This is a genomic window from Blastococcus sp. TML/C7B (genome assembly GCF_016612845.1).
GTDB lineage: Bacteria > Actinomycetota > Actinomycetes > Mycobacteriales > Geodermatophilaceae > Blastococcus.
Genome location: NZ_JAEOAA010000002.1, coordinates 1,019,551 through 1,076,522, shown reverse-complemented (window position 1 = coordinate 1,076,522; position 56,972 = coordinate 1,019,551). Strand labels below are relative to the sequence as shown.

General features: G+C 70.1%; 59 protein-coding genes, 3 pseudogenes and 1 riboswitch (2 of these 63 only partly in view). Of the genes and pseudogenes, 47 read left to right on the top strand and 15 right to left on the bottom strand.

Annotated features, from left to right (window positions below; translation table 11 throughout):
• From JKP76_RS18090 to JKP76_RS18055, 10 genes and pseudogenes are all read left to right on the top strand, one after another.
• Window positions 1-632 carry the 3' portion of a type II secretion system F family protein gene (locus JKP76_RS18090; protein WP_207146582.1) on the top strand. 235 nt of this gene lie to the left of the window's left edge, so only the last 632 of its 867 coding nucleotides appear in the window; the start codon falls outside the window, past its left edge; the stop codon is at window positions 630-632.
• Window positions 633-659: 27 nt separating this feature from the next.
• The gene (locus JKP76_RS18085) at window positions 660-896 is read left to right on the top strand and encodes a hypothetical protein (protein ID WP_113829261.1); all 237 of its coding nucleotides are present in this window, start codon (window positions 660-662) and stop codon (window positions 894-896) included.
• 15 nt (window positions 897-911) lie between these two features.
• The gene (locus JKP76_RS18080) at window positions 912-1,382 is read left to right on the top strand and encodes a TadE family protein (protein WP_113829262.1); all 471 of its coding nucleotides are present in this window, start codon (window positions 912-914) and stop codon (window positions 1,380-1,382) included.
• Complete coding sequence (locus JKP76_RS18075; protein WP_113829263.1) at window positions 1,379-1,846, top strand: pilus assembly protein TadE; 468 nt, start codon at window positions 1,379-1,381, stop codon at window positions 1,844-1,846. Before JKP76_RS18080 ends, JKP76_RS18075 begins: the two co-directional genes overlap by 4 nt.
• Window positions 1,847-1,893: 47 nt before the next feature.
• Window positions 1,894-2,268: a hypothetical protein gene (locus JKP76_RS18070; protein ID WP_092195831.1), complete on the top strand. Its 375-nt coding sequence runs from the start codon at window positions 1,894-1,896 to the stop codon at window positions 2,266-2,268.
• 80 nt (window positions 2,269-2,348) lie between these two features.
• Window positions 2,349-2,876, top strand: a pseudogene (locus JKP76_RS23650) (LysM peptidoglycan-binding domain-containing protein); the annotation flags it as partial.
• A gap of 570 nt (window positions 2,877-3,446) precedes the next feature.
• Entirely contained in the window at window positions 3,447-5,003 is a 1,557-nt protein-coding gene (locus tag JKP76_RS21720) for a hypothetical protein (protein ID WP_242472385.1), read from the top strand.
• A gap of 55 nt (window positions 5,004-5,058) precedes the next feature.
• Entirely contained in the window at window positions 5,059-5,637 is a 579-nt protein-coding gene (locus tag JKP76_RS21715) for a hypothetical protein (protein ID WP_242472010.1), read from the top strand.
• Window positions 5,638-6,033: 396 nt separating this feature from the next.
• A complete protein-coding gene (locus JKP76_RS18060; protein WP_113829265.1) occupies window positions 6,034-6,786 on the top strand; it encodes a class E sortase in 753 nt (250 codons plus the stop codon).
• Window positions 6,787-6,796: 10 nt separating this feature from the next.
• Entirely contained in the window at window positions 6,797-6,955 is a 159-nt protein-coding gene (locus JKP76_RS18055; RefSeq protein WP_199584122.1) for a hypothetical protein, read from the top strand.
• Between the two features lie 127 nt (window positions 6,956-7,082).
• Here the strand turns inward: JKP76_RS18055 and JKP76_RS18050 are convergent, their stop codons facing one another.
• Window positions 7,083-8,759, bottom strand: a complete 1,677-nt coding sequence (locus tag JKP76_RS18050) for a cytochrome c biogenesis protein ResB (RefSeq protein ID WP_233492239.1) — start codon at window positions 8,757-8,759, stop codon at window positions 7,083-7,085.
• Window positions 8,760-9,032: 273 nt separating this feature from the next.
• A complete protein-coding gene (locus tag JKP76_RS18045) occupies window positions 9,033-9,608 on the bottom strand; it encodes a C40 family peptidase (RefSeq protein ID WP_233492240.1) in 576 nt (191 codons plus the stop codon).
• Window positions 9,609-9,995: 387 nt separating this feature from the next.
• On the opposite strand from JKP76_RS18045, the gene efeB reads away from it, so the two are divergent.
• On the top strand, window positions 9,996-11,288 hold the full coding sequence (gene efeB, locus JKP76_RS18040; RefSeq protein WP_233492241.1) for an iron uptake transporter deferrochelatase/peroxidase subunit: 1,293 nt from the start codon (window positions 9,996-9,998) through the stop codon (window positions 11,286-11,288).
• 138 nt (window positions 11,289-11,426) lie between these two features.
• On the opposite strand, the gene ctaD is transcribed toward efeB, so the two are convergent.
• On the bottom strand, window positions 11,427-13,178 hold the full coding sequence (gene ctaD / locus JKP76_RS18035) for a cytochrome c oxidase subunit I (RefSeq protein WP_113829266.1): 1,752 nt from the start codon (window positions 13,176-13,178) through the stop codon (window positions 11,427-11,429).
• A 192-nt stretch (window positions 13,179-13,370) separates the two neighbouring features.
• On the opposite strand from ctaD, the gene JKP76_RS18030 reads away from it, so the two are divergent.
• The 12 genes and pseudogenes from JKP76_RS18030 (at window position 13,371) to JKP76_RS17975 (ending at window position 21,309) form a co-directional block, all read left to right on the top strand.
• The gene (locus JKP76_RS18030; RefSeq protein WP_040336907.1) at window positions 13,371-13,757 is read left to right on the top strand and encodes a BlaI/MecI/CopY family transcriptional regulator; all 387 of its coding nucleotides are present in this window, start codon (window positions 13,371-13,373) and stop codon (window positions 13,755-13,757) included.
• The gene (locus JKP76_RS18025; protein WP_200492168.1) at window positions 13,754-14,698 is read left to right on the top strand and encodes a M56 family metallopeptidase; all 945 of its coding nucleotides are present in this window, start codon (window positions 13,754-13,756) and stop codon (window positions 14,696-14,698) included. Before JKP76_RS18030 ends, JKP76_RS18025 begins: the two co-directional genes overlap by 4 nt.
• Before the next feature lie 24 nt (window positions 14,699-14,722).
• Window positions 14,723-15,175, top strand: coding sequence for a cupredoxin domain-containing protein (locus JKP76_RS18020; protein ID WP_113829268.1), 453 nt, complete (start codon window positions 14,723-14,725; stop codon window positions 15,173-15,175).
• 89 nt (window positions 15,176-15,264) lie between these two features.
• Window positions 15,265-15,855: a copper resistance CopC family protein gene (locus JKP76_RS18015; protein WP_113829269.1), complete on the top strand. Its 591-nt coding sequence runs from the start codon at window positions 15,265-15,267 to the stop codon at window positions 15,853-15,855.
• A 668-nt stretch (window positions 15,856-16,523) separates the two neighbouring features.
• Window positions 16,524-16,943, top strand: a complete 420-nt coding sequence (locus JKP76_RS18010) for a CopD family protein (protein ID WP_200492167.1) — start codon at window positions 16,524-16,526, stop codon at window positions 16,941-16,943.
• Between the two features lie 110 nt (window positions 16,944-17,053).
• Window positions 17,054-17,434, top strand: coding sequence for a helix-turn-helix transcriptional regulator (locus JKP76_RS22780; RefSeq protein WP_233492242.1), 381 nt, complete (start codon window positions 17,054-17,056; stop codon window positions 17,432-17,434).
• Window positions 17,431-18,057 carry an isoprenylcysteine carboxylmethyltransferase family protein gene (locus JKP76_RS21705; RefSeq protein WP_113829272.1) on the top strand — a complete coding sequence of 209 codons (627 nt, stop codon included), beginning with the start codon at window positions 17,431-17,433 and terminating at the stop codon, window positions 18,055-18,057. Before JKP76_RS22780 ends, JKP76_RS21705 begins: the two co-directional genes overlap by 4 nt.
• Entirely contained in the window at window positions 18,054-18,716 is a 663-nt protein-coding gene (locus JKP76_RS17995; protein WP_113829273.1) for a cation transporter, read from the top strand. The genes JKP76_RS21705 and JKP76_RS17995 overlap by 4 nt, the downstream gene beginning before the upstream one ends.
• A gap of 133 nt (window positions 18,717-18,849) precedes the next feature.
• A complete protein-coding gene (locus tag JKP76_RS17990; RefSeq protein ID WP_233492243.1) occupies window positions 18,850-19,281 on the top strand; it encodes a signal peptidase II in 432 nt (143 codons plus the stop codon).
• Window positions 19,282-19,425: 144 nt separating this feature from the next.
• Window positions 19,426-20,013, top strand: coding sequence for a class I SAM-dependent methyltransferase (locus JKP76_RS17985; RefSeq protein WP_113829275.1), 588 nt, complete (start codon window positions 19,426-19,428; stop codon window positions 20,011-20,013).
• 96 nt (window positions 20,014-20,109) lie between these two features.
• Window positions 20,110-20,713: pseudogene (locus JKP76_RS17980) on the top strand (cadmium resistance transporter).
• Between the two features lie 296 nt (window positions 20,714-21,009).
• Window positions 21,010-21,309, top strand: a complete 300-nt coding sequence (locus tag JKP76_RS17975) for a thioredoxin family protein (RefSeq protein WP_113829277.1) — start codon at window positions 21,010-21,012, stop codon at window positions 21,307-21,309.
• Between the two features lie 316 nt (window positions 21,310-21,625).
• Here the strand turns inward: JKP76_RS17975 and JKP76_RS17970 are convergent, their stop codons facing one another.
• The 9 genes from JKP76_RS17970 to JKP76_RS17930 all read right to left on the bottom strand — a co-directional run bounded on the left by JKP76_RS17970 (window position 21,626) and on the right by JKP76_RS17930 (window position 29,978).
• Window positions 21,626-22,363: a ZIP family metal transporter gene (locus JKP76_RS17970; RefSeq protein WP_233492244.1), complete on the bottom strand. Its 738-nt coding sequence runs from the start codon at window positions 22,361-22,363 to the stop codon at window positions 21,626-21,628.
• Window positions 22,364-22,558: 195 nt separating this feature from the next.
• The gene (locus tag JKP76_RS17965; RefSeq protein ID WP_113829278.1) at window positions 22,559-23,527 is read right to left on the bottom strand and encodes a cation diffusion facilitator family transporter; all 969 of its coding nucleotides are present in this window, start codon (window positions 23,525-23,527) and stop codon (window positions 22,559-22,561) included.
• Between the two features lie 61 nt (window positions 23,528-23,588).
• Window positions 23,589-25,448: a cation-translocating P-type ATPase gene (locus tag JKP76_RS17960; protein WP_304554477.1), complete on the bottom strand. Its 1,860-nt coding sequence runs from the start codon at window positions 25,446-25,448 to the stop codon at window positions 23,589-23,591.
• 544 nt (window positions 25,449-25,992) lie between these two features.
• A complete protein-coding gene (locus tag JKP76_RS17955) occupies window positions 25,993-26,319 on the bottom strand; it encodes a helix-turn-helix transcriptional regulator (protein WP_113829460.1) in 327 nt (108 codons plus the stop codon).
• 79 nt (window positions 26,320-26,398) lie between these two features.
• Window positions 26,399-27,121 carry a M23 family metallopeptidase gene (locus JKP76_RS17950; RefSeq protein ID WP_233492246.1) on the bottom strand — a complete coding sequence of 241 codons (723 nt, stop codon included), beginning with the start codon at window positions 27,119-27,121 and terminating at the stop codon, window positions 26,399-26,401.
• A 108-nt stretch (window positions 27,122-27,229) separates the two neighbouring features.
• Window positions 27,230-28,072 carry a cytochrome c biogenesis CcdA family protein gene (locus JKP76_RS17945; protein ID WP_113829279.1) on the bottom strand — a complete coding sequence of 281 codons (843 nt, stop codon included), beginning with the start codon at window positions 28,070-28,072 and terminating at the stop codon, window positions 27,230-27,232.
• Window positions 28,069-28,680 carry a TlpA disulfide reductase family protein gene (locus JKP76_RS17940; RefSeq protein WP_233492247.1) on the bottom strand — a complete coding sequence of 204 codons (612 nt, stop codon included), beginning with the start codon at window positions 28,678-28,680 and terminating at the stop codon, window positions 28,069-28,071. The genes JKP76_RS17945 and JKP76_RS17940 overlap by 4 nt, the downstream gene beginning before the upstream one ends.
• A complete protein-coding gene (locus tag JKP76_RS17935) occupies window positions 28,673-29,320 on the bottom strand; it encodes a vitamin K epoxide reductase family protein (RefSeq protein WP_233492248.1) in 648 nt (215 codons plus the stop codon). The genes JKP76_RS17940 and JKP76_RS17935 overlap by 8 nt, the downstream gene beginning before the upstream one ends.
• Before the next feature lie 7 nt (window positions 29,321-29,327).
• The gene (locus tag JKP76_RS17930; protein WP_200492166.1) at window positions 29,328-29,978 is read right to left on the bottom strand and encodes a thioredoxin domain-containing protein; all 651 of its coding nucleotides are present in this window, start codon (window positions 29,976-29,978) and stop codon (window positions 29,328-29,330) included.
• Window positions 29,979-30,247: 269 nt separating this feature from the next.
• Between JKP76_RS17930 and JKP76_RS17925 the strand changes: the two genes are divergently transcribed.
• The 6 genes from JKP76_RS17925 to JKP76_RS17905 all read left to right on the top strand — a co-directional run bounded on the left by JKP76_RS17925 (window position 30,248) and on the right by JKP76_RS17905 (window position 37,282).
• Window positions 30,248-31,168 (top strand): cytochrome c oxidase assembly protein, encoded by a 921-nt coding sequence (locus tag JKP76_RS17925; protein WP_242472008.1) that lies wholly within the window; start codon window positions 30,248-30,250, stop codon window positions 31,166-31,168.
• Window positions 31,169-31,537: 369 nt separating this feature from the next.
• Complete coding sequence (lnt, locus tag JKP76_RS17920; RefSeq protein WP_309229557.1) at window positions 31,538-33,133, top strand: apolipoprotein N-acyltransferase; 1,596 nt, start codon at window positions 31,538-31,540, stop codon at window positions 33,131-33,133.
• A complete protein-coding gene (gene ccsB, locus JKP76_RS17915) occupies window positions 33,130-34,107 on the top strand; it encodes a c-type cytochrome biogenesis protein CcsB (RefSeq protein ID WP_200492164.1) in 978 nt (325 codons plus the stop codon). Before lnt ends, ccsB begins: the two co-directional genes overlap by 4 nt.
• A gap of 160 nt (window positions 34,108-34,267) precedes the next feature.
• A riboswitch (cyclic di-AMP (ydaO/yuaA leader) is annotated at window positions 34,268-34,413 on the top strand.
• A 149-nt stretch (window positions 34,414-34,562) separates the two neighbouring features.
• Window positions 34,563-35,009 (top strand): hypothetical protein, encoded by a 447-nt coding sequence (locus tag JKP76_RS21700; RefSeq protein WP_242472007.1) that lies wholly within the window; start codon window positions 34,563-34,565, stop codon window positions 35,007-35,009.
• Window positions 35,006-35,686, top strand: coding sequence for a M23 family metallopeptidase (locus tag JKP76_RS23645; RefSeq protein WP_309229558.1), 681 nt, complete (start codon window positions 35,006-35,008; stop codon window positions 35,684-35,686). The genes JKP76_RS21700 and JKP76_RS23645 overlap by 4 nt, the downstream gene beginning before the upstream one ends.
• 234 nt (window positions 35,687-35,920) lie before the next feature.
• On the top strand, window positions 35,921-37,282 hold the full coding sequence (locus JKP76_RS17905; RefSeq protein WP_200492163.1) for a M23 family metallopeptidase: 1,362 nt from the start codon (window positions 35,921-35,923) through the stop codon (window positions 37,280-37,282).
• A 137-nt stretch (window positions 37,283-37,419) separates the two neighbouring features.
• Here JKP76_RS17905 and JKP76_RS17900 read toward each other — a convergent pair whose 3' ends face one another.
• Window positions 37,420-38,262 (bottom strand): cytochrome c oxidase assembly protein, encoded by an 843-nt coding sequence (locus JKP76_RS17900; RefSeq protein WP_242472006.1) that lies wholly within the window; start codon window positions 38,260-38,262, stop codon window positions 37,420-37,422.
• A 254-nt stretch (window positions 38,263-38,516) separates the two neighbouring features.
• Between JKP76_RS17900 and JKP76_RS23640 the strand changes: the two genes are divergently transcribed.
• From JKP76_RS23640 to JKP76_RS17815, 18 genes and pseudogenes are all read left to right on the top strand, one after another.
• Window positions 38,517-39,293 carry an STAS domain-containing protein gene (locus JKP76_RS23640; protein WP_200492162.1) on the top strand — a complete coding sequence of 259 codons (777 nt, stop codon included), beginning with the start codon at window positions 38,517-38,519 and terminating at the stop codon, window positions 39,291-39,293.
• Window positions 39,294-39,526: 233 nt separating this feature from the next.
• Window positions 39,527-39,742 (top strand): DUF1775 domain-containing protein, encoded by a 216-nt coding sequence (locus JKP76_RS24240; protein ID WP_200492845.1) that lies wholly within the window; start codon window positions 39,527-39,529, stop codon window positions 39,740-39,742.
• A complete protein-coding gene (locus JKP76_RS17885; protein ID WP_200492160.1) occupies window positions 39,726-40,202 on the top strand; it encodes a DUF1775 domain-containing protein in 477 nt (158 codons plus the stop codon). The genes JKP76_RS24240 and JKP76_RS17885 overlap by 17 nt, the downstream gene beginning before the upstream one ends.
• 334 nt (window positions 40,203-40,536) lie before the next feature.
• Window positions 40,537-42,399, top strand: a complete 1,863-nt coding sequence (locus JKP76_RS21685) for a hypothetical protein (protein ID WP_242472005.1) — start codon at window positions 40,537-40,539, stop codon at window positions 42,397-42,399.
• A 41-nt stretch (window positions 42,400-42,440) separates the two neighbouring features.
• Complete coding sequence (locus tag JKP76_RS17870; protein ID WP_242472004.1) at window positions 42,441-42,779, top strand: hypothetical protein; 339 nt, start codon at window positions 42,441-42,443, stop codon at window positions 42,777-42,779.
• A gap of 65 nt (window positions 42,780-42,844) precedes the next feature.
• Entirely contained in the window at window positions 42,845-43,585 is a 741-nt protein-coding gene (locus tag JKP76_RS17865; RefSeq protein WP_309229560.1) for a hypothetical protein, read from the top strand.
• Window positions 43,586-43,724: 139 nt separating this feature from the next.
• A complete protein-coding gene (locus JKP76_RS17860; protein ID WP_309233038.1) occupies window positions 43,725-45,182 on the top strand; it encodes a hypothetical protein in 1,458 nt (485 codons plus the stop codon).
• Window positions 45,182-45,421 (top strand): annotated as a pseudogene (locus JKP76_RS24235) (hypothetical protein); the annotation flags it as partial. The gene JKP76_RS17860 and the pseudogene JKP76_RS24235, both read left to right, overlap by 1 nt.
• A 136-nt stretch (window positions 45,422-45,557) precedes the next feature.
• Window positions 45,558-46,697: an SCO6880 family protein gene (locus JKP76_RS17855; RefSeq protein ID WP_242472003.1), complete on the top strand. Its 1,140-nt coding sequence runs from the start codon at window positions 45,558-45,560 to the stop codon at window positions 46,695-46,697.
• Window positions 46,694-48,202 (top strand): ATP-binding protein, encoded by a 1,509-nt coding sequence (locus JKP76_RS17850; protein ID WP_200492157.1) that lies wholly within the window; start codon window positions 46,694-46,696, stop codon window positions 48,200-48,202. The genes JKP76_RS17855 and JKP76_RS17850 overlap by 4 nt, the downstream gene beginning before the upstream one ends.
• Entirely contained in the window at window positions 48,199-48,603 is a 405-nt protein-coding gene (locus tag JKP76_RS21680) for a hypothetical protein (RefSeq protein WP_242472002.1), read from the top strand. Before JKP76_RS17850 ends, JKP76_RS21680 begins: the two co-directional genes overlap by 4 nt.
• Entirely contained in the window at window positions 48,572-49,366 is a 795-nt protein-coding gene (locus tag JKP76_RS21675; protein WP_309233037.1) for a M23 family metallopeptidase, read from the top strand. The genes JKP76_RS21680 and JKP76_RS21675 overlap by 32 nt, the downstream gene beginning before the upstream one ends.
• A gap of 108 nt (window positions 49,367-49,474) precedes the next feature.
• On the top strand, window positions 49,475-50,041 hold the full coding sequence (locus JKP76_RS17840) for a conjugal transfer protein (RefSeq protein ID WP_200492156.1): 567 nt from the start codon (window positions 49,475-49,477) through the stop codon (window positions 50,039-50,041).
• Complete coding sequence (locus tag JKP76_RS17835) at window positions 50,038-50,346, top strand: hypothetical protein (RefSeq protein ID WP_200492155.1); 309 nt, start codon at window positions 50,038-50,040, stop codon at window positions 50,344-50,346. Before JKP76_RS17840 ends, JKP76_RS17835 begins: the two co-directional genes overlap by 4 nt.
• Window positions 50,346-51,644: a hypothetical protein gene (locus JKP76_RS17830; RefSeq protein WP_200492154.1), complete on the top strand. Its 1,299-nt coding sequence runs from the start codon at window positions 50,346-50,348 to the stop codon at window positions 51,642-51,644. Before JKP76_RS17835 ends, JKP76_RS17830 begins: the two co-directional genes overlap by 1 nt.
• A gap of 11 nt (window positions 51,645-51,655) precedes the next feature.
• Entirely contained in the window at window positions 51,656-53,176 is a 1,521-nt protein-coding gene (locus JKP76_RS17825) for a type IV secretory system conjugative DNA transfer family protein (protein ID WP_163208153.1), read from the top strand.
• A gap of 334 nt (window positions 53,177-53,510) precedes the next feature.
• On the top strand, window positions 53,511-53,657 hold the full coding sequence (locus JKP76_RS21670) for a hypothetical protein (RefSeq protein ID WP_242472001.1): 147 nt from the start codon (window positions 53,511-53,513) through the stop codon (window positions 53,655-53,657).
• Window positions 53,658-53,838: 181 nt separating this feature from the next.
• A complete protein-coding gene (locus JKP76_RS17815) occupies window positions 53,839-54,486 on the top strand; it encodes an Abi family protein (protein ID WP_163208149.1) in 648 nt (215 codons plus the stop codon).
• 63 nt (window positions 54,487-54,549) lie between these two features.
• Here JKP76_RS17815 and JKP76_RS17810 read toward each other — a convergent pair whose 3' ends face one another.
• On the bottom strand, window positions 54,550-55,443 hold the full coding sequence (locus JKP76_RS17810; protein WP_200492153.1) for a hypothetical protein: 894 nt from the start codon (window positions 55,441-55,443) through the stop codon (window positions 54,550-54,552).
• A 239-nt stretch (window positions 55,444-55,682) separates the two neighbouring features.
• A protein-coding gene (locus tag JKP76_RS17805; RefSeq protein ID WP_242472000.1) for a toprim domain-containing protein crosses the window boundary here: on the bottom strand, window positions 55,683-56,972 show its 3' portion. It continues 81 nt past the right edge of the window; 1,290 of the gene's 1,371 nt are visible here — the last part of the coding sequence; the start codon falls outside the window, past its right edge; the stop codon is at window positions 55,683-55,685.

Sequence of the window (56,972 nt, the reverse complement as noted above, 5' to 3'; positions counted from 1 at the left end):
AGCTCGCGGCCCGCAAGCTGACCTTGGCGCTCGCCGGCTTGCTCGCTCCGTCGCTGATCGGCCTCGTGTTCGTGCTGCTCGACTTTCCGGTGCCCTTCGTGCTGCCCGCCGCGGTCGGGCTGGGGATCGCCGTCGTCGGGTGGTTCCTGCCCTCGGCCGAGGCCCGTGAGGCGGCGGAGAAGGCACGGGTGGAGTTCAGGAGCAACCTTGAGTCCTTCCTCACCTTGGTGGCCGGTGAACGTCGGGCGCGGGGCTCGGTGGAGCAGGCACTGGAGGAGGCCGCCGAGATCTCGGGCAGCATGCCGTTCGTCCGCATGCGCCGCGCCATCCGCCGCGCAGCGCTGTCCGGCCGCAAACCGTGGGGGGAGCTGCGAGACCTCGGCGAGGAGCTACAGGTCGCCGAGCTGCGGAACCTTGCCGACATCGCAGCAGTGGCCGCCGACGGCGCCTCGGTCTACAACACCCTGCTGGCCAGCGCCCGCACGCTTCGGCACGCCGAGCTGTCCGACGCCCGTACCGAGGCCAACCAGGTCAGCGAGCGGATGTCGCGTCCGCTGGCGCTGCTGGTCACCGGACTGACCCTGTTCGTGCTGGTCCCCTTCATGCTCCGCATGTTCGGCATCTCGTCCTGACCGCACCGCCTACCTCGGAGGCTTCCGATGTTCCAGCCCACCATCCGCCGCGGTGCGCAGGCCGTCGTGGCGCAGTGCGTCATCGCCCTGTCTGTTGTGTTCCTGTCGGTTCTGGCCTGGCTGCGCGCCGAAAAGGTCGCTGACGACCGGGGCTCGGATTCCTCGGAGAAGGCGTTCATGGTCATCCTGGCCATCGCGCTGGGCGGCGCGGTCAGTGCCGCGGCCATCGCCTTCGTGGCCAGCAAGACGTCGCTGTTTCAGTAGAACCGGCAGCCTTCGATGCTTGAGGGGCGTACCCCGAACCGTGCGGCATCTTCGCCGCGCGGTCCGGTCGCGCGCCCAGGATCCCGCCGAGACCGCGGCCGCGGAAGCGAGCGGGGCTCATCCAGCGTCGAGTTCGCGATCCTGTTCCCCATCATCGTCGCGCTGCTGCTCGCCGGCCCGCAGCTCGCGCTGTGGTACTTCGCCCGGGAAGCGGCCGACGCCGCGGCGCACGTCGGAGCCCGCGCCGCCAGCGTCCACGGGGCGACCGGGGGAGCGGGGCAGGCAGCGGCGGACACGTACCTGGCCGGACTCGAGACCGGCGCCATCACCGGCTACTCGGTGACCGAGTCCGACACCGCGACCACGGTCTCGGTGCACGTCACCGCCAGCGTGCCCAACGTGATCCCGCTGCCCGGCTTCGCCCCGACCGTCGATGTCACCGTGGTGCGCGGCAAGGAACGCTTCACCACCCCGGATTCGCCATGAGCTACGACCTGCAGCCGGCCACGAACGGCCGCCGACGGCGGTGGCGGGACGACCGAGGCTCGGAGTCGGTGGAGCTGGCAATCCTGCTGCCGGTCGGACTCCTCCTGGTGGCCATGCTGGTGATCGGCGCCCGGATCGCGCTGGCCGGCGACCGCATCAGCGGCGTCGCCGGGATCGCGGCGCGGGACGCCTCGCTGGCCCGATCGGCCGCCGCGGCCCAGCAGATCGCCGCCGACACCGCCACCACCGCACTGACCAGCCAGGGCCTGCACTGCATCGACGTCCAGGTCAGCGTCGACACCTCCGGGTTCACCGCGCCGCCGGGCGCCTCGGCATCGGTCACCGTCGCCGTGACGTGCACCGTCGACCTGTCCGACATCGGTGGAGTTGCCGGCCTGCCTGGCTCTCGGACGCTGCACGACAGCGCCACCAGCCCGCTCGATCCTGCCAGGGACCCGTCGTGACACCCCGCGCGCAAGCCAGCGCTCAACTCCGGGACGACCGCGGGTCCGTGGCCGTGCTGTTCTGCTTCATCGTGCTCATCGTCGGCGTCCTGGTCACCGCACTCGTCGACGCCGGAACCGCGATCCAGGCCGCCAACCGCGCTGACACCTACTCGGCTGAGGCAGCCCGCGCGGCGAGCATCGCCATCGGCCCGGTTCCGACCGGCGGAAGCACCGACGCGCAGTTGGCGGCGACCGCTGCCCGGTCCTACCTCGACCAAGCCGGCGCAACCGGCACGGTGACCGTCACCGGCCCTGGCATCGTCGAGGTCAGCGTGACGGTCACCGACTCAACACCCCTGCTCGGCATCCCGGTCAGCCAGACCCGCGTGCACACCGCCCAGCTGCTCGTCGGGGTCACCTCCGGTGAGGGCCTGTCGTGACCGGCCACGCCGCCCGCCTGCTCAAGGCCGTGGGTGCCCTCCTGGCGCTGCTCGCCGTCGTCGTCGGCGTACCGGTGCTGATGGCGCTGCTGCACCTGGTTCCGAACAACCTGCCGTCGCTGGATGAGGTCGGGGCCGTCCTGGCGTCCCGCGACAACGGACAGCTGGCCGGACTCGTCCTCGCAGCCGGCGTCTGGGTGTGCTGGGCCCTGTTCACCGCCTCGACAGTGGCGGAGGTCGTGGCGTTCGCCCGTGCACGGCCGGTTCCGGTCCTCCCCGGGCTGGGAATTTTCCAGCGGCCGGCCGCCGCCCTGGTCGCCGCCGTCGTGGTTGGCTTCACCGTCGCTCCACTGGCCGCCGGCGGCCCCGCATCCACCGCAACGGCGCCGCCGCTGCCGGTCGCGGCCACATCCACCGCCGTCCCGGCGTCGGCGCAGTACGCCAGCGCACCGCTCATAGCGCAGACACCGGTCGCGTACTCGATGCCGGACGAGCACGCGCCTCCGGTCGCTACCACGACCTACCAGGTGCAGCGCCGGGACACCCTGTGGGCGCTGGCCGAGCGGCATCTCGGGGACCCGCTGCGGTATCCGGAGATCGCCAGACTCAACCCGACCGCGGTCGGTCCGGACAACGAGATCTTCCCGGGCACGGTGCTGGTCCTGCCGCCCGACGCGGTCGGCCTGCCGCCGACGGGCCCAGCCCCGGACACCACGAGAACCGTCGAGGACGTCACGGTGGAACCCGGTGACACCCTGTGGGACCTCACGGAGGAGATCACCGGCAGCGGGCACAACTGGCGCCAAGCCTGGGAGCTCAACCGGGGACGCAGGCAACCCGGAGGCGCCACCTTCACCGACCCGTCGCTGATCCGACCGGGCTGGACGCTGAGCATCCCGGACCCGGCCAGTCCCGCGACGCCCGCACCCGGCGCACCGGCGCCTCCGGCAGCCGAGCCGGCACCGCCCACGACCGACCCGGCACCGCCATCAGCGCCAGGCCCGAACACCGCCCCTCCAGCAGACCCGACCACGCCGGGCACCAACGCGCCACCTCCGGCCGCGCCCGGTCCGGCCACCAACGCCCCGACCTCGCCTCCCACGGCTGAACCGAACAGCGTCGGGCCGTCGCCGGCGAGGCCTGACGAGACCTCGACGGGTAGCACCTCGGAGCTGCCGATGATTGCCTTCGCCGCCGGCGGTGGGCTGCTGCTGGCCGGGGCCTCGCTGACCGCGTTGCTGCGCTACCGCCGCAGGCAGTTCCGGCAGCGACGTCCCGGCCGCACGATCGGCAGCACACCACCAGAGCTGGTGCACGTCGAACGAGCCCTGCTGGAGGCCGGCAGCGTCGGTAGTGCCGACGTCACCTGGCTGGACCAGGCGCTGCGAGCCCTGGTGCAGGCATTGGCGAGGTTCGACGGCGCTCGCCTGCCCGACGTGGTGGCGGTCTGCATGACCGACGACGTCCTGACCTTGGTACTCACCGAGCCAGCCTTGGAGGCCCCGGAGCCGTGGACGGTGGAGCCGGCCGGCACGCGCTGGTCGATCCGGCGCGACGACCCGCTGACCTACGACGAGCAGCAGCGGGCTTACTTCTTTGCACCGTTCCCCATGCTCGCGTCGGTGGGCTACACGGCCGAGGGCGAGCACTGGCTGGTCGACCTGGAACGGGTCGCGACCCTGTCCCTGTCCGGGGACGTCGAACGCTGCCTCAACCTGGCCCGGTTCCTCGCTGCCGAGCTGGCGCACAACACGTGGTCGGAAATGCTGCAGGTGACCCTGGTCGGCTTCGGCCAGGAGTTGGCTCAGATCAATCCCGACCGGCTGACCTACACCGACGACGTCGAGAAGGCGATCGCGGTGATCGACAGCCAGCTCGAGTCGGTCACCGAGGCCATGCATATCGCCGACGTCGACGTGCTGTCGGGCCGGTTGCGTGATGTGGGCGGCGACGCGTGGGCGCCCCACGTGCTGCTCATCGCCCCGGACGTGGCCAAGGACGACGCCGGGCTGGAACGACTGATGGCTGCGATCCAGCAGCAGCGCGGCCGCGGCGCGGTGGCGTTGGTGCTCATCGACGACCCGGATCTCGGGGACGCCGCCCGCTGGCAGCTGACTGTCGACGAGGCCGGCGTGCTCAGCGTCCCCGCGCTCGGACTGGAGCTGATCCCGCAGCAGGTCCCGGCCGATGAGGCCGCGCAGTTGGCGGAGTTGCTTGCGCTGGCCGCCGTCACCGGCGACCGGCCGATGCCACCGGCCCACGGGGACAAGCCTTGGGACGAGCACGCCGACGCCTGCGGCGGCCTCCGAGTCGACCCGTCCCGCGCCGCGCGGCTGCGGCCGTCGGGTGCGGCCGGAGCGGACGACGTCCCGGTGTCCGGCCTGGCAGACACCTCGCCGTGCCTGACCAACTCGGTGTTACCGCTGTCCGAGCAGACCTATCTGGACCGCGCCGCGACCACCGAGCAGGATCTGCAGGCACTGGCCCCCGCTACCGACGCGGGCATCCGCCACCAGGTCGAGGCTGCCGATCCCGCCCTCGACGCCGACCTCGCCGACTGGGCTGACCCGTCGTGTCCACGGCCGAAGTTGACCCTGCTCGGACCGGTCGAAGTGCGGGCGCAGGGCACGCTTCCCGAGCGCAACCCGCGGCGGCAGTTCTACACCGAGATCGTCGCCTACCTGGCGACCCGGCCCGGCAGCGTGACCAGCGAGCGCTACGCCACCGCGATCTGAGCCCAACGAGCCCGATGTCGTCGGCAAGACCAAGGTGCGGCAGTCGATCTCGATCGTGCGCGCATGGCTGGGCGCCAACCCGGCGACCGGTGCGGACTACCTCCCGTCCGGGGTCACCGCAGGCGGGGTCGGCCGCTACCGCATTGACGACGTCCTCATCGATGCCGAGCTGTTCCGCCGGCTGCGAGTCCGCGGGCTGGCCCGAGGTGTGGACGGGATCGCTGACCTTCAAGCTGCGCTCGACCTGGTCATCGGGCAGCCGTTCGACCTGCCCACGTCGCGACAGGGCGTGCCCGGCGGCTACAGCTGGCTGGTCGAGGAGAACTCTCGGCTGGACCACGAGTACGCCGCCATGATCGTCGATGTCGCGCACACCGTCGCGACGCACCACCTCGCCGCCGGTGAGCCCGAGCTTGCCGCGGCCGCCGCTCATGTGGCGCTGAAAGCCGGCAGCTACGAGGACGTGCCGCTGCTCGACCTGGTCGCCGCCTGCGACGCCCAAGACAACCGGGCCGAAGCCGACGCCTACGTCGCTCGCATCCTGGCCAACCACGACGCCGAGGTCGAAGAAGATCTTCCACCCAGAACCGCTGAGATCCTCTTCCGCCGTCGGTGGACCAACCGAGCCAGCTGACAAGGGCGGTCGGCGGCAGCGTGATTCCGGTGACGCCGGCGTTGCAGGCGGAGCGGCAGCGGAGCCCCGCCGTGTGAGGCGACCGGCCGGCGGTGCGATGGGTGTGTGGTGGGCGGCGACAGAGATCCCGACGGCGTGGTGTCCGGGGACGGGATCGCGTCTCGCAGGATCGTCGGGGACCACGTCGCGACGACGCGCTCCTGCCCGATGCATCGAGATCCAACTCGTTGAACAGCCCGGCCTACTACTATTCGTCGTAGTGCGCGGCAGGGGCAAGTCGAAAGGCCGCCGGGTCCGCGGACACGCGGCTCGTTCTCCTACGTCCTGGCGTCCCGCCTCGTCGCTCCAGCAGCATCACAACGCGATCCGACTACATCGCATCCGGAGGAGCACTGAGTGCACGGCACGCAATCCACTAGCGCTCAGTCTCGATGGCGCACAGTTGCGCGCTCGATCGGAGAGGTCCTGGTGACCGGGGGCCTCGTGGTGCTCCTCTTCGTCGTCTACGAGCTGTTCGTGACCGACGTGCTCACTGACCGCAGACAGGACCAGCTGAAGGACGAATTACGTCAGGGGTGGACAGCGGAGGCCGAAGTCCCTGCAGTGCCGCGCGCCAGCATCCTGGGCGACGCGTTCGCTGTTCTGCACATCCCGAGGCTGGGTGCTGACTACGAGCAGGTCGTGCTCGAGGGCACCGCCGAGGAGCAGCTGGCACAGGGGCCGGGCCACTACGAGGGGACGGCGTTGCCGGGCGAGCAGGGCAACGTGGCGCTCGCGGGTCACCGGGTCGGCAAAGGGTCGCCATTCCTGGATCTTGACCGGCTGCGTCCGGGCGACCCCATCGTCATCGAGACGGCCGACCGCTGGTTCGTCTATCGGGTACTCGGGGACCCTGCGACGGGCGACTTCACCACCGACCCGAGCGGGATTCCCGGTCAACAGATCGTCCGTCCGTCCGACGTCCAGGTGATCTCGCCGACGCCCAATGGAGCCGCGGAAGGTCCACCGAGCGGGGCATACCTGACGCTGACCACGTGTCATCCGAAGTACTCCGCGCGGCAACGGCTGATCATCCACGCCGGGCTGGAGGGCACCGGCCTGACCAAGACCGAGATGCCCGACGGCCCGCCGGCCCTGCGCGAGAGTTGAGAGGACCCGCATGTACCCGTGGATCTGGCGTCACCTGCCCGGTGGCACGGCGACCAAGGCGGTGACCGCGCTGGCTTTGGCGCTCGGGGTCTGCGCGCTGCTGCTGTTCGTCGTCTTCCCGTGGATGGAGCCGCGCCTTCCTTTCAACGACGTGACGGTGGGCGGCTGATGGCGTCCCGGCACAGACGACGACGTCAGTGGCGTGCTCACGACGCCTCCGGTCGACGACCTCCGTGAGCCCGGAGTCCCGCTTCTGCTGGTAAGGCGCGGGATGGGAGGGCGGGCGGCCTCGCGGTTCAACGGCCGTGGTGTTGTCCCGGCTGGCTGTCACCGAGCAGGCTGCTGGTGAGTCCGTGGAGTCGTTCGCGGATGTCACCGTTCCCACCCAGTGCGAGTCCCGCCATCGACACCGTCGTCGACCGGTCGTCGACAGAGCTCGACACCTGCGAGCTGGCAATTCGAGCGAAGACCCGCTCCCGGCGCACCAGCAGTGTGACCAGAAGTCCGAGCAGCATGGTGATGGCGCTGATGAGGACGGCTACCTGCCCCGGATCGTGCGACACCTGCAGGGCCGCGAACTCACGGAACCCGTCGAAGCGGACGACGGTGCCGTCCTCGAATTCCGCGCTCTCGCCGATGTCCAAGTTCGCCTCCCCGATCTGGTTCAGCGCACCGACGTCGATCTGTCGTTGGTCCAGCGTGAAGACCGACTGTGGCGCACCGCTGTCCAGCCCCAGGTAGCCGCGATAGCCGATGATGGCGACCTGCGGGTTGAGCGGCCGCGCGTCCACCGAGGTCAGGACGCCGCCCTGGATCAGGCCGGTCGGAGCGAAGAAGCCCTCGAGGGCGAACCCGTCACCGGAGCCGTCACCGAGATCCGGCAACTTCACGACCCCCTCGCTGGCGAACGTCGTGCTGTCCCGGGGCAGGAACGGTGCCGACAGCTGCTCGAAGACCTGACCGCCCGGCAGCGTCACTGTGAAAAGGGGCGTGAAGCCGTGCCCCGTCACGTACAGACGGTCCCCGTCGGAGCGGAACGGGTCGTTGACCCCGATCGTCGTCTGCTCCGTGGCCGCTCCCGGCTCTGCCTGCACCCCGATGTCGGCGGTGAAGGAGGCCGGCGTGCCGTTCGGCTCGTACGTGGCGCGGAAATCCTCCAGGTCGAAGCAGAGCGGCGTCAGGCCGTCCGGATCCACCAACGGCCCTGCGACATACCGGTCGTACTGCTGGAAGGAGTTGCAGAAGCCGTCTCCCTCGGTAACCAGGATGCTGCCTTCGTAGCCCCACAACTTGCCGCCGGCCAGCGCGACGAGCAGGGCCAAGAGCGAGACGTGGAAGACGAGGTTGCCGGTTTCCTTCACCCGACCGCGCTCGGCCGATATCTCCACACCACCGGGGATGCTGCGTCGGGACACCCGGAACCGCGCTGATCGCAGATCGGCCTCGAGCCGCTCGGCCACGGTCTCCGAGGGCAGTGGCACCGTGTTCGCAGTGTGAACCGGGAGCCGGTGCAGATGTCGAGGTACGGGCGGCGGCTCGGCCCGTAGCGCCCGCAGGTGCTCGGTGCACCGCGGCACCAGGCAGCCGATGAGCGAGATGAAGAGCAGGAGGTAGGTCGCCGAGAACCACGGGCTGGCGAAGACGTCGAACATCCACAACCTGTCGAGGACAGGCGCCAGGTCGGGATTTTCCCGGAAGTACCGGGCCACCGCGCTGGGGGTCAACGACCGCTGCGGGAAAAGCGAGCCGGGCACAGCCGCCAGCGCCAGCAGGAACAGCAGCACCACGGCCGTCCGCATGCTGGTCAACCACCGCCAACGGCGCACCAACCACAGTCCGAATCGGCGCAGCACCGAGTTCTGATGGGCAGCGATCGATGCTCGTTCGGGCTGGGTCTGCAGGTCGGTCATGCCGTCCTCGCTGCGCCCGCGCCTCGAAGAGGAGGCGTTGAACTCGTCCGGGCGCTCGAGCACCTACTCACTGCGACTCCTTCATGCAGGCTGCCTGCGCCGGCCCCAGTTTCGGCGGACCGTGTCAACGGGGTGGTCGACCGCTGGCGCTGGCGGGAGTGCCGACCTCCAACAGGTTACGAGGCGCCTTAGTAGATAGCAGCGACCGGTCATCAGGCCCACGGAGAACCGCGCAGACGACACCCATGCGGTCCACCGGTCGATGCCGCCCTACGGGCGGGATCTCCCGCTGTCAGCGCCGTCCGACGACGCTGTCTCCTCGCTCGGGGTCACTGCCTACGAGAGCACCCGGCGGATCACGGTGGGATCGCCCACTGACTGGATCTTGACGACTTCGCCCGGTTGCGGCGCGGCAATCATCTTGCCGTCACCCATGAAGATCCCCACGTGGTCGATTCCTGGCCTCTCCGGCGAGTAGTCGAAGAACAGCAGATCCCCCGGGCGGGCCTCCGCCATCGACGGGACCGCTCGTCCCGCCGTCGCCTGCTGAGAGGAGACACGGGGGAGGTCGACGCCCTGACTCTTGTAGACCAACTGTGTGAATCCGGAGCAGTCGAGACCCTTCGAGGGGTCGGTGCCGCCCCACAGGTAGGGCACTCCGAGATACTGGAGCGCCTTTCCCGTAATGGCGGACTCGCGGTCCGTTCCGGCGACCATCGGCGACGCATCGGTTGCGCCGGCGGGCGAACTCGTGGCCACAGCGGGCGGCCGCGAGGCGTCCACCACTAGACCGGCAGCGGTCGCAGCGGACATCCAGTCGGTCGCTGTCGTGCGCGGTCGCGCACCCAGTGGCGCGAGCTGCGCCTGGATCTCGGCGATGCGTGACTGCACCTGGGACAGGCCATCCATCATCAGGTCTCCCGCTGTCGTGCACCGGTTCGCAGGTCGTCGTCGAGGCAGGCGCATCTGCTGCCGGGACGAGCGGAGCTCAGCATCGACGTCACGACTAGCCAAGCTAGTAGGCGTCGATGCAGGACGCCGGCACGGCTCGCTGCCGGGACCCTTCTTTGGCCGGCCTGAAGGCGGGATCGGTGTGTCGGAGTCCGCAACGCAGGTCGCCTCACGAATGGGCGAGCGTGGATTGTCGCGACTACATGACGGGGCTCGTCGTTTCCCGATCCGATCATCGGCTCGCCTCGGGCCTCAGTGCCGAGCGAACCGAACTCCTATGTTGAATAGTAGCCTGGTCCTGGTGCGCGCCCTTCAGTCTTCACTTTGCCTAGCTCCGCGGATCCTGACGTGACTGACGAGTCGCCGCCGGCGGACCGACCGGCGGAGAAGCAGGAGCGCGGCCTGTCCCGTCGGAAGCTCTTCGGCATGGCGGGGCTCGGGACCGCGGGCGTCCTGGCGTCTGGGGCAGTCGGGGGAGTGGTCGGTCGCACGACCGCCGCGAGGCCGCCGTCTCCCGTCGTGTCGTCGTCGGCGGTGCAGGAATTCTCCGCGCCGGTCGAGTTCACCGGTACCCACCAGGCTGGCATCGTGACGCCGGCGCAGGACCGGCTCCACTTCGTCGCGTTCGACGTCGTCACCGACAGCCGTGAGGCGCTCGTGGCAATGCTGGCGTCGTGGACGGCGGTCGCCCGGCGACTGACCGCCGGTGAGATCGTCGGCCCAGAGGACAGTGGTGAGGCGCAGGGACTACCGCCGTCCGGCCTCACGCTGACCGTCGGATTCGGACCGACGCTGTTCATGACGGGCGATGGGGTCGACCGCTTCGGACTGGCGGCTCGTCGCCCGTATTCCCTGGTCGAGCTACCCGTGTTCCCAGGCGACGCGCTCGATCAATCCATCAGCGGGGGAGACCTGTGCGTCCAGGCGTGCGCCAACGACCCCCAGGTGGCGGTGCACGCCGTGCGCAACCTGGTGCGCCTGGGCGTCGGGGTGGTACGTGTGCGCTGGACCCAACTCGGGTTCGGCCGCACGTCATCCACCAGTACGGCGCAGGCGACGCCGCGCAACCTCCTCGGCTTCAAGGACGGCACGGCCAACCTCAAGGCCGAGAACGGCAGCGCACTCGAGCAGTTCGTATGGGTGGGGGAGGACGACGTCGCGTGGCTGGCCGGCGGTTCCTATCTGGTCACCCGTCGGATCCGCATGCTGATCGAGGACTGGGACCAGGTGCCCGCACCCCACCAGGAGGCGGTGATCGGACGCACGAAGACCGCGGGCGCGCCGCTGGGTCAGCGAAAGGAATTCGACCCGACCGACTTCGCGGCCGTCAGGGGTGATGGTCCGGCCATCCCGCGGGACTCGCACGTCTTCCTGTCTCATCCCACCAATTCAGGCACGGCCATGTTGCGGCGTGGGTACAGCTTCGTGGACGGCACAGACGATTCCGGCCGTCTCGATGCCGGCCTCTTCTTCATTGCCTACCAGCGCAACCCGGATACCGGCTTCGTGCAGGTGCAGCGAAACCTTGCCGCGGATGCGCTCAACCGGTTCATCCAGCACGGGTCCTCCGCCGTGTTTGCCTGCCCGCCGGGAGTTCGCGATGCCGACGACTGGTGGGGTAGGACTCTGTTCGACGCTTGACCGCATGCGCCCAGGGGCTACTGCGGTCAACGCCCGTGCAGCGGGTCGAGCGGGCGGGGTGGTCCTGCGGCGACCTGCCCCGTCTCGAAAGGCGGACCGGGACGCCGGCGGATGGTCGGTGTCGTTCCTCCCAGTGGCTCAGGTGGCGTCAGGGTCGTTCGGGCCTTGACGCTTTCCCGTGCCTGGGATGAGCTCGCTGACGTAGGGGTCGTGGCGCTTGCCCGCGTGTGCCTCGTCCTGCAGGCGCTCGACCAGGTGCGGGTAGTGCGCCTCGAACGCGGGGCGCTCCGAGCGGATCCGCGGGAGCTCCACGAAGTTGTGCCGCGGCGGCGGGGACGAGGTCGCCCACTCCAACGAGTTGCCGTAACCCCAGGGGTCGTCGCGCAGCGCGAGCTGCCCGTACTTCCAGGAGCGGACGACGTTGTAGATGAAGGGGATGACCGAGGCGCCGAGCACGAAGCTGAAGATCGTGGAGATCATGTTCAGTGTGGTGAACCCATCAGTGGGCAGATAGTCGGCATACCGGCGCGGCATCCCTTCGTTGCCCAGCCAGTGCTGGACCAGGAACGTGCCGTGGAATCCGATGAACGTGAGCCAGAACTGCAGCTTGCCCAGCCGCTCGTCCATCATTCGGCCGCACATCTTGGGGAACCAGAAGTAGATACCGGCGTAGGCGGCGAACACCACGGTGCCGAACACGACGTAGTGGAAGTGCGCCACGACGAAGTAGGAGTCGTGCACCTGCCAGTCCAGCGGCGGGGAGGCCAGCAGCACACCGGTCAGCCCACCGAGCAGGAAGGTGACCATGAAGCCGATCGAGAACAGCATCGGCGTCTCGAAGGTCATCTGACCCCGCCACATGGTGCCGATCCAGTTGAAGAACTTCAGACCGGTCGGCACGGCGATCAGGTAGGTGAGGAAGGCGAAGAAGGGCAGCAGCACCGCGCCGGTGGCGTACATGTGGTGTGCCCAGACGGCGAGGGCGAGAAAGCCGATGGCCAGGGTCGCGCCGACCATGCCCTTGTAGCCGAACAGCGGCTTGCGGGCGAAGACCGGGATGATCTCGGTGACGATGCCGAAGAACGGCAGCGCGATGATGTAGACCTCGGGGTGGCCGAAGAACCAGAAGAGGTGCTGCCACAGCATCGGCCCGCCGTTCTCGGCCGAGAAGATGAGGGACCCGAGGTTGCGATCGGCGAGCAAGGCGAGTAGCGCAGCGGTCAGGATCGGGAAGGCCAGCAGGATCATGATGCTGGTGACCAGCGTGTTCCAGGTGAAGATCGGCATCCGGAACATCGTCATGCCGGGGGCGCGGAGGCTCACGATCGTGGTGATGAAGTTGACGCCACCGAGGATCGTGCCCAGCCCGCTGACGGCCAGGCCGGTGATCCACAGGTCACCGCCCACGCCCGGGGTGTGCAGCTCGCTCGACAGTGGCGCATAGGCCGTCCAGCCGAAGTCAGGGGCCCCGCCCGGGGTGGCGACGCTGGAGACGACGATCAGGCTGCCGAAGAGGAACAGCCAGAACGACAGCGCGTTCAGCCGCGGGAACGCCACGTCGGGAGCGCCGATCTGCAGCGGCATGATCAGGTTTGCGAACGCGAAGAACAGCGGCGTCGCGAACATCAGCAGCATGATCGTGCCGTGCATGGTGAACAACTGGTTGTACTGCTCGGGGGAAGTGAACTGAAGGCCCGGCTGGGCTAGCTCGCCGCGCATCAACATGGCCATCAGGCCACCGATCATGAAGAACCCGAACGACGCGACCATGTACATCAGGCCGATGGTCTTGTGGTCGGTGGTTCGCAGCAGGCTGGTCAGTCGCGACCCCTTGGTCGGTGGCGGAGCCAGACTTGGCCGGGAAACGATCGGGGCTGGGGCGATCGTCATCGTCGCGGCTCACTTTCACGGTGGCGGGGCCGACGATCAGCTGGGGCTGCGCCCGGCGAGCTGATCGATCTTCTAAGCTGAATCGTAGAGGTATCTCCTAAGTAGGATCGTAGAAGGGGTCGGTGGGGGCGTGTCCCCTACGAGCGGCCGTCACGGTGCTTCGGCGGAGTCGCGGCGAGAGGAAGTGGGTCCATGCGACCGTTCGGAGAACTTGAGGCGGCGATCATGCGGGATCTGTGGGAGCGAGCGGAGCCTGCGACCGTCCGAGATGTGCTGGCCTCGCTCAGCACGTCCCGCAAACTCGCCTACACGACCGTGATGACGGTGATGGACAACCTGCACCGCAAGGGTCAGGTGACCCGTGAGATGAGCGGCCGGGCGTGGCTGTACCGGCCAGTGCGCACGCAGGCCCAGCACGCAGCGGCCCTGCTGCAAGACGTGCTGGCGGAGTCCGCAGATCGGCAGGAGGTGCTCATGCACTTCGTCGCCGACCTGGATTCCGACAGCGTCACCCAGCTCAGGTCGGCAGTGGAGAGCGCGCGCCGGCGCGGTCAGCAGGCTGAAGGCGGCGGACCATGATCGCCAGCCTGAGTCTGCTCTGCGTGGCGGCCGCGATCCTCCTGGTGGGTCCGCGGCTGGCATCGGCGCCCTGGGCCCGGCAGGCACCGCGCGTGGCGATCTTCGCCTGGCAGGCTCTGACCATCAGCGCGGTGATCACGGTCGTCCTCGCCGGCGTCACCCTATTGATCCCGATCACGGCGCTTGCCGGCGATCTCGGCGCAGTCGTGCACGCCTGTGCCATGAGTGTCGCGGACGCCTATGGCGAGTCGGAGTTGCTGCCGGGGAAGCTCTTCGGTGCCTTTCTGGCCGGTGCGCTCCCGATGTGGCTGCTGATCTGTGGAGTGCGCGTTCTGGGCGGTGGCTGGTGGAGTCGCCGTCAGCTACGCCGCTCTCTCAGCCTCATCACCGAGACGGACGCCGGCTTGGGCATCTCCGTCATCGAGACGCCCGCCCCTGCCGCCTTCTGCCTGCCGGGACGGTCGGCGCAGATCGTGGTCACACGGGGAGCGCTGAGCAATCTGTCCAGCTGTGAGTTGGATGGGGTGCTGGCCCACGAGGCGGCTCACCTCCGCGGCCGCCACAACCTGGCTGTGGCGCTGTCGCAGATCCTGGCGCGTGCTTTCCCTCGTGTCCGCTTGTTCCAGGTGGCCACCCGGGAGACCCGGCAGCTGATCGAGCTGCTGGCGGACGACGCGGCGCTGCAGCGGGTCGACCGGGTCAACCTGGCCTCGGCCATCGTGAGCCTTGCCGAGATGAAGGCACCTGCTGCTGCCCTGGCGATGGCTCAGGATGCGGCGGTTCTTCGTGTCTCACGCCTCCTGTCCCCGGAGCCGCCGCTGAATCCGTGGCGGTACCGCGTTGCTGTCGTCGGTGCACTGACCGTCGTCGTAGCGCCGCTGCTCATCGCCGGCTACCCCGCCGTGTGTGCCGCGCTGAGCGACATCTGCAACATTCCGTGACTGTGACCGGCAAGCAGTAGAGCCATGGTCGAGTTGCGTCGACGAACTGTGCTGCTGACAGCTCTGGCGGGGGCGGGCGCCATGGTCTTGTCCGCCTGCGGCTCGGACCCGGACGAGTCGTCCGACGACGCGCCGGCTGACGTTTCGGCCGACGGAACGGTCTCCATCGCCCCCGACGGGACCCAGGAGGTCACAGTGCTGGTGCGCGACGACTACGACTTCTACCCCGCCGCGTTCACAGTGACCGCCGGGCGGGTGCGGCTCTCCCTCATCAGCGAGGCGAAGGAGTTGACGCACAACTTCCGGTTCACGCCCGGCGCCGGGCCGGCCGAGATCGCCGAAGAGATTCCCATCCTGGCACCGGGCATGAGCGACACGATGGAGTTCACCGTGGATCAGCCCGGCGACTACCAGTTCGAGTGTTCGTTCCACGTCGCTCTGGGCCAGATCGGGACGATGGCCGTGGCTCCAGGATGACCGGACGCAGGTACGCCCGCGCCGCCGCCACTCGTCGAGGCGATTTCCTGCTCAGCCCCGCCACTCGCCAACAACGCCACTGAGGATTCATGTTCACGTCTGTTCCCCGCAATCTGGTCCTGGTTGCGGCGACGGCCCTCGCCTCGCTGCTGCTCGTCCTCAGCGGCGGTCCGGCTGCCGCCCACACCGGCCTGCAGTCCTCGACGCCTGCTGACGGAGAGACGCTGACCGCCGCTCCGGACGCGTTCAGCCTCACGTTCTCCTCGGCGATCGCCTCGGAGTTCGCCCAGGTGGCTGTCACCGGCCCGGACGGGGAGTCGGTCACCTCAGGGGAAGCTGCCATCGACGGTGCGGTCGTGTCACAGCCGGTCAGCACGAGCGGTGACGGCGCCTACGTGGTGGCGTACCGGGTTGTCTCCGATGACGGCCATCCCGTGTCCGGCCAGCTCACCTTCACCCTGACGGGCTCCGGCGGTGCGGCGACGGAGACAGCCCCGGCTCAGCCGACTCTGCCGACCACGCCCGCACCCAGCCCGGACACGGCGACCGCGGTCTCTCCGGCCGTCGACAGCGACGCAGACAGCAGCTGGGGCCTGTGGTTGCTCCTCGTCGCGGCGGGCCTGCTGTTCATCGTGGCCACGTGGCTCGCGCTGCGCCGGCGCGGCGACACCGGTGGCTGAGCCGCGCGTGGACGAGAGCTCCTCGCCGCCGGCAACGGCTCGCCGAGGCCTCCTGGTCCTCGTTTCCTCGCTGGTGGCCATCGCGGTCTGTGCGCTCACGCTGTGGGCCGGTGGCGCGGCCGCCGTCGTCTCGGTCCCCGGCATTCCAGCCCCGCCGCCGGTCGTCGCCTGGCTGGTGCCCGCCCTACGGCTGATCGCCGACGCCTCGGCGGTACTGACCGTGGGCTGCCTGCTCGGGGCCGTGGTTCTCGTGCCGGGAGACACGGTCCTGAGTACGGCCGGCTACCGATGGGTGCGGCTGGCCGGCTGGGGTGCGCTGGCCTGGTCGCTGGCCTCGCTGGCTTCGCTTCCGGTGCTGCTCGCCGATTTCCTCGGCACGGGGTTCTCGGCGATCTCGCTGCGCGGCGTCTGGAGCTTCGTCGAAAGCGTCGAGCAGGGGCGAGACCTGGCCCTGGTCGCCGCTCTTGCCGCCGTCGTGGCCATCTTCGCCCGAATCGTCTGGCGTCGGGCCGGTGCCCGGGTGCTATTCCTAGTGGCTCTGATAGCGACTGTTCCGCCCGCCTTCACCTCGCACTCCGCCGACGCGGCCGATCACGACCTCGCCGTCGCCGCCGTGGCACTACACGTACTCGGTGTGGTGCTGTGGGTCCGGTGGCTTGCTGGCGCTGATGCTCGCCGCCAGGCTCACCGGCCCGGCGCGGACCACCGCGGTCGAACGGTTCAGCCGCCTCGCCGCACCGCTGGCCGTGGTCGTCGCCGGCAGCGGCGCCGCCACCGCCTACACGCGATTCTCCAGTCCCGGCCAGGTGGTCGACACCGGCTACGGGGTCGTGCTGCTGGCGAAGGTCGTCGCCTTCGTGGGTCTGCTGGCGCTGGCCGCATGGCACCGCGGGCGGAGCCTCCCGGCGCTGCGGGCGGGTCGCCCGCGAGCGTTCCTACGATTGGCCGGCGCCGAGGTGGTCCTCTTCGCCGCCACCATCGGGCTCGCCGTCGGGCTGGCGCGCACCCCCACGCCCCCGCCCGTCCTGGACGCAGATGCAGCCGTAGCCGAGCAGCTGCTGCCTGCCGCCGGCACGGCGGCAGGGTGACCGCAGTTCTGTGAGTACTGCATAGCCCGCCCGAGTCAGGGTTGGAGACGACTGTTGACCTGTCGGCTCGCGGCGCTATCATCGGACAACGCCGATGGATGGAGCGCGCTGTGACCAGGACGACGAAAACGAGGACGACCGAGCCACCGGTCGATGAGGCCGGTGCGCTCTCGACGGCCGCGTGCCTGTTCCGCAGCCTCGGTGACCCGATGCGGCTGGCGATCATCCGCCACTTGATGCTGGGCCCGCACCGGGTCGTGGACCTCACCCGGCACCTGGACGGCCCCGCGCAGAGCTCGGTGTCCGCGGCGCTGGCCTGCCTGCGGGACTGCGGCCTCGCGGAGAGCCAGCCGCAAGGCCGGGCGTCGCTGTGGTCGCTGAGCACCCAGTCCGAGCTGCTGGAGCTGCTCGCCTCGGCCGAAAAGCTGCTGGCCGCGACCGGTGACCAAGTTGCGCTCTGCCCGGTGTACGGAACGGGAACCTCGTCGTGACCGTCGCCGCGCTCGTCCTCTACGTCATCGCCCTCGTCGTGCTCTTTGGTGTGCGCTCCTGGACCCAGCTGCGCCACACCGGGTCCACGGGGTTCGTCGGGATCTCGGGCACTCCGGCCGACGCCGGCTGGTGGGGCGGGGTGCTGTTCGTCGCAGCGATGGTGCTCGGCCTGGCCGGGCCGCTGCTGGCGGTGGCCGACGTCGTGACCGCCGACCCGCCGCTGGCGGTGCAGGTCGCCGGCCTGCTGCTGGCGCTGGCCGGGTTCGCCGCGACGCTGGCCGCGCAGACCGGCATGGGCGCCTCGTGGCGGATTGGCGTCGACCCGGGCGAGCGCACCGACCTGGTCACCGGCGGCGTGTTCGCACACGTCCGCAACCCGATCTTCACCGCCATGACCGCCGCGCAGGCCGGTGTCGTGCTGATGGCCCCGACGTGGGTGAGCGTGCTTGCGCTGATCGCGCTGGTAGCCGCAGTCCAACTTCAGGTCCGAGCTGTGGAAGAGCCGTACCTGCGCGGTGTACACGGCGCGGCCTACGACGCCTACGCGGCCCGCGCCGGCCGCTTCGTCCCCGGCATCGGCCGGCTGACCGCTCCTGCTTCCGCCGAGAGGACTCCAGCGTGACCGCCGAACCGTCGGTACTCAGCGATCAGGAGACCGACCGGCTGACCCGCCGCGGGCTGCGGCTGGCGCAGTTCACCGTCGTCTACAACGTCGCCGAAGGCGCTATCGCCATCACCACCGGGCTCCTCGCCGGGCTGGTCTCCCTCGTCGGCTTCGGCGTGGACTCCGGCATCGAGTCCCTGGCCGCCATCCTGGTGGGGCTGCGGCTGTCCGCGCGGCTGCGGCGCGGCGCCATCGATGAGGCCAAGGAGCGCCGCGCACTCAAGGCCGTGGCGATCACCTTCTTCATCCTCGCCGCGTACGTGACCGTGGAGGCGGTGCGCAGCCTGCTCGGCGACGAGGAGCCGAGCACCTCGACCGTCGGCCTGGTGCTGCTGGCCGCCTCCATCGTCATCATGCCGCTGCTGGCCGCGGCCAAGCGCCGCGTCGGGCTGGCCCTGGGCGGTGACCCGCTCATCCTCGCCGACGCGGCCGAGACCCGGATCTGCGTGTTGCTCAGCATCTCCACGCTGGCCGGCCTCGGGCTGTACGCGCTGACCGGCGCCTCATGGCTGGATCCAGTCGCTGCCCTCGTCATCGCCGTGATCGCCATCCACGAGGGCCGGGAGGCCTGGGAAGGCGAGCTCGTCGAAGACGACGACGACGACGATGACGACTGAGTCGTCGCACAGCGAGGAGGTCGTCGGTCCGGAGGTCGCCGCTGCTCCTGAGCGGTCCGAAACGGGCCGCGCCGACCGTCGGCGGACGGCTCCGACCCGCCTGGCGGTCTTCACCGGCGCGGGCGTCCTCGCGGTGGTCGACCTGGGCGCCAAGGCGGTCGCCGAGCGCGGCCTGGGAGACGGCCGCACTGTCGACCTGGGACCCCTGGCGTTGCAGTTGGCACACAACAGCGGCGCCGCCTTCAGCCTCGGCTCCGGCTTGCCGAGCTGGGTCGTGGTGACCGTCACCGGACTCCTCACGGGCGTCATCGCCGTGATCACCTGGCGGGCGGTTGCCACGACCTCCCGCCTGCTGCCCGCTGGCCTGGCCGCCGTTCTGGCTGGCGCCACGGCCAACCTGGTGGACCGGGCCGGCGACGGCCGCGTCACGGACTACCTGCACACCGGCTGGTGGCCCACGTTCAACCTGGCCGACGTCTGGATCACCACCGGTGCTGCGGTCGCCGTCCTGGCGTCCCTGCGCAGCGATCGTTCCGCCGACGAGGCCTCGAGGTCCGACGCATGAACGCCTGCGGGCTCGACGCGGCGACCGGTAGCGCCCTGGCAGCCATCGGAAGCTTCTGCGGCCGGCTCGTTCCGGTTGGTCCAACAGCTGTTCCTGTCCTTGAGGGCCACCGGTCGCGCCCGCCGGAGAAGTTTGGAGACACGCATGCCTGTCATGTCCATCGCTGAGCGGTGGTTCTGCCAGAGCCCGCCGTGGCGCTGGGTCGCCGGCCGACTGGTCCTCGGCTGGGCGTTGCAGGGAGTGCCCCTGCGGGGCGCGGTACTCGAATTGGGCGGCGGCAGCGGCGCAATGGCGGAGGAGACGATCCGGCGCCATCCCGACTGCGAGCTGACCGTCACCGATCTTGATCGGGTGATGGTGGCTGCGGCGGAACGGCGTTTCGCCAACGAGCCGCGAGTCACCGTGCGCCACGCCGATGCCACCGCCCTGCCCTTCACCGAAGGGTCATTCGACGTCGTGGTGAGCCACCTGATGCTCCATCACGTCATCCAGTGGCGGCAGGCGCTCGAAGAAGTCAGTCGCGTACTGCGACCCGGCGGTCGCTTCGTCGGCTACGACCTGGTCGCCACACCGCTGACCAAGGGGCTCCACTGGGCCGACCGATCACCTCATCAGCTGATCTTCCGCCACCAGCTCCGACCAGCCCTGTCGCAGACCGGGCTGCAGGCCGCTGAGGTCCGCACGGCGGTCGGTCGACAAGCCATGCGGTTCACCGCCACAAAGCCGTACTGAGAACGACGCGCAGCACGGTCAACGGCCTTGGTCACTGCGACCTCGGACGGTCACCGCCGCGTCCTACCGGGCGCGCCTGAACGGGGAGAGCAGCTCATGACGATCACAACCTGGGCGCTGCAGGCGGTCGGCCTGTTCGTGGCTACCAACATCGACGACATCATCGTGCTGTCCCTTTTCTACGCCCGCGGTGCCGACCGGCGCGGCACCACGGCGGCGATCCTCGCGGGGCAGTACCTCGGCTTCGGCGCCATCTTGGGCGCCGCGGTCCTCGTCGCGCTCGGCGCCCGGAGCTTCCTGCCCGAGGAGGCGATCCCGTACTTCGGACTGATCCCGCTGGTGCTGGGCCTGCTCGCCGCTTGGCGGGCATGGCGCGACGACGATGATGACGACGACGAGGGCAAGGTCGCTGGCAAGTCGGTGAGCGCGCTGACCGTCGCCGCGGTCACCTTCGCCAACGGTGGAGACAACATCGGCGTCTACGTCCCTGGTGTTCGCCACCGTCGGGCCCGCCGGCATCGTCGCCTACTGCCTCGTCTTCCTTGCCCTGGTTGTGGTGCTGGTCGTCACGGCCCGGTTCGTCGCCACCCGAAAGCCGATCGCCGAGTTCCTCGAGCGGTGGGAGCACGTGCTGTTCCCTGTGGTCCTCATCGGTCTCGGCGTCGTCATCCTCGTCGAGGGCGGAGCGTTTGGGCTGTAGCAGCGCGGGCCCCGGACGAAGTCCCTGAGCGTTGGGGGGCGGCGGATGCGTTCACCTGAGCAGTCCGCCCGTCGACTCCTTGGCACCGCCGACCCAGCGGGACACCATGAGCGCATGTTGACGCTCCCCGGTGTCGTCGCCGCCGTGCCAGGTCTGCGACGCTGCGGCTGCTGTGGAGGGGTGTACGCCCGTCGGCGAGTGCGCATGTTGGCTACGACGCCCGGAGTCGCTATCTGCTCGGGCTGCGCCCGCTCCGCGGCCGCTGCTGACCGCCAGCGATGACGGAGGAGGTTCCTGTGAAGGTGGAGCTGCTGTACTTCGACGGCTGCCCGAACTGGCAGCTGGCCGACGAGCGGCTGCGAGTTGCTCTCGCGCAGGTGGGCCGAGAAGACGTGCACGTGCAGCACCGCCAGGTCACCACCCCGGAGCAGGCGGATGCCGCCGAGTTCAGGGGTTCGCCGACGATCCTGGTGGACGGGCTGGACCCGTTCGCCGAGCCGGACGCCCCCGTCGGGCTGTCCTGCCGGGTCTTCCGTACCGAGGCCGGCCTGACAGGCGCACCCACGGTCGAGCAGCTCCGCGCCGTGCTGTCGTGAGGCTGCGCGGACGCCCTCCCTCGGCGAGCGAGGACTCGGTCACCTGTGGCTGCTGCGGACGCGAGCGGCCCCGCACAGGCGTCCACGAGCTCGGCGGAACGCCCGGCGTGCACGTCTGCTGGCGGTGTGCGCTGTGGATGGCGGCACGCATCGGCCGCGGCAGAGAGCGCAAAGGACAAAGACGGACCCCTCATCATTCCACAGCGTAGGCAGCAGAGGCTCGAGCGGAGCTTGAGCCGGTTGGCCATCGAGAAGCTCTGAGCCGTTCGAAAACTGACGGCGTCCGGGAGGCCGGGCAAGGGCCTTCTGTGGCGCCTCACGCGCCCCCGTAGACCGAGATGGCGCCGAAAATGGCAAAGCCCGCCGTCAGGAAGACTGGACCGAAGCGCGACGTCTCGCCCTCGTGCGCCTCGCCAATCATCTCTTCGACCACGACGGCGACCAGGGCGCCACCGGTCAGAGCGAGCACGGAAAGGGTGACGATCTCCGGAGCTTGGCGCAGTGCGAGGAAGCCGAGCGCGGCTCCGAGCAGGATCGGCACGGCGAAGCTGGCCGCCATGAGGATTCGTCGCCTGCGCCTAATGCCTGCGTTTCGGAGAGTCGCTACGGCGGCGAAGCCCTCCGGAACGTCGGCCGGCACCTGACCGAGCGCCAGTAGGAGTCCCAGAGCCGGGTTGAGGACGCTCGCCGTTCCGATCATGACTCCGTCGCTGAACAGGTCGATCGAGACCCCGGCGAAGATGGTCATCGGGCCCTTCTGCTGCTCGTCGCGCCCCATCCGGGCCTGCACGTAGCCGATCGCCCGATCCAGACCGATGAACAGGGCGCCGCCCACCACGAACGCGAGCAGGGGTACCCATGGCTGGCTGGCCTTCAGCGCCTCCGGCATGAGCTCGAGACCGACGACGGCGAGAACGATTCCCGCGGCGAGGTGGAGGGACAGGCTCAGGGCGCGCTCCGAGACCCGGAACATCTCCGCCAGCACACCGCCGAAGAAGTTGCCCGCCGCAGGCAGCGCAGCCAACCCGAGAACGACCAGGAAGTCACTCAGCATCCGGCTCCACTACCACCCTGTCCTGAATGCAAGCGGATGACACCGACCCGACACGCTACGATGTGAACGGATCGATCGTCTTGGCTGAGCAGAGGTAGCTGCTGGTGTCGGCTCCATGCCTTCGGGCAGCGCCACCGTGGTACCGCTCGAATCCGACGACGTCCGTGGCTCCCGCAGGGGACGGCCGCCGGAGTGTCAGTCGTGCGCCGCAAGCTCGTGTGCAGCGTGCGCAGGACTCTCCAGCTGGAACGTCGAGTGCGCGATGCTGACGTCGAAGTGCTCGGCCAGACACGCCTGCAGTTGGTCCAACACCTGCGGCGCGTGCCCGTCCTGGAAGCAGGAGTCCTCGACCACCACGTGCGCCGTCAAGACGGGCAGCTCGCTGGTGATCTGGGAAGCGTGCAAGTCGTGCACGTCCAGCACGTGCGGAACGCCCAGCAGATGCCCACGGACGTCGTCTAGGTCCAGACCCGGTGGCGTGCTCTCGAGCAGCACCGAGATGGTCTCCCGCAGCAGCTTGATCGTCCGGGGGATGATCAGCACCGCGATGAGCAACGAGGCGACGGCGTCCGCCTGCTGCCATCCGGTCAGCACGATCACGATGGCGGACACGAGGACGGCGACCGATCCTAGGGTGTCATTGAGGACCTCGAGCAACGCCGCCCGCATGTTGACGTTCGAACTACGGCCGCCCCTGGTGAGGATGATGATCCCGATCGCGTTGGCGACGAGGCCGACAACGCCGAAGACGAGGACCGGGGTCGTGGCGATCTCCGCCGGCTCGAACAGTCGTCCGACGCCTTCGATGAGGACGTAGGTACCCACCGCGAGCAGCGCCGCCGCCTGCAGCGTGGCCCCGAGGACCTCCGCGCGACGGTAGCCCCAGGTGCGCTTGGCTGTGGCGGGACGCATCGCCAGGGTTGCGGCAATCAGCGCGATCGCCAGCCCGGCAGCGTCGGTGAGCATGTGTGCGGCGTCTGCCAGGAGCGCCAGGCTGCCCGAGATGAGTGCACCGATCACCTCGACCACGAGGACGGTGGAGGTGAGAGCCAGGACAATCGCGAGCCTGCGACGGTGACCTGCGGCGTTCCCCGCGGTCCCTCCGTGGTCGTGCCCGTGGGAATGTCCGCCGCTCACCGGGCTACTACCGCCGTCGCCAGCCATGTCCTGCTCAGTACGTCATGGCGCGCGGGCAGCAGTGCAGCTGACGTGCCGGGTCGAGCGATCACTGGGGAACTCCGTTATTCGTGGGCTGCCGCTGGTTGACGTAGGCGGTGGTCGGCGCCAACGCGTGGGCAAGTGGCCGCCGGTAGGCCTGCGGCCGGCCGGCACGTACGCCGTTGGCGATGACGAGGACCTCCGCGAGTTCGTGCGTGACGATGACAGTGCCCAGTCCGAGGACGCCGAAGGCGGCCAGCGGGATGAGTACGACCAGGATCGCCGCCGACAGCAGCAGGCTCTGCAGCATGATTCGCCGCGCCCGACGGGCATGCGCGAGCGTCCGGGGCAACTGGCGCAAGTCCTCGCCCATCAGCGCGACGTCGGCGGCCTCGATCGCCACGTCGGTGCCCATGGCGCCCATGGCGATGCCTACGTCGGCAGTGGCCAGCGCGGGCGCATCGTTGATGCCGTCGCCGACCATCGCGACCCTGCCGTGCCGGCCCAGCTGCTCCACAAGCGCGGCCTTGTCTTCGGGACGGAGCTCGGCGTGCACCTGCTCGATCCCAGCGGCGCTGGCCAGCTGCCCGGCAGTCCGGCGGTTGTCACCGGTGAGCATGCTGATACTGATGCCCAGGCGGTGCAGTGCACGGACGGCCTCGGCAGCTTCGGGACGGAGCTCGTCGCGGATAGCGAGCGCTCCCAGCAGGCGACCGTCGAGCTCCACGAGCACCACGGTGGCTCCGGCGTCCTGGTGGGCCGTCACGACCGCGGCGAGCGGTCCGGGGTCGATGTAGCCGGGCTTGCCCAGGCGTGCCGATCGTCCGTCGATTGAGCCGGTGACGCCCTTGCCAGCCAGCGCCTGTGTGTTCGAAGCGGGCTCGACTGCAGGCTCGTCCGCCGGCCAGGCGGCCAGCACAGCTCCGGCCAGGGGGTGCTCGCTCCGCGCCTCCAGCGCCACCGCCACAGTGAGGACCCGGCGCTGGTCGTACCCGGGCAGGGCTTCGATGGCGACTACGGCAGGCCGGTTGCGGGTCAGCGTCCCGGTCTTGTCCAGCGCCACGGCGCGCACGCCGCCGAGGGCCTCCAGCGCTGCCCCACCCTTGATGAGCACGCCGGCGCGGGTAGCCGCGCCGATGGCGGCGACGACCGTGACCGGGACCGCGATCGCGAAAGCGCACGGTGAGGCAGCGACCAGCACCACCAGAGCGCGTTCGATCCATACCTGGGGGTCGCCCAGGATGCTGCCGAGGACGGCGATCGCGGTCGCAACGACGAAGACGGCAGGCACGAGCGGCCGGGCGATGCGGGCGGCCAGACGTTGTGCGGCTCCCTTGCGCTCCTGTGCCTCCTCGACGATGTGCACGACGCGGGCCAGGGAGTTGTCCGCCACCCGGGCGGTGACCACCACCTCTAGAACGCCGCCGCCGTTGACGCAGGCGGCGAAGACCTCGTCACCAGGGCCCGCCTCGGCCGGGACCGATTCCCCGGTGACGGCCGAGGTGTCGACTGCGGAGCGCCCGGTCTGCACGAGCCCGTCGGTGGCCAGCCGCTCACCGGGCTTGACCACCAGCACGTCACCGGCCACGAGCTCGGCCGGATCGACATCGAACTCGACCCCGGCGCGCAGCACCGTCGCTCGGGGCGGAACCAGATCTAACAGCGCGCGCAGCCCGCGGCGGGTCCGGGCTACCGCATAGTCCTCCAGCGCCTCGGCGAAGGAGAACAGGAACGCCAGCATCGCGGCCTCGCCGACGGCGCCCAGCGCGATCGCCCCGACCATCGCAACGGTCATCAGCGTGCCCACGCCGAGCCGACCACGCCGTAGCGCGCGGACGGTGCCGGGCACGAAAGTTGCACTGCCGCTGAGCACTGCACCGGCGGCCAGCACCGTCGACGCCATAGCGGCGGCCCCGTCGTCGGTCACCCATGCGAGAACCTGAGCGGACAGCCACAGCAACCCGGCGAGGCCCGCCCAGCTGCGCGGAACGCGACCGCCACAGCGTGGCGGCTTCCGGCTGCTCATCGCCACCCGGTGCCGGCGCCGAGCAGGTGGGGTCCCCGCAACCGTCCCCGCCCCGCGCGGGGGGCGCCAGCGTGCCTCCTGGCCGCGTCGCTGTCGGACCGCAACAGGCACAGCCGTCCCCGCAGCCTTCCGAGCCGGGCGGCGCGTCGGCGACTGCTGGGCTCAGCGCGAGCCCGAGCGAGATCGCGGTCTTGGTGCTCGTTCGCCCGGTTGTGCCGACGGCCGGGCGGCGCTCGTCGTCGCTACCGCAGCAGAGGTCGGACATGTCATGCCCCCTGACGGGCGGCCAGGCACGCACAGCCATCCCAGCCGGATCGGACGTCGCCGGGTCGGGCGGCCGACCGGGAATGACCTACGGCTTCGACCAGGGAGACCGGATGCGAACGGCGGCCGCTGCCTGTGAGCCGCTCATGCCGGCGATGGGTGCGACGAGATTCTCGGAGCATCAGCAGCAGCCCTCCGTCGCTGCGGTCGCACAGGCGTCGGGATCCACGGCCAGGACGACGCCCAGCAGATCGCCGAGGGCGTGGGTGAGCCGGGCGTCCGCCAATTCATACCGAGAGCGCCGGCCCTCGGGAACCGCCACGACCAAGCCGCACCCACGCAAGCAAGCCAGGTGGTTGGAGAGGTTCTGCCGCGTCACGCCGAGCATCTCGGCGAGCTCGGACGGGTACCCCGGCCCTTCGCGCAGCGCGAGCAGGAGACGAGTACGGGTGGGGTCGGACAGGGCGTGGCCGAAGCGGGCGAGCACTTCAGCGTGCAGCACAGGCATCACGACATCACCGTACAGCGTTCACTGAATACAGCCAATACTGTCCTTGCGGCCCATCCGGCTGCGATTCCCTCGGGACCTAATTGACGTCGACGCCTCGTTCGCGGAGCCAGGAGGCCGGATCGGCACGGCGGCCGTCGAGCCCATCCTCGAACACCTCGAAGTGCAGATGTGGCCCTGTCGACTGGCCACGATTGCCGAGCAGGGCAATGGTGTCACCGGCCCTGACGGTCTGGCCCTCATCGACCAGGATCCGCTCCATGTGGCCGTACACGGTGACATCACCGTTGTCGTGGAGGATGTACACCGCAAGTCCGAACCCTTGGGCGGACCCTGCTCTCAGTACGACGCCATCCGCCGCGGCGTACTCCGGGGTCATCATGGGCGCCGCGATGTCCAGTCCGTAGTGCATCGAGCCCCATCGGCGTCCGTAGGCGCTGGTCAGGCGTCCCTCCACGGGCATGACAGCCTTGGGTCGCGCTGCTTCCTCCCGCGCAGCACGGGAGGCGGCCAGTTCCTGGCTGCGGGCAGCCATCTGGGCTTCAGCGATCTGAGGCCGAGCGGCTTGGTCGGACAGGATGTCGAGGGGTTCTTCCGTGAAAACCACCGATCCGGCCGGACCTTCGTGGGCGTGGGCGACCGGAGTGTCCAGCCACCAGCCGCCCTCCCAGAAGCTTGCTGCCACACCGCCGACGACGATCGCACTGAGGAGGAGTCGCGGTCGCTGGCGCAGGCCGGGGGCGGGCCGGGAGTGCCGGGAGGTCGCAATCGCCGGCCTGTGCAGTCGCCCGATCACGTTCACCGTCCCAATGCTCTCGCCGTTGATTCCGAGCGATATAACAGCACACCGTGATCGAACGGTGACCTAAGCACCTTAGTAGTGGGCGTGTCCTGACCGCGCGCTCGACGGTCAGAAGGCAGAGGTGCCGAAGCCGGTGGAAGCCAGCCAGGAGCGCAGCCACACCATGATGTGGTCCCAGCCGCCGGTGACCAGCAGGATGCCGAGCAGGATGAGGAGCACGCCGCCGATCCGCATGACGGTCTGGGCGTGCCGGCGGGCCCACGACGACAGCGTGAGTGCGCGGCGGGCGCCGAGTGCGACGAGCACGAAGGGGATCCCCAGGCCGAGGCAGTAGGCGAGACCCAGAACGGCGCCCCGGGCGGCCGAGGCCTCGGTGTAGGCCAGCGTGTTGACCGCCGACAGCGTCGGCCCCAGGCACGGCGTCCACCCGAGCCCGAAGACGACGCCCAGTACGGGGGCGCCGAGGAGGCCGGCCGGAGGGCGCCGGGTGATGCGTCGCTCGCGCTGCAGCCAGTGGAGCCCGCCGAGGAAGGCCAGCCCCATGATGATGGTGACGACGCCCATGAGTCGGGTCAGCAGGGGAGCCCATTCGAGGAGCAGGCGGCCCAGGCCCCCGAAGAGTGCTCCGAAGGACACGAAGACCGCGGTGAAACCCAGTACGAAGAGCAGGGCGCCGGTGACCACTCGGCGCCGTTGACCGGGCGGTGCAGTGATGGTCGAGCCGGGACGGTCGGCCGCCGCCGTGGCCTCGCTGCGGTTGATGGCGGGTGCTGCCGGGGCGCTGGTCTGGGCGCCGGTCAGGCCGGCGACGTATGCGAGATAGCCAGGGACGAGCGGAAGCACGCACGGCGAGGCGAAGCTGATGAGGCCGACCAGTGCGGCGACTCCTGCGGCGAGCAGCAGTGAGCCGTCGCTGACGATGGTGGCGAAGGCGTCGCCGAGCTCACTCACCTCGGGGTCTCTTCGGCCAGGAGTCGATCGATCGCTCGCCGGAGGTCATCTTCCGGGACGACCGCCACGTAGACGGCGGCCACCTTCCCAGCGGGGTCGATGATGAGGGTGCTGGGCACGACGTTGGCCGGGAAGCCTCGGAAGGCCATCGCCACCTCGCCTCGTGGATCGAAGAGCGACGGGTACTCAGCTCCCACCGATTCGACGAAGGCCTGCGCCATCTGGCGGTTGTCCTTCACGTCGACGCCGAGGAACTCCACGCCCGAATCGGCAACGTCCGCATACACGGCCTGGAACTCCGGCGTCTCCACACGGCAGGGCGCACACCACGATCCCCAGAAATTGAGCACCGTGATCTCGCCGGCCAGCTCCGCCGATTCGAATGCAGTCCCGTCGAGGAGCTCTCCTGTGAAGGTCGGCGCCGATTCCCGCTCTGCCGGAGGGATTACCTCACCGAGCGGCGTGTTGCCCGCGAAGTCGAAGTCTCCCGAGCTCTCTGTGGCCGTGCTGGCGTTGGTAGCGCTCTCTCCGGAGCAGCCGGCCAGGGCGGCGGCGATCATCAGGCCGCAGAGCGCCAGAACTCCGCGACGGGATCCGATGTCAGTCAACGAGAGTGCTCCAGTACAGCCAGAACCGCTCCAGGATGGCGGCGGTGATGAAGAGGAACCACATGGTGAGCACGACACCGTGATGGACTCGTGCCCGCCCCACTGCGCGGGCGAGCCAAGGCGGCAATCGCGATGTGATTGCGGTGGCGTTGTGCAGGGTGACGTACCAGAAAATCGGAACCGTCACCGCCCAGACGACCATGCAGTACGGGCAGAGTGCGCCGATCCGGTACAGGCTGCTGAAGATCAGCCAGTGCACGAAGACGACGCCGAGGGAGACGCCGACCTGCAGGCCGCCCCAGAACCAGCCCGTCATCCGGGCGCCGGCGAGTCGGGCCGCCCCAACCGCGGCCACGACGGCGAAGCCGGCGATGCCGAGCAGGGGGTTGGGAAAACCGAAGGCCTCGGCTTGCGGGCTGGACATGATGGAGCCGCAGCTCAGGACGGGATTGAGACTGCACGTCGGCACGTAGGACGGATCAGCCAGGAGCGCGTACTTCTCGACGGCCAGGACGAAGGACGCGACGAGCCCGAGCAGCCCGCCGACCAGGAGCAGCCAAGCCAGCCCGCGCTCCGAAGGCGCCTCCCGGCCGTTCGAGCCGGAAGGCGGCGTCGAGTGCTCAGTGGGGGTGACGGTCAAGGTCGTCTCAGTCGGCGAGCGCAGCATCGATCAGTTCGATGAACTCGTCGGTGGTCTGTGCCTCGACCTTCTCCCCGTTGAGGAAGAACGTCGGTGTGCCCTCCACGCCCAGCGCGAGACCGTCCCGGCGATCCTGCAGCACCCGCTCGAGCGTGGCGGGATCGCTGACCGTGGCGTCGTATTCGGTCATGTCGAGGCCCATTCCCTCGGCGAAGCCGCGGAAGACATCCGCCTGGGAGTCCTGACGCTCGCCCCACTCCGTCTGCGTCTCGTACATGCGGTGGTACATGTCTTCGAACCGGCCCTGTTGGGCTGCGGCCTCGACCGCCACGGCTGCGTTCTCGCCGTTGGCATGGCCCGGCATCGGAAAGTAGCGGGCGACGAAGGTGACCCGCCCGTCGTAGTCGTCGCGAAGCTGCTCAACGAACGGGTAAGCGGCCTTGCAGCCCTCGCACTCGAAGTCGAGGAACTCCACCAGCGTGACCCGGTCGTCGGCGGCGGTAGAGAGTCGGTGGCTGTCTTCGCGCACGACGGGTGCGCCGCCTGCTTCGGTCGTGCCGGTGTCGTCCGCCCCGGAGTTGTTCATTCCGAGGAGGACGGCGACAGTCACGACGAAGGCCGCCACCAGCGCGGCGGAAATCTTCAGGTTGGTGCTCAACCGCTCTCCTTGTTGATCCGTCCGGCGGGTCGAGCGGCCGACCGCGGCCGTCCCGCAGGCGGAGTCGGGCGGCTGCCTGCCCGCCTCTACTCTACGAAGGTACGTAGGAGAAGCTACAGCAGCTCGCTCGTCGGTGCGGCGCTCGTGCGCGTCGCGGGTCGGCTTGCCTCGCAGCTCGCCCTCCGAGCCTGATGGCGGTATGGCGGGTGTCCCATTCAGTCGCTTCGAAAGGCATGACCGTGGGACCACATTCAGGCGGGATGATGCGGATGCCCACCGAGCCCCCGACGCTGATGCGATTGCTCACCCCGCAGTTCGACGCCACGTCGGTCGTCCCGGGCTTGGCGGTGGTGGCGCTCATCGCCTACTTGCTGGGAGTGCGCGCGCTCCGCCGGAGGGGCAGCCGGTGGCCTTGGCACCGAACTGTGAACTTCGTGGCCGGCATCGTGACCGTGTTGTTGGTCACCGCCACCCAGGTCATGGGTTACGGGATGGTGCTGTTCTCGATTCACATGCTCCAGAAGATGGTTCTGACCGTGGTCTCGGCGATGCTGCTGATGCTGGGCGCCCCGGTGTCACTAGCGATTCGTGCTCTCCCGCGCCACGGGTGGGGCGCCCTCTCGCGACGACTCCTCTTGCGGGCATTGCGCTGCAAGGTGGCCCGAGTGCTCGCGCATCCCGTCGTCACGACCGTCATCTTCGTGGGCAGCCTTTATGGCATCTACTTCACGCCCACCTTCGACTTCCTGATGCGCAGCTGGTGGGGGAACGTCGCGATGCTCCTCTTCTTCTTGGGCACCGGCCTGCTGGCATTCGGCGGAGCGTTCGCGCTCGGTCCGTGGCCACACCGTGCCTCCGCTCCCATACGCATCGCGGAGCTGGGACTGCCCGGCCCGCTGCACGCATTTTTCGCGGTGGCGCTCATGATGGCCAGCGCTCCGGTCGTCCGGACCTTCGCGAACCCGCCGGCGGGCTGGGGCATCGATGTCATGACCGATCAGCTGGCGGCCGGGAACATTGTGTGGGGCTTCGGAGAAGTGCCCAGCGTCATTGCCTTCGTCATCGTCTACCTCCAGTGGAGCCGCTCGGAGGAGACGCTCACGAAGGTGAGCGATCGTCGGGTGGATGTCGAGCTCGAGGCCTACAACGCACGCCTCCGGAGAATGGCTCAGGAGTCGCGCAGTGGATAGTCCCTCTCGACTGTGGTCCGCATATACGGCGGTATGCGCGGGCGGACGGTCGCGACCAGACGACGACGCCCCCGGCTGTGTCGACCGGCGATCAGGCGGTCGGAAGGCTTCCCTACTATCTGGCGTAGGACGTGCCCGTAGAGGCGGAGTCGTAGCGCGTGAGCGCGATGATGCGGCGGGAGGCGACGTGCGATTCCAGGACAGCCGGGTCGGTAGCGAGGCGCGGGTCGTCTGCCGGTACAGCAGAGCGGCGTGCCCGTGACAGGCTCCACGATGGCGCGGGCGTGGTCGCGCCCGCCCGATGGCGGTCGGCCGGCTGCCCGCCGCCGGGCCCACGATGGCCGGGTCGAGGCGGTGGTCTCATGGCCGGTGGCCGCTTTCCTGGCGGCGGGCGGCGGGGTGTGCCTGTGGCTGGCCTTCCCGCCGTACGGACGGTGGCCGCTCGCTGTGGGTGGCCCCTTCGCCCTCGCTCTGGCGACGCGCGGCCGTAGTGCACGGTTGGGCGCCGCGCTGGGGATGCTGCTCGGCTCCAGCTTCTTGTTCCCGTTGCTGAACTGGACCGGCGTCTTCGTCGGCGATCTTCCCTGGCTGGCGCTATCAACTTTCCAAGCCGTCTTCTACGCCGCCTTGGGGGGCGTATCGGCCCTGGTCGGTCGGCTTCCGGCGGCTCCGGTCTGGATGGCGGCGTTGTGGGTGGGGCAGGAGGCAGCCCGTTCCCGCATCCCGTTCGGGGGCTTTCCGTGGGGACGACTTGGGTTCAGTCAGGCCGACGGGCCGATGGGTTCTTTCGCCGCGTACGGCGGCGTGTCGCTGGTGACCTTCGCCGTGGCGCTCACCGGCACGCTGCTCGCCTGCGCCATCTGGCGCTCCTTGCTCTGGCGACGTGAACGCCGAGCCGGCCAGGCTCGCGCCGTCGCGTTGCTCGTCGCCGCAGCGTTACTCGTCCCGGTGGTCGGGGCGCTTGCCTGGCTACCGCTGCCCGGGTCCAGCCTGACGGCCGGCGGGCCGACGGCCACGGTCGCTGTTGTCCAGGGCAATGTGCCCCGGGCCGGCCTGGACTTCAACGCCCAACGTCGCGCAGTCCTCGACAACCACGTCCAGCAGACACTGGCGCTGGCCGACAAGGTGGCTGGCGGTGCGGCCTTGCAGCCGGACCTCGTGATCTGGCCGGAGAACTCCTCCGACATTGATCCTTACAAGAACCCGGACGCGGCAGCCGCCATCGACCGAGCGGCGCGCGCAGTAGGCGTGCCGATCCTGATCGGTGCCGTCCTGGACGGGCCCGGGGAGAAGCTGACGAACGTCGGTGTGGTCTGGGATCCGGTGGAGGGTCCTGGCGAGCGCTACGCAAAGCGGCATCCCGTGCCGTTCGGCGAGTACATGCCGGCCCGCTCGTTCTTCCGGCTGTTCAGCGATCAGGTCGATCGCCTGCGTCGGGACTTCGTCGCGGGGGACGAGCCCGGCGTGCTGGACGTCGGGGGAGTGCGGATCGGAGACCTCATCTGTTTCGAGGTGGCCTACGACGGACTGGTGTCCGACGTCGTGGACGGCGGCGCCTCGCTCCTGGTGGTGCAGACCAACAACGCGACGTTCGGCTACACCGCCGAGAGCGAGCAGCAGTTAGCGATGAGCCGCCTGCGTGCCATCGAGCACGGCCGGACGGTCATCGTCGCTGCAACGAGCGGGATCTCCGCGATCGTCGCACCCGACGGCACTGTCGTCGACCGGTCCGAACTCTTCACGCCCTATCTCTTCAGCGGCGCCATCGCCCTGCGGCAGAACACCACCCTGGCGAGCCAAATCGGCGCGGGCGCCGAGTGGGCGGCCACCGCCACGGGCCTGGCCGCGCTGCTCGCTGCCGTCGTGCTCCGCCGACGTGAGCCACCTCGGTCGAACGTGCCTTCGAGCGCTCGCGACGTGACCGTGCCACGCAATGTCCACACCCACCAGCAAGGAGCCCGATGACATCCGACCAGTTCTCTGCCCTGTCCGACTCCCTCTTCAGCGCCTCGATCATCATCTATGCCCTCGCGGCGCTCGCCTTCTGCGGCGAGCTCGCGTTCGGAAGGCGCGCCTCCCGGCCGAGTCAAGAGCTGGTCACCGTCGGCGTGGGCACTTCCCTGCCCTCCCCGGAGGACGGAGCCCAGCCGCTGGCGGCGACGTCCGGCGCGGCCGGTCGCCGCTGGGGGCTCCTGGGCGTTGGGCTCACGGGTGCCGGCGCCCTCGCCAATGCCGGTGTGCTCGTCGCCCGCAGCGCGGCGACCGGACGAGTGCCATGGGGGAACATGTACGAGTTCGCAACTGCCTCCGTACTCGCCGGCGTCATTGCCTACCTCGTGTTCGCACTTCGGGCCCCGGCGGTGCGACGCATCGGAGCCTTCGTGCTCGGGCCCGTGGTGCTCGGGCTGGTTCTCATCGGGCTCTACCTCTATGCGGAATCCGGTCCCCTGATCGCCGCCCTGCGTTCGGACTGGCTGGCCGTGCACGTCTCCGCCGCCATCATCTCGTTCGGCATCTTCATCGTCAGCGCCGTCGCCAGCGCGCTGTACCTGGTCGCGGTCCACCGCGAGAAGACGCTGGGGGACGGCGGCCGCAGGAGCGGGGGGATCGCCGACAAGCTCCCCAACGTGGCCGTGCTCGACCGGGTGGCGCACCGCACCGCGGTCTTCGGTTTCCCCGTCTGGACGTTCGCGGTCATCGCCGGCGCGATCTGGGCGGAGAGCGCCTGGGGGCGGTTCTGGGGATGGGACCCGAAGGAGACCTGGGCCTTCATCTCCTGGGCTCTGTATGCGACCTACCTGCACGCCCGAACCACCGCCGGGTGGCGAGGCCGCCCGGCTGCGTGGGTGAACCTCATCGCCTTCGCGAGCCTCGTCTTCAACCTGCTGTTCGTGAACCTCGTGTCGACCGGTCTGCACTCCTACGGCGGCGTCTCGTGAGCTACGCGCGGCCCTCGGATGTCCTCGGCGCAGGTGTTTGACCGGCAGCTTCCTGGGCCTCCGTTATGCAACCGTGACAACTAAGCAACTTCGTACTACGGTTCCGGGCGGTCCTGCCGAGCTGTGCCTCTCGACCGGAGAGCCTCGGTCGGACCCCGCCTAACTGCCCGTGCCACACGGCCGGGCGGACCGGGGATCCACCGTCCCCCTGGGGTGAATCCCGCGTGCGCGACTGCGAGCACGCGGGTAGGGCGCCTTCCCGCCCGAACCCGTCAGCTAACCCGGTAGGCGGCGAGGAAGAACGGAGATCCGCCGCCTTGGCGACGCTGCACAACCGGTCTGTCCGCACGTCCGTCGTCCCGTCCGTAGTCCACTCCGACCGACCCCGCCGAGACGGTCGAATGGGTCCCTCCGGAGTCGGATCCGCGCTCCTCCGCCACCGCCGCACCGGCTTCGTGGCCGCCACGGCAGCGCTCGTCATCGGCCTGTCGGCCGTGACGGCACTGGCTGCTCCCGCCGATGGGCAGTCGAAGGAGGCCGTCCTGAGTACTGAGGTCGAGAGGATCTCGGGGCTGGTGGCCGCGGCGGAGAAGGATCTGGAGAGATTCACCGTGGAGGCGGAGGCCGCGGCCGACGCCTCCCGCGCCGCGCAGACTGCGCTTGCAGATGCAGAGACGCAAGCCGCTGCCGCTGCCGCTGAGCTGGAGGCGACTCGCGAGGCGGTCGATGCAGCTCGGGACGGTATCGCCGCGCTCGGCCGCGATGCCTTCATGGGTGCCGACCCGCTGGGCGATGCGGCCGTGCTGCTCGACGCGGCCGGCCCTGACGAGGTGCTGGAGAGGGCCGCGATGCTCGACCTCCTGGCGAGGATCGCGCCGAGCGGCTCGAGGGGTTCGAGGTGATCCAGGGGCGACAGGAGCGCGCGGATCGGGCGGCCCAGGCTGCGGTCGCGGAGCGTGATGCGGCGGTTCGTGCCTCGGTCGAGGCGGAGACTGCAGCCCAGGCGCAGCTCGCGGCATCTCAGCATGCGTACGACGTAGCTGCTGGGCAGAAGTTCGCCCTCGACGCGCAGCTCCGCGATGCGGAGATCGAGCTGCTGGGGGCGCAGGGAGTGGCGGATCCGGCTGCCGCACGGGACGAGCAGCAGCGAGGCGAACTGGCGATGGCGCGCGCCGGCACTGCCGCGCTCGTGGCCGGCCGGGTGACCTCCTGCTATGGAAGTCGGTCTGGCGCCACGCACAACGGCGTGGACATCGCCGCTCCCATCGGTACGCCCATCTATGCACCGGATGCCGGAGTGGTGCTGGACGCGGGACCGGCGAACGGCTTCGGCCTCGCCGTCTACATCCAGCACGCGGACGGCACCATCACCGTGTACGGCCACATCAACCAGTACTTCGTGACCGCGGGGCAGACGGTCGCCGCCGGTCAGCAGATCGCCGAGGTAGGCAACCGGGGGCAGTCGACGGGCCCGCACCTGCACATCGAGACCCATCGCGGAGGGCTGTACCAGCAGCGCGTCAATCCGGCGCCGTGGCTGAGTGCTCGCGGCATCACGCTCGGTGGCGGCTGTGGTTGATCCGTAGTGACGTCCGTAGCGACGCGCGCCACCGCATCAACCTGAACCTCCACCTGACGCAGGGCTCATAGGGCAGCGAAGCGGCCCGGCGGGCACTCAGAGTGTGCAGAGGATCACCGAGCGATCAAGAAGTGTGTGGTGAAAGTGCCGCGTGTTGCCGTCGCTACTAACGGTGATAGTGGGACTCTGCTCCGGCTCATACGCACCGCCACCCTCTTCCCCAGGGAGCGAGCCATGCCCGACCACCGTTCCCGCCGGCGCGCCAGCCTGACGGATGCTGGACTGTTGCATCACCGCTGGCGCACAGCGAGCCATCCTGGCCCCCGCCGTCCGCTGCGAGCCGCACTGGTCGTTGTACTGGTAGGCGTTGCCCTCGTCGGCGCCGCGACGCCGAGTCTCGGCGCTCCTGCGCCTACCAATCCCACGGACGGCCAGATCGGTGCCGCGCGGACCGAGCAGGAAACTGCGGCGGCCGAAGTCGGCCGCATCGCCGGCCTGGTCGCGGTCGCCGAGGCCGAGCTCGAACGCGTCGGCATCGAGGCCGAAGCCGCAGGGACCGCCTACATGATCGCCGAGGAGGCGCTCCAGCAGGCGCAGGTCGTGGCTGAGCAGAGGGCGGCCGAACTACAGGCGGCGGCGGCTGCCGTCGCCGTCGCGGAAGCCCGCATCGCCCGGTTCTCCCGCGACAGCTACATGAACGGGGCGACGATCTCCAGGACGGCCGCGCTGTTGAGCTCCGAGGGACCTGGCGAACTGATCCAGCGCGCCGCTCTGCTCGACTACGTCGCAGTCAACGAGGTGGACGTTCTCGGCCAGCTCCAGGTCGCCAAGGTGACTCAGGCCAACGCCGACTCCTCCGCTCGCGCCGCCCGCGACGAGATGGCCGCCGCCGAGGAGACGGCCCAGACCGCCAAGGCGCAAGCCGATGCGCGACTGGGCGCCCAGCAAGGCGCGTTCGCTGAGGTGGCCGCGCAGAAGGCCTCCTACGAGGCGGAACTCCAGGCCGCCCAGATCAAGGTGTTGGAGTTGCAAGGCGCACGGAACGCCTATCAGCAGTGGACGGCTCAGAAGCAGGCAGAGGAGGCCGCCGCCGCTGCCGCAGCAGAACGGTCGGCCCGGGAGGTCGCCGAGGCCGCAGCTGCGGCGCGGCGCAACAGCCCCAGCGACGCCCCCGCTAGCGGGTCGTCCGGCTACACCGCACCCTTCTCCGGACGCGTCACCAGTTGCTTCGGCGCACGCTGGGGAATCTCGCACAACGGGCTGGATGTCGCGTCGCCCATCGGCACTCCGCTGTACGCGCCCATCTCGGGAACCGTCCAGCGTGCTGGGCCGGCCACGGGCTTCGGGCTGGCTGTCTACCTGCTCGGCGACGACGGCGCCGTCTACGTCTACGGGCACATCAACGACTACTTCGTGCGCACCGGGGATCGTGTGGTGGCCGGTGAGCAGATTGCGGAGGTCGGCAACAGAGGCAACTCGACCGGGCCGCACGTACATTTCGAGGTGCACCCGAACGGGGCCATGTACAGCGGAGCCTCGAACCCGGTTGCGTGGCTGAATGCTCGTGGGATCTCGGTCGGCGCCTGCGGGGGCTGACGTCCTCGCAGGCCGCTCCCTGCGAGGACGAGTCCTTGTCTCGAATCTGCTAGTCGGTCTGGAACGGCGCCGCTGCGCTTCACCTGTTCAGATACGCCAAGGCACGGAGGCGGGCGTTGTACTCCGCCAGCTCGGCGTCACCGGTGCGGTCGGCTGCCCGGTCGAGAGCCCTGCCGCGCCGCTCGTCGGAACTGGCCCAGGAGAAGAAGAGCGACCGCCAGTACCAGCACGGTGGGCAGTTCTCCGAAGGCCCAGACGATGCCGCCGGCCTCGCCCTGGTCCCGCAGCGGGTCGATGCCCCACCCGGCCGGGGGCTGGGCGAACGTGTCGACCACAAGCGAGCCGGCCAGCATGATCGCAACGCCGAAGAACGCATGGAACGGCACGGGCAGGAAGAGCTCGAGCATCCGGCCGGGGTGGCTCAGCGTTCGTGGCCAGGGGTCCTGCGCCACGATCGGCCCGAAGAACAGGATCCCGGTGACGACGAAGTGCGCCAGCATCAGCTGGTGTGCCGCGGGGCTGCTCATCAAAGCGTCGAAGAGGGGCGTGAAGTAGACGCCGTAGAGGCTTGCGAGGAACAGCGGAATCGAGAACAGCGGGTGGGCGAGAAACCGGGCCAGGCGGCTGTGCAGCCCGTTGAGGAGCAGTGCCCGCGGGACGCCGGCCGCGCCCCGGCCCCGGGGCAGGGTCCGGAGCGCCAGGGTCACCGGTGCGGCGATCAGGAGCAGTAGCGGCGTGATCAGCGAGAGGATCATGTGCTGGGTCATGTGGACGCTGAGCAGCACCATGCTGTAGCCGTTCAGCCAGGTGCCGGTGACGGCGAACAGCGACGCAGTCCCGGCGAGCCAGGAGAGGGTCCGCCACCAGGGCCACGAGACGCCCGTTCGGCGCAACCGCATGACCGCTGCCAGGTACACCACCAGCGCGACGAGGCTCAGCACTGCCAGGGCCGACGAGGCCTCCAGGTGAGGCAGGAACATTCGCCCCCACGTCGGCGGCTCGTCCGGTACCCACATCCCTGAGTGCCGCCCGTGCTCCACGGAACCTCCCTCGACGCTGATCCTCAATCTCCTAACGTGGATCGTAGACGGGGGAGAGTCGGCGTAAGGAAGTGTCGCCAGCTCCTACTAGTCTCGGTAGTGCCGGCCCAGAGATCTGGCCGGCCCCTCGAAGTCGAAGGAACGGGATGACGACCGCCTCAGGAACACGCGAGGTTCCGTTCGCTCGGGAGTCCGTGTGGCGGGCACTGACCGCCTTGACCCCGTACTGCCCGGTGTGCGACGTCTCCTACGTCTTTTCCGACGGCCCAGGGACAGAGGCGGACGCGGTGATGGGCAAGGGGACTCGCTTCGTCTGCGCGCAGGGGCGGTTGGACGGCATGCCCCCACCGCAGGGCGCGGTGAGCGGGGAAGTCGTCGAATGGGTCGCGGAGGAACGCATTGGGACCCGACTGGAGTTGGCGTCGGAGAACTGGCAGACCCGCGTCGAACTCGCTGACGCCTCGCCGGGTGCCACGCACGTCACGGTGACCGTGACCCACGATCCCCAGGGCGGCAACCGGCTGCGGCAGGTCCTGCAGCGCAGGGCGATGCAGCGGATGGTGCAGCGGACCGTGGACTCGGAGCTGGCCAAGCTGCCGGATCACGTCAGCCGGATGTCCGAGCGCCGCAGAGAGGTCGTTCCCGTCGAGCAGGGCGTTGCTGTCGTCAAGCAGGCGCCCAGTTCTGTGGAACAGGAGCGGGGCGGTTGGGTGGTTCACCTTCGGGGCGAGGTGGACGCTTCCGCCGTCAACCGGTTGGAGCTCCAGCGGCGTCTGGAGGAGTTGGCTGTTGTGGCCATCGATGTCCGCGGACTGACCTACATCGACGCCACTGCTTTTCCACACCTGCAGCGGTGGGCCAAGCGCACCTCCCGGGCCGGCGGTCGCGCGGTCATCCGAGGTGACAGCCCTTACTTCGACCAGATGCTGGGCGTCATGGGACTCACGTCGATGTTCCGGAGGGAGCCCTGACTTGGCAGCACGTCGATCCGACCGTCGCTGACATCGCCGGTCACGGTGAACGGTTCGACTCGCGGTGACCAGCGTTGTTGTGGCTCTGTCGTCCATCGTCCAATTGGCCCGTAGGCAGTCGCGACGGACGCATCTCGTAGGACGGGTTCGACGTAGGGCCGGATCCGACTCAGATAGAAGGGCCTCCTGTGACATCCCGACTGGCTCGGACGCTGACCGTCGGCCTCGCTTCGATGTTGACGGTGCTGGGGCTCGGCGTGACCGCCGCGTCAGCCCACGTGGGCATCAGCTCTCCTGACGCTACGCCCGGAGGCTTCGGGGAGGTGACCCTTCGGGTGCCCAACGAGAGCCAGACGACTTCCACCATCTCGCTGCGGGTACACATCCCGACCGAGACGCCGCTGGCATCGGTGCGGACGAAGCCGGTTCCGGGTGGACCGCGACCGTGACGCGGAGCCCGATCGATCCGCCGGTCATGTTCACGGCACCGAGGTCAGCGAAGCCGTAACGGAGATCGTCTGGACCGCCGAGCCGGGGGCGGGAATCGGCCCGGGCCAGTATCAGACCTTCTCCATCAACGGCGGTCCGTTCCCCGACGTCGACACCATCACCTTCCCGACGCTCCAGATCTACGACGACGGTGAAGAGTCCGCGTGGATCGAGCCCACGCTCGACGGCCAGCCCGAGCCCGAGAATCCCGCACCCGTGCTGACGCTCGTGGACAGCGCAGCTGACGGCGACGAGGCGGATGGGGCAGCGACCGAGGCTGCTGGCGGCGACAGCGCCGACGAGTCCGATGGCTCGGGACTGGCCGTGACCGCGCTCGTCGTCGGCGGCGCTGGGCTACTGCCCGGATCGGCGGCGTTCGTCATGGCGCTCCTGGCTCGACGGAGACACACCACGACCTGAACCGGCTGGGTCGCTGCCGCGTCACCTCCGGCGGAGCAGCCACAGCGCACCGCCGGAGGTCACGCGAGGACGACGACTTCGCGCACGGTCTTGATCAACCGTCGCAGTCGAGCCGTCGATCAAGCGTCACCCCCTGACGTGCCGCTTTCCCAATCCTGTCTGGCATACGTCACCCCTCGCCCGAAGGGACGCCGAGCCCTCCCTGGAGGCGATAGCGGTAGCGGGCGGCTGACGCGGTGAGGTGACCTGAACTGTCACCCCTGCCGAGGGTGACGGCTCGTTGAACGTCGCTGCGAAGCCTCGACGGCATCACACCGATGCCGGAGGACCGCACATGTTCTACGACCCCACCATCGTCGGCAGCTGGCCGGAGCTGGCTGCCCGCCTGGACTGCGACTGCATCCTCGTCCGCTGGGCCGCCACCGAGCCGACTCTGGCCGGGCTGAGCAGCGTCCATGACCTGCTCGCCGTCTGGGCCGCGGGCAGCCCGGACGACCGCCGCGACGCCGTTCTCGCCGCGCTCGTCCGGTTGGCCGCCGTGGACGGCGGCCGCGACGACGACGCGCTGCTGCTGACCCTTCACTTGCTCAGCGGGCTCGTGCGCACGATGGCCAGGCAGCTCGCAGACGTGAACCCCGACATTCTCGCCGTGGTCGTCGGCGAACTCGCCTGCCAGATCCGCCGCTACCCGTGGCGACGCCGGCCTCGGGCGATCGCGGCGAACCTGCGCGCCGAGACGCGGCGGGCGGTACTCGCCGAGTTGCGCCCCAGCAGCCGCTACCACCCCGACCCGGGGCGAGGTACTGACCGCTACGGGCGACCTCACTCGGATCTCATCAGCCAACGCCCGGGAGGAGGGGGAGGATCTCGACGTCGTCGACCTGCTGCAGTGGGCGGTGCGTTCAGGGGTCGACGCCGAGGACGTCGCACTGCTGATCGCCACCGAGTGCAGCCGCGACCGGCAACACCGGCGCGCCGACCAGACGGTCGCCACTGCACACGGCATCACGACGCGCACCCTGTACCGCCGGCGGAACCGCACGCTGACCGCCTTGCGCGGCATGGCTCCTCAGTACCTGGCGGCCGTCGCGTGAGCCCTCTGCTGCAGGACGTCGACGAGGCCGGCGCCGTGACGGGCGGTGTGGCCAACGGCGACGACGTCGGCCCCGACGAGCGACTGCTGTCAGTCGCGGAGATCCAGCAGGCCTTCCACGAGCTGCGTGCCCGTCGTCCGCGAGTTGCCGCAAGCAGGCTTGCGGCGCGGATGCGTCTTCACGAGCTCTCCGTGTCCGAGGCACCGGCGGGTGCACCGGTTCTATCTACGCGCCGCACAAGGCGAGACGGGGACAGCACGGCGCTCCCAGCTGGAGAGGACACGCACCGCGAGCGGTGGGCTGACAGCGGTGACAGAGCGCCGCAGCGAGGCGCGACCAGGGGTGACAGCGCGCCCGCGGCCGTCCCAGGCAGGGGTGACAGCGACGCGCTGGCAGCTGACTGGATCACGGTCGTAGCGGCACACGCCGGTGCCGGCGCCTCCACGGTGGCGCTGGCCATTAGCGACGCCGCCGCAGCCACCGACCGGCGGGTGCACCTGGTGGAGACGGCGCATCCCCGCCGGTCGGGGCTGATTGCCGCGGCGTCGGCGGAGCTGGGCACCGACGCCGCCGGCGCCTGGCGACGTGGCTCCCGCGACCGCGTCACGATCGACCGCCGCGTCGCGGACGTGGCGCCTGGCGGCTGGCCGGTCCTCCCGATCAACGAGGAACCGGCCATCACCGTCCTCGATCTCGGGCTGCCTGCTCCGCAAGACGTGGCCCGACTGGCCGCCGACCGCACGCGCGCTGTCGTCGTTTGCCGGCCGACCGTGCCGGGGGTGCGACTGACCGAACACGTGCTGAGCCAGCTCGCCGAGCAGCCGGTGGTGGTGGCCGTCGTAGGCCCGGCGCGCTGGCCCCAGGCGGTGATCGCCAACTGTGGTCCGCAGCTTCGCGACTTGCGGTCGCGGGGACAGGTGGTGCGAGTCCCGATCGACCGACGACTGCAGACCGCCGGTCTGACCGGGGACCGGTTGCCCAAGGGAGTGGAGGCCGCCGGCCGGTCGCTGGCCGTGCTGCTGATGCCAGCCGTGCCACCGCAGCCTCGGCATCGGCACCGGGCGGCAGCCTTCCAGCCTGGCGCGGCGGGGGAGGCCCGGTGACAAATCCGCGCAGAACCGCACCCGCAGCGGTACGAGCGGCCTTGGCCGTCGCGTTCATCGCTGGGGCTCTGGTCGTGCTGACCGCATGGCCGGCCACCGCGGCGTCGGTCGAGTTGACCGCGGCGGTCTGCCCTGAGGCGCCGCCGGGAGTGGAGGCCTTTGCCGATCAGGTGACGGCGTGGGTGAAGTGGGGGGTACTGGCGCTGATCGGGATCGCCGCGGTCGTGTCGTTGGGCTCGGTCCTGGTGGGCCGGATGTTCTCCCATCCGCATGCCTCGCGGTACGGGGCGATGGGCATCGCGGTGGTCGTGATGGTGGCCATCACCTACACGGTCATCCTGGTCATCCTCAGTTCGATCACCGGCAGTGGGTGCACCTGATGCGCCGCCGTCCTGACGTACATGGGAGCAGTGCGCCGGAGTGGAGCCCGGCGCGTCTTCTTGCGGTGCTCGTGGTCAGCGCGGCGGTGGCGCTGGCGGTGCTGGCCGGCCTGGTCCTGGCAGTCATCGGAGGGCTGACCGAAGAGCCTGACGAGAGCGCCCCCGCCCGTCGGGCGGCTAGCACTGCCCCGGACATGACGCGGCGCGATGCGCTGGCCGCCGCCCCGATGCCGACCGCCGAGCCCGACGATGCGCTGCCCGGGGCAGTGTCGAACCAGGCTGCCGGTGTTCTCGAGTTGCCGCGCGCCACCGGCGTGGGCCCGACGGACGTGCCCACCGGCTTCCCGCGTACTCCGGAGGGTGCGCTGGCGCAGTTGGCGGCGATCGACGTGACGGCGATGCAGAGCGGCTCGATGGACGGCGTGCGACGGGTGATCGCCGAGTGGGCCGCTCCTGGCGGGCCGACCTCAGAGACGTGGTCCGGGGTGGACGGCATGGCCAACTTGTTGTCTGCGGCGGGCCTGTCCGGTGCGGGGTCGCCGCAGCTGGCGATCGTCGTCCGTCCGGTGATGGGGCTGATCAAGGGCACGGTGGGCGAGGACTTCGCCGTGGTGTGCGTGAACTTCGAGTTCACCGTCACAGTGGAGCAGACCTCCAGGATCGCGATCGCCGACTGCCAGCGCATGGCCTGGGTCGGGGACCGGTGGGTCATCGGCCCGGGGGAGGAGCCGGCGCCGGCGCCCTCGGTCTGGCCAGGCACAGAGGCAGCCATCGCAGCCGGCTACCGGGACCTGCGCTATGTCTGAGCAGCGACGCGGAGGGCGTAGCGGCTGGGGACGCCGACTGGGAGCGGTCCTTCTCCTCTCGCTGGCGGTCTGGTCGTTGTCCACAGGTCCGGCGGCGGCCGCAGACGAGATGGTGACGGCCTTTCCGGCGGTTCCGGGGGTGGGCGGCTCGCTGCCGTGCCTGCCGATCAATCCGTTCTGCGCGGTCGGCGAAGCAGCCGGCGCGGTGGTCGAAGACGTCTGGGTCAATGCCATGTTGTCGCTGTGGGAGGCCGGGCTGTGGCTGCTGAGTTTGGCGTTCTTGGTGATCGACGCTTTGGCCACTCCGGACCTGTCCGCCGGTGGCCCGCTGGCCGCCGTCTATCCGGTGACGTTCGGCATCGGCGCGACCGTGGCCGCGCTGATGGCCATGGTCCAGCTGGGTATCGCGGCGGTGCGCCGGGACGGGCAGACGCTGGGCCGGCTGGTGATCGGACTGCTGCAGTTCGGGCTGGTCTGGGCCAGCTACGTCGGGGTGGCGGCACTGCTGGTCACCGGGGTCTCCGGACTGACCACCGCCCTGCTGCGCAGCCTGCTCGACATCGACACCCTGGCCGCCTTCGACCCGTCGATCAGCGTGAGCCGCGATCTGGTCGACGGCACGGTTGCCACCGTGCTGGGGGTCAGCTCGATCTTTCTGCTGGTGCCGGCCAGTGTGGGCTACCTGCTGCTGATGCTGGTCCGCGAGGCAGCACTGATCGTGCTGGCCGCGACCTCTGCGATCTCGGCAGGAGGACTGCTGGCGCAGACGTCGAGCACCTGGTTCTGGCGCAGCCTCCGCTGGTTCCTCGCCGCGCTGCTGGTTGCGCCCGTCGCCGTGCTCGTCCTCGGCGTCGGAGTGACCATCACCGAGGGCATCCTCACCGGAGCAGAGGAGACGAGCACCGAGGCCGCGATCGGCATGGCAGTTGTCGGCTGCCTATTGATCCTGCTCGGAGCGATCTGTCCGCTGGCGCTGTTCCGGCTCCTGGCCTTCGTCGACCCTGGCACGTCGAGTGGTGCGGCCCTGCGCTCCTCGCTGGCCGCTTCCGGCGGAGTCATGGGCGCGCTGCAGAAGGCCGGTGGCGGGCGGGCGGCCGTGGCCACCGCGACGGCGGGTGCCGCATCCGGTGGTGTGGCTGCCTCAGGCGCCGCGGCGCAGCTGGCCGGTGACCGCGCGCAGGGCGAGTCGACCGCAGACGCGGCGACCAGCGGGCGCTTCGCCGGCGCGCTGCGTGCGCTGACCACCGGCACCTCCACGGCCGGCCGATTGGCGGCGGGGGTGGCCGCCTCGGCGTCCGACGTGCTGTCGGGTGCCGGAGTCGGACACACCCACCCATACTACGGACAACCGCTGCCCACCCGGGTACCGGCGCGCGGCAGCGGCTCCGGCGGAGGGGCGGCGACCGGAGGCGGGCACGGCCGCGGGCGCCGTCCCGACGACGATGGAACACAGCCGACGGGACTGAGCGGGAATGGGCGCGCTCACCATCCCGGAGGCGCATCCACTGCGGCCTGGCCCGCCGAGCGGTTCGACGGCATCGCGCCTGACCGGCCCGGGGAGAGCGGTCCGATCGGTCCCGGCCAGGACGACGCGTGATGAACGCCGTCCGCTACGGCGACTACTCCCGCGACGTCTCCGGCTGGTTCCTCGGCATGACCGGCGCCCAACTGGCCCTCGTCACCCTCACGGGCCTACCGGCGCTGTTGGCCCTGAACGCGCAGGCATGGGGGCTGTTCGCCATCTGGCTGCCGGTGTGGGCGCTGCTGGCCGCCGTGCTGTTGGTCCCCATCCGAGGGCGGGCGGCGGGCCGCTGGTTCGCCGTCCTCTGCCTGCACGCGATCGGAGGTGCGATGGGCTGGACGGTGTTCGGCTCCCGAGCCGCGTCCGGGAAGGCAGAGGACCTGTCCGTAGGCGGACCTGCCCGGGGTGCTCGCCGGTATCCGCACTCACGACGGACCGCCTTATGGGCAGATGTTCACCCGCCCGGTAATTGTGCAGAACTCCGCGGCGCGCACGTGGGCGGCCGTGGCGCGGATCGACCATTCCGGCATAGGCCTGGCCGAGCCGGACGAGCGGGACGGGATGGGCGCCGGCCTGGCCGAGCTGTGCGAGATCGCCGCACGCACCGAACTGGTCGACACACTGGCGCTGCAGGTGCGCACGGTGCCGGACGACGGCGCCGAGCGCGCAGCGTGGGAGCAGGCGCACACGCGTGCGGACGCCGCGCCCCTAGCCGCCCGGGTGAACGCGCTGCTGGGTGCCACCCTCACTCCGGCCGCGGTGCGCACCGAGGCCTTCGTGACCGTCGTCATCGGCGAGAGCCGGATCGGCCGGGCCGCGAAGGAAAGCGGCGGCGGGGTGGACGGCCGCGCCCGGGTGCTGCACGGGGTGATGGCCGAGGTCGAGAGTGCGCTGCGCGGCCCGGTCGGCTGCACCGCAGTCACCTGGCTGGACTCGGCCGCACTCGCTGCCGCGGTGCGCACCGGCTTCGCGCCCGGCGACCGTGGCCAACTGATCGCCGCCGACCTGGCCGCCGCCAGCGGCGCCCAGCTGGCGACCGGGGTGCCGATGGCCGCCGCCGGACCCACCCAGGCTCGCGCCGAGCTACGGCACTACGTGCACGACGCCTGGGCGTCGGTCACCGACACGATCCTGCTACCCGACTCCGGGGCGGTGCTCGGCGCACTGGCCCCGGTGCTCGTGCCGACGACGGCGGGGGAGCGGCGTTGTCTGACAGTGTTCCTCGCCCCCCTGCCGCTGGACCGGGCCACCCGGCTGGTCGGACGGGAGGACATGAGTGCCACCACCGGCAACGAGCTGCGCGCCCGCATGGGCTTTCGGCAGCGGGCCCGGCAGCGACGGGACACCGAGCGGATCGGTACCGCCGACGAGAAGCTGGCCGCCGGGCGGGCGCTCGTCCGTCCCGCCGTCGCGGCCTGCGTCACCGTCCCGGCCACCTGGCCGGTGGACGAGCACGGCCGCCGGCTCGCAGCGTCGGTCCGTGCCGCCGGCTTCGTGCCGTTGCGGCTGGACCTGGCACAGGACTCCGGCTTTGCCGCCGCCGCCATTCCCCTCGGCGTCGGGCTGCCCAACCGGCGAGGACGACGGTGACCCGCCGCGGCTCCCGCCGGGGCCGGGACGTCGCCGTCCTCCTCGACGACTTCGGTCACCGGCTGCCCGCCGTCCCCGCCGTGGAGCCGGGGCCACGGGAGCGCGGGCCGTTCGTCGAGTCGGTGCCCCGCCTGGGGCCGCGTGGGCGCGGCCGGGGCCGGGCGGCGACACCGGCGCCGCTGTCGGTGTGGCGGATGACGTCGGAGCAGACGCCGGTGGTGTGGCCGCTGATCGCCAGCAGCGGGCTACCGCCTACGGGCGCCCAGATGGGCATCGACCTGCTGTCGGGCGGGGCGTTCTACTGCGATCCGGTCGGCTGGGTCACCGACGACGACATCCCGGTCACCAACCCGAACGTCGTGGTCTTCGGCAAGCCCGGCCGCGGCAAGTCCGCCACCGTCAAAGCTTTCGCGCTGCGCATGCTCGCGTACGGCTACCGCACCCTCGTCCTGGGCGACACCAAGGACGAGTACGAGCCGCTGTGCCGCGCGCTGGGCGTGGAGCCGTTCGTCATCGGCCACGGACTCTCCGCCCGGGTCAACCCACTGGCTTTCGGCCCGCTCGGTCACGGCTGGGAGCAGCTCGATGCCGCCGAGGCCCGCCGCCGCGAGGCCATCATGTTCGCCCGCTGGCTGGTGCTGATCCGCGGCCTGGTCGGCTCGCAGAACGTGCCCTTCGGCCCGGTGGAGGAGACCGCCGTCGGTGAGGCGCTGCGCCTGCTCACCGGCTACCGCAGCGGAGCCACCCGGCTGACCGAGCCCACCATCCCTCAGCTGTGGCAAGCCCTGGACGAGCCCACGGACGGCCTCGTCGCCTCGTGCCGCTACGCCGACCGGCGGCACTTCCTCGACGCCACCCGCACCCTGCGCGATGCCCTTGGCTCTCTCGTCAAGGGCTCGTTAGCCGGGTTGTTCGACGACCACACGTCGATCGAGGTCGACTGGCGCGCGCCGATCCAGTCGCTGTCGCTGTCCCGCCTCGAGCCGCTCGGTGACCAGGCCGTCGGCATCGCCTTGACCTGCCTGAACTCCTGGGGACAGGCGATGCGCGAGATCGCCGACCTAGGCGACCTGCGCATCGTCATCCGCGACGAGACCTGGCGGCAGATGCGCCTCGGTGCCGAGGCGATGAAGAGCCTGGACGCCAACCTACGGCTGTCCCGCCGCGACGCCGACGTGCAGATCCTGCTCGCGCACAAGCCCTCGGACATGCTCACCGCCGGCGACGCCTCCTCCCAGGCGGTGGCCATCGCCCGCGACCTGCTGCACCTGTGCGACGTCAAGGTGCTGCACGGCCAGGACCAGGCCGTCGCCGACGAGCTCGCCACCATGCTCGGGCTGACCCCGATCGCCCAGCGGGTGGTCACCGACTGGGCGATCGCCGGCAAGGGCCGGGCCCTCTGGCTGGTTGGCGACCGGGCGTTCAAGGTGCAGACCGTCCTCACGGCGCCCGAGCTGGCCCTGACCGACACCAACGAGGCCCTCACCGTTGGACGTCCGGCATGAGCGGGACGGCCGAAGCACTGGCGCGGGCGTACGCAAAGCGGTGGCTGTGGAAGGCCGCCGCTCCCGTCGCCGTCCCGGTGTTCGGCGTACTGACGCTGCTGCTGATCCCTCTCGCGGTTCTCGCCGCACCGGAGGCGTCGACGGCGTCGTCGTCCTGCTCGATCGGCGGCACCGGCGCCACCGTCGCCGGCACCGACCTGGACGCCGTCCAGATGGGCCACGCGCAGACCATCGTGACCGTCGCCGCAGCCCTTGGACTCGACCCGTACGCGGCCACCGTGGCGCTGGCCACCCGCCTACCAGGAGTCCCGCATCCGAATGCTGGCCAACGAGGGCAGCAGCCACGAACTCACCGCCGAACAGGCCGCGGTGACCGCCACGAGCCTGACCTATCCGCATGACGGGCTCGGCTCCGATCACGACAGCGTCAACGCCTTCCAACAGCGCTGGATCGCCGGCTGGGGCACCGTCGCTCAGCTGATGGACCCCGTCTACGCCGCCGAGACCTTCTACCGCCGGCTCGTGGCCGTACCCGACTGGCGCACCATCCCGCTCACCCAGGCCGCACAGGCCGTGCAGGTCTCGGCCCATGGAGGCGCCTACGCCCGCTGGGAGCCGCTCGCCCGCGAGCTGACGGCCGTGCTGTGGTCGGCTGCCCAGGCGACCGCGGCCGACCCGGGCGGCGCGGTGGCCGACGTCTGCCCCGGGTTGCCCGTGGCCGCCGGGTCGTGGATCCGGCCCACCGCCGGCACCGTCACCTCCGGCTACGGGAGCCGTGGGGGCGCCCTGCACGCCGGGGTCGACATCGCCGGACCCCGCGACACCCCGGTCTACGCCGCCGCCGACGGCACCGTGACCACCGCCGCCTGCACCAGCGCCTACTGCGACCGCGACGGAAGCCTGAGCCTGGCCGGCTACGGCAACCTCGTCGAACTCGACCACGGCGACGGGGTGACCACCCGCTACGCGCATTTGTCCGGCTACACCGTCATGCCCAGCCAGCGGGTGCCCGCGGGTGCGCTGATCGGTTTCCAGGGCTCCACCGGCAACAGCACCGGCGTCCACCTGCACTTCGAGGTCCGCCTCGACGGCGCGCCGATCGACCCCGTGCCCTGGCTGGTCGACCGCGGCATCGACCCGCATGCCCCCAACCCCGCCGGCTGACCGGCAGAGAGGGAAGCAGGACGTGGACAACCACCACCGACCCGGGGCCGGCGCGTGACGACGCCGTTCCGGCGCCGCGATCCGCAGCCGTTCGCCCGGGGATGGGAATTGACCGTCGCCGCAGTCGGTGGCGCTCTGATCGCCGTCGCACTGGCGGCCCTGGTCGGTCTTGGACTTGCCTCGGCGTTGTGGGGCAGTGGCTGGGTGTGGCCGCAGGGCACCGAGACGGTCACCCGCGTCCTCGGCGGGCTCCTGGACGGCGACCCCGGCCGCGGCCTGCCGCCCGACCAACTGCGTCAGGTCGCCGGGCCCATCCCGGTGTACGCGTGTGTTGCCGCCGCCGAGCTCGTCCTGCTGACCGCTGCAGTCCTCACCGCTGTCCTGGTCACCCGCTATCGACGCCCGGGCGACGCCCGCGGCGGCATGGCCACCCGCAGGGAGGCCGAGCAAGCCCTCGGGTTGCGCCAGCTCCGCGCCGGGCGATCGGTCATCCGCCCGGACCGCTACCCGTCCGGAGGCAGCCGAGGACGCCTTCATCGCCTCGTGTCCACAGGCGGCGACACGATCCGCGGGCGCACCCACAGATCCGTCCAGAGCACCACTTCCCGATCGACCTCCCCAGCACCGTCGACCCAGGCATCACCCGTCCGCACCGTGAAGGAGAACCCGCGATGAGCTCAACCGACGACGGCCTGACCCCCGATCTGCTCGCCGCCCGCGCCGAGGCTGCGGCACTGTTCGCCGCCGCTTCCCGCAACGACCAGGCGGGGCCGACAGCGCAGCTGCACTGCCTCGCTGCCGCCACCGCCTTGCGTGCGCCCAGTGGCCCGGTGCCCGCGACGGCCGACGGCACCGATCCCGACCGGCTCGTCGAGCAGGCGCTGCGCATCCTCGGCAACCTGCCTGCCGCCGATTTCGCGCACCCCGACGTCCTCGCCGCCGCCCAGCACGGCCACCGAGCGCTGCGTACGCCACGCTGATGGCCACCTCGCTCGGGCAGCTGCTCGACGCCCTCGCTGACACAGCGCGGACCACGGACGACAGCGCAGCGGCGCGCGCCGATGCAGGCACTGGGCTGGGCCACCTGGGTCGGGCGTTGGTCCACCTGCGCCGCGACGGGGTCTCCCCATTCGCCGGCGATCGCCGTGAACAGCAGGTCGCCGCCCTGGCTGCTGCCTGCACCGAGCTCGGCGTCCGGGCTCCAGCAACAGAGTCGGCGTTGACCCGGCTGGCGGCTGCCGCGGCCGACACCGTCGGCGTCCTGTATGACCACACCACCGTGACCAGCCGGTGGGCCGTCGCCACCGCCGTAGCCGAGGCAGTGACGCCGCTGGCCGAGGTGGTCGCCCACCGCCTGCCTGCCGGTCCGACGACGCAGTGGCACGCTGAGGTCGAGCGTCAGGCGGCCCTGGTCCAGCAGACCGCCGCGCTGCAGCCGCCGACCCGTGCCGACGTCGCCGTCCTCGACCGTCCCGTTCCCGGACCCGCGGTCGATGCGTCCGCCGACCCGGCACGGGTGGTCCCCGACGCCATCGGCGTCCTTCTGCAGGCCACGGCCCGAGCCAATGATCCGCCGTCGGTCACCGAGGTCCTGGCCTACACGATCGCCGCCCAGACACTCAGCTCCGCCGCGGAGCGCCTCGGCTCCACCGACGCACCACCACCCGCAGGTCAGACGACGGCGGCCGACGCCTGGCGCGCCGTCCGAGCATCCCTGCGTCCGTATGACGACGGCAGCCGTCACTTCCACCAGCACGCACCATTCGGCGTCACCGCAGCCGGTCGACTCCATGCCGCCCTCCGCTCCGCCGAACCTGACCCGGCCACCTGGACGGCGTCTCTGCGCGCATCAGTCACGTCCGCGGCCCAGCACCTGCCAACGCTCGCCACGCAGCTGCTGTACCGCACCGTCCGGTCCTGGGCGGACAATGGATCCCTGATCGCCTACGCCCGGGACGTGCCGCCGCGCGAGGAGCGGGTGGCCGCGTACCTGCGGGGATATCAGCCCGGCGGGCTGGTCCGGGTCAACGCCACCGACCTGCAACCGGTCGCCGGCGCCCTGCACAACGCCCGGCTGCTCTCCCTCGCCGTCGCCGACCGGGCGGCCGATCCGGGCGCCCGCGCGACGGTCGGCTTCCCGCGCCGGGCCTGGGCCGCGAATCGGGCGCTGCTCGACGACCCGCAGACGCCGGTCGCGCTCAGCGTGGCCATTCAGCAGGCCCACCAGCAGCTGCAGGCGGCGCGAGCCCAGCGGTCCGGGCCCAGCCGGGCACGGTGAAGGGAAGTCGGATGTTCACGTCAGGATTCGATCCGACCGACGTCGGCTGGCGGCTGGGCCGCTCCTCCCAGCCGCACGGGGTGGAACTGTGGTGCCGCTACGACCGCACGACCGGCGTCTACGGCGAGCAGGGGTCCGGCAAGACCCTCGACCTGCTCGCTCCCGCCCTGCTGGCCCACCGCGGCGCCGGGCTGGCGACGTTGACCAAGGTCGACGACCTGCTGCTGACCGCCGGGCGGCGGCAGCGGCCTTCCAGCCCCGACGAGCCGCCGCGCCCGGTCGCGGTGCTCGATCCTTTCGGCGCCGCGCCGGGACTGCCGGAGCTGGTGTGGGATCCGGTCGCCGGCTGCGTCGATCCTCGGATCGCCGAGCGACGAGCCAAGGCGTTCGCCGCCGGCACCGTCGCTGGCGCGGTCACCGGGGGCCGGCAGGACAACGCCGCCCGGTTCTACGCCGCGGAGACCGCCAAGGTGCTGCAGGGCTTTCTGCACGCGGCGGCACTCACCGGCCGCACCCTGGAGCACGTCCTGGAGTGGGTCGCCAACCCGGTCGCCGCCGAGCAGCCCGCCGAGATCCTGCAGCAGCATCCGCACGCAGCCCGGTTCTGGGACGGGCTGCTGATCGGCGCCCTGCACGGCAGTCCGGACACCGTTGGCAACACGGTGACCACGGTCCAGCAAGCGATGGCGCTGTTCTTCCAGCCGGACATCAGGGCTCGCTGCGTGCCTTCGCGCGGGCGGCCGGCGACCGATCTGGCCGACCTGATCGCCCGGCAGGGAACGGTGTACCTACTCGGGCGGGAGGACCCCTACGCCTCGGCGGCACCGCTGATGACCGCGGTTGCCGAGCATGTGCTCGACACCGCTCTGCACGTCGCCACTACCTCGCCCTACGGGCGGCTGACCCCGTCTTTCCTGGCCTGTCTCGACGAACTGCCGTCCACCACGCCGCTGCCGACCCTGCGGGTGCGAATGGCCAACGAGCGCGCGGTCGGTCTCTCGTTCATCTACGCCGCCCAGACCTGGAAACAGATGGTCGTCTCCTACGGCGAGGATGAGGCCCGCTCGCTGTTCGGGCTCACCAACAACCTCGTCATTTTCGGCGGCGGCAAGGACGTCCACTTCTACCGGGAACTGTCCGACCTGCTCGACGATGTGCGGGTCAGCCGCCGGACCGTCACCGACGGGCCCGGCGGCATGGGCACATCCCGCTCGGGCGAGGACGTGCGGGTACTGCGGCCCGGCGACATCCGTCGCATCCCTGAGCGGCACGCCCTCGTTGTCGCAGGCACCGCGCCGCCGATCATCGCCCGGTTGCGGCGCTGCCTCGACGGCAAGGACGGCCAGCAGCTCGCCACCGAGCTGGACGCCGCCCGCGCGCGAGCCAGCGGTGCCCGTGCCGACACTGTCGACGTCGAGCAGCGCACGGCTGCCGCGCTGGCCTACGCCCGCGACCACCGGCTCGGCCCGAGCCGGCACGTTGACCGGGCCGACCCGCCGGCCGCACCGCTGTCCGGGACGCGGTCCTGGTGATCGTCCTGCCGTTCCCACCGCCACCCCTCGGGGTGCTGCATGCGCTCGAGCTCCTGGGGAATGCGCGTGGAGGCGACCGCGGGGGAGTGGCCCAAGCCGGCGTCGTGGCAGACCTGGAGCGCCCCTGGGAGCCGGCCGCCTGCACCGGGGAGCTGGGAGCAGCCGTCTGGAGCTGGTGTGACGACGTCGTGGCATGGATCAATCACGAGTACGCGTGGCGGCCTGTGCAGATGGTCCCGGCCTGCTGGCCCCGCCACGCCCACATCGCCCGGGAGCTGCCGGTGCTGGCGGTGCTGCGGTGGGAGGCAGAGAGCGCAGCACAGGCCCCCAGCTGATGGAGGAATGGAACCGCTACGCCTTCCCGATGTTCTGCGAGCGCATGGCTCAAAGACTCGGGGAGAGCACCTGCCGCACCGGCCGGCACCAGGACTGGCCCGCCGAAAGCCGCTACACCGCCTCCCTCGACGCCTCCCCGCGATGATCAGCGCAGGCACCAGCGGCTCACCACAAGGGAGCGAGAGGACGGAAGCAAGGAAAAGACGTAGCCCCGGCGACATGACCAGAGGTCAGCGGTCCACCGGGGCTTTCGCGAGCACTGTACGCCAAGATGGGTTCTGATGACAACGCCGACGCCGCCTGCCGTCCCACCGGCCGGTGGCTGGGTGGAGGTCTGGCTGAGCAGCCCGCGATTCTCGGTCTACCTTGCCGCCACAGGCGCGGACCGAGACCGGGCGCTGGCCCTGTATGAGTGGAACGCCCAACTCAGCGCGGCGCTGATGCACGACCTGGCGCACGTCGAGGTCGGGTTGCGCAACGCATACGACGGCGCCTTGTCCGCCCGCTGGCCGGGTCCTCCGCACTGGACGCTGGCTGCAAACACCGTCTTCGCGCCGGTCTATCGCAGGCGCGGACGACGCCGCGTCGACGTCAACGAAAAGCCGCGGGAAAGCTTGCGCCACGCCATCGCCAACGCTGGCGGTACGGGCGCCCCGCCAGGGAAGATCGTCGCCGAGCTCATGTTCGGCTTCTGGCGCTACCTCAGCTCTGCGGCGCACGAGAAGACGCTGTGGGTGCCCGCGCTGCACCGTGCCTTCCCGTCGGGCACCGACCGTGCCCTTCATGTCGACGGCCCGGTGGGTCGCCTTCACGAACTGCGCAACCGCGTGGCCCACCACGAACCCTTGCTGTCTACCGACGTCGCCGGCCGCCTGGCCGACCTGACCGGCCTCGCCGCGCGCCTCGATCCCCAACTGGGTCAGTACCTGCAGGCCACCAGCTCGGTGCCCAAGCTGCTGACCGCTCGTCCGTAGGACGAAGGCTAGGGCCGAGCCGCGCTGATCCTATCGCGGCTCCGCCGGGTTGCAGGAGCGCCATCAGTGTCTGGACTCTCGGCGATCGCCGTGCATCACCCATCGGCGCGAATTCGCAACGCCGCGCGCGAGAACACTGAGAGCTAAAGGTTCCGTCGTCGCGATTGTTTGTGGAATCGATGGTGGTGATGATGGAGCTGGATCGGTGCCCGTCTCGGTCTCATCGTCGGGCGTTGGAGACGCGAGCTGCCTCCTGGTGAAGGAGTCGCCCATCTCGTTGAGCTCGAAGGTTTCTCGCGGTGGGTATTCTAGGCGGTCAGCCGCACGCTTCATTGTCCTGCCTACGCCGTCGACAGCTTTGGTGAGGTCTTTAATCGCCCCGCGCACATGATGTAGGGAGCCGTCCGGCGCATCCCTGGACTGCCGCCACTCTGAAATGTCGATCTGCATCTCGAGAACAGGCAGCGGACCATAAGGTCCATCACCTTCGACACAAACGGTGCGCACCTGCGGTTCCTCGGTCGAGAGCAGATCGTAGCCTGCACCGAGCGTCCATCGGATCACCCGACCTGGGGCGAGTGATCGGAGGCCGGTGGCGAGTATGCGTTGAACCTTCTCGACCTTGTCTGACTGCTGCTGGCCAGCTGGAAGGGGCGGGTCGAATGTCACCCTCACGTTGCGCGCCACAGTGGGGCCGCTATTGCCGACCACGACGTGCATCACGGTGCCTTGCTGCATGTCGGGCTGAATGTCTGCCCATACATAGGGCTGCGATGCATCTCGGGCAAGCTTACGTTGCAACTGTGTTTGCTCGCGTGCGGCAGCGACCTGCTCACGCTGAATCTGAGTTTGATCATGGGCAGCCTTCGCTTGTTTCGCCGCGGCGCGTGCCGCCCAAACAGTAAACGGCAGCGCGAAGGCCGAGATGACCAATGCGACGATGGAGATGGCGAGCATGCTGCAATCTTCCCATCACCTTTGACATGGGAGTCAACACGACTCGGCCGTATAGTCTTTGGCGATACGTTCGCGAGGCGCTGTGTCGGACTCCCCCGGAATGCTGGGTACATCGACTGCGATCCTGGTTGCTGAGCGACCCGTGCAGCCGTCCGCACCGGACGCCAGGACGTGTCCTTGAAGTCGCCGTCAGGCCAGGCCCTGACGGGTGGCAACCTCACGAGCTATCTGCTTAGGGGTCATAACCGGTGACGTGTGGTCGGCCGAGTTGGGAGGAGAGGATGTCGGCCGACGGAGGCAGCCCGCTGGACCGCTTGCGCGCTACCGGCCAGCGATCCCGATCCCGTCTCCGCTGCGGACACCTCGGAGACGGAGGGCTCCGCCACTGCGTCCCAGTCCGGCTCGGGCGGGCAGCCGGCCGGCACTACACCTGCCGGAACCCGACCATTCTTCGTTCGGGCGTGGGCGGCGTCGAACACTTCCGACAGCGCAATGTCGGGCGCGATACCGGTGCGGGTCACGACGTGGGTCAGGTGCACCGGCCAACTCGTCGACGGGACGGCAGCGATGACTTCGGCGGCGCGACGAGCGGCGTGCACTTGACCTTCGACGGTGTCCAGCCGGTCGGCGTAGACGGCGACGCGGGCGTCGATGAGCCCGCTGGCCAGGCTGGGGGAGGCCGCGAGTGCCTGACGCAGAGCGGTGGCGCCGGCCGTCTGCAGCAGCTCGGCGGGGTCCTTGCCGGCCGGGATGACGAGATGGCGGGGGTCGTCGCCGCGGGCAGTGAGCTGCCAGAAGATGCGCTGGGCGGCCTGCTGTCCGGCCCGGTCGGCGTCCGTGGCAACGATGATGCCGGACCTTCCGTCGCCGACGAATGGGCGTAGCGCCTCGGCCTGCGCATCGGTGAAGGCGGTGCCAAGTGGCGCGATGCCGACGTAGTCGCCGTCGCCCGCGAGGGTGACTGCCAGCGCGTCGAGGGGACCCTCAACGATGACCGGGACGGCGCCGGCGGCCAGTTCAGCGGCTCCTTCGGTCAGGCCGTACAGCTCGCTGCCCTTGGTGAACAGGTAGGTCTCGGCGGTGTTGAGGTACTTGGGGATGGCGTGGTCCCCGTCCTGGTCGGGGTTGCGGCGGCCGATCCAGCCGTGGATCTCCTCGCCGTCGCGGATGGCGAAGATAAGCCGGTCGCGGAAACGGTCGATGACCCGGCCGGTGGAGGCGTAGCTGCCCAGGCCGGCGGCGACGATCTCGGCGTCGGTGGCGCCGAGGCGGCGCAGGTGGCTGGTCAACGTGGTCCAACCGTCGGGTGCGTAGCCGACGGTGAACCGCTCGTCGCCGGCAAGACCGGTGCCGAGCCGGTCGACGAGGTAGGCCGGTGCCCAGGAGTCGCGGTACTTGGCGGTGAAGAAGTCGGCGGCCTGCTGGTTGAGCTCCAGGAGGCGCTCCCGGTCAACGCGAATTCCCTCTTCGTCAGCCCGGTCAGTTGCGGCTCGGTGACTCGGGTTCGCGGCCCGGCGGTCGGTTTGTGC

Coding starts and splice junctions, on each gene's coding strand:
- JKP76_RS18085 (WP_113829261.1), top strand. CDS start 660: ATGTTCCAGCCCACCATCCGCCGCGGTGCGCAGGCCGTCGTGGCGCAG.
- JKP76_RS17900 (WP_242472006.1), bottom strand. CDS start 38,262: ATGTTCCTGCCTCACCTGGAGGCCTCGTCGGCCCTGGCAGTGCTGAGC.
- JKP76_RS17965 (WP_113829278.1), bottom strand. CDS start 23,527: ATGGCTGGCGACGGCGGTAGTAGCCCGGTGAGCGGCGGACATTCCCAC.
- ccsB (WP_200492164.1), top strand. CDS start 33,130: ATGACATCCGACCAGTTCTCTGCCCTGTCCGACTCCCTCTTCAGCGCC.
- JKP76_RS17830 (WP_200492154.1), top strand. CDS start 50,346: ATGGCCACCTCGCTCGGGCAGCTGCTCGACGCCCTCGCTGACACAGCG.
- JKP76_RS17925 (WP_242472008.1), top strand. CDS start 30,248: ATGCCCACCGAGCCCCCGACGCTGATGCGATTGCTCACCCCGCAGTTC.
- JKP76_RS17855 (WP_242472003.1), top strand. CDS start 45,558: ATGTTCACCCGCCCGGTAATTGTGCAGAACTCCGCGGCGCGCACGTGG.
- JKP76_RS18025 (WP_200492168.1), top strand. CDS start 13,754: ATGATCGCCAGCCTGAGTCTGCTCTGCGTGGCGGCCGCGATCCTCCTG.
- JKP76_RS21670 (WP_242472001.1), top strand. CDS start 53,511: ATGGAGGAATGGAACCGCTACGCCTTCCCGATGTTCTGCGAGCGCATG.
- JKP76_RS17825 (WP_163208153.1), top strand. CDS start 51,656: ATGTTCACGTCAGGATTCGATCCGACCGACGTCGGCTGGCGGCTGGGC.
- JKP76_RS24240 (WP_200492845.1), top strand. CDS start 39,527: ATGTTGACGGTGCTGGGGCTCGGCGTGACCGCCGCGTCAGCCCACGTG.
- JKP76_RS17905 (WP_200492163.1), top strand. CDS start 35,921: ATGCCCGACCACCGTTCCCGCCGGCGCGCCAGCCTGACGGATGCTGGA.
- JKP76_RS21720 (WP_242472385.1), top strand. CDS start 3,447: ATGATTGCCTTCGCCGCCGGCGGTGGGCTGCTGCTGGCCGGGGCCTCG.
- JKP76_RS17955 (WP_113829460.1), bottom strand. CDS start 26,319: ATGCCTGTGCTGCACGCTGAAGTGCTCGCCCGCTTCGGCCACGCCCTG.
- JKP76_RS18030 (WP_040336907.1), top strand. CDS start 13,371: ATGCGACCGTTCGGAGAACTTGAGGCGGCGATCATGCGGGATCTGTGG.
- JKP76_RS18055 (WP_199584122.1), top strand. CDS start 6,797: ATGTACCCGTGGATCTGGCGTCACCTGCCCGGTGGCACGGCGACCAAG.
- JKP76_RS18015 (WP_113829269.1), top strand. CDS start 15,265: ATGTTCACGTCTGTTCCCCGCAATCTGGTCCTGGTTGCGGCGACGGCC.
- JKP76_RS17970 (WP_233492244.1), bottom strand. CDS start 22,363: ATGCTGAGTGACTTCCTGGTCGTTCTCGGGTTGGCTGCGCTGCCTGCG.
- JKP76_RS18020 (WP_113829268.1), top strand. CDS start 14,723: ATGGTCGAGTTGCGTCGACGAACTGTGCTGCTGACAGCTCTGGCGGGG.
- JKP76_RS17810 (WP_200492153.1), bottom strand. CDS start 55,443: ATGCTCGCCATCTCCATCGTCGCATTGGTCATCTCGGCCTTCGCGCTG.
- JKP76_RS17835 (WP_200492155.1), top strand. CDS start 50,038: ATGAGCTCAACCGACGACGGCCTGACCCCCGATCTGCTCGCCGCCCGC.
- JKP76_RS18080 (WP_113829262.1), top strand. CDS start 912: ATGCTTGAGGGGCGTACCCCGAACCGTGCGGCATCTTCGCCGCGCGGT.
- ctaD (WP_113829266.1), bottom strand. CDS start 13,178: ATGACGATCGCCCCAGCCCCGATCGTTTCCCGGCCAAGTCTGGCTCCG.
- JKP76_RS18010 (WP_200492167.1), top strand. CDS start 16,524: ATGCTCGCCGCCAGGCTCACCGGCCCGGCGCGGACCACCGCGGTCGAA.
- JKP76_RS21680 (WP_242472002.1), top strand. CDS start 48,199: ATGAGCGGGACGGCCGAAGCACTGGCGCGGGCGTACGCAAAGCGGTGG.
- JKP76_RS18075 (WP_113829263.1), top strand. CDS start 1,379: ATGAGCTACGACCTGCAGCCGGCCACGAACGGCCGCCGACGGCGGTGG.
- JKP76_RS21685 (WP_242472005.1), top strand. CDS start 40,537: ATGTTCTACGACCCCACCATCGTCGGCAGCTGGCCGGAGCTGGCTGCC.
- JKP76_RS17985 (WP_113829275.1), top strand. CDS start 19,426: ATGCCTGTCATGTCCATCGCTGAGCGGTGGTTCTGCCAGAGCCCGCCG.
- JKP76_RS18045 (WP_233492240.1), bottom strand. CDS start 9,608: ATGATGGATGGCCTGTCCCAGGTGCAGTCACGCATCGCCGAGATCCAG.